This is a genomic window from Kocuria cellulosilytica (assembly GCF_040981245.1).
GTDB lineage: Bacteria > Actinomycetota > Actinomycetes > Actinomycetales > Micrococcaceae > Kocuria > Kocuria cellulosilytica.
Genome location: NZ_JAVFWZ010000012.1, coordinates 1 through 56,235, shown reverse-complemented (window position 1 = coordinate 56,235; position 56,235 = coordinate 1). Strand labels below are relative to the sequence as shown.

Below are 56,235 nucleotides of genomic sequence, written 5' to 3'. Positions count from 1 at the left end.
CCGTGACGCCCTTGTCCCCCGGGCGGATCCGGTCGGACTCCCGGTGGCTGAAGGCGTCGTAGAGGTGCAGCTTGCGGTAGGAGCCGAGGATCGCGCCCTGCGCGTCCACGGCCACGAGCGTGTTGTAGGGCCGCCCGTCGGCGGAGCCCTCGTAGCCGCCCGCGATCACCGCGACGCCGGTCTGCGCGGCCAGGAAGGACAGCTGCTGGACGAACCCGGACCAGCCCCGCAGCACCAGCTCCTCGAAGTCCTCCCCGAGGAGCCGCTCGGAGAACATGGCCTCCTCCGGGAACACCACCAGCTCCGCGCCGGCGGACGCGGCCTCACCGGCCATCCGGCGCATGGTCTGCAGGTTCTCGGCCGTCTCGGCGGTGGGCGCGAACTGTCCGACGGCGATCTTCACGGGTGTCCTCCTCGGCGGGTCGCTGCTGGGGCTCCCACTGTATCCGCGACCGGCCCGCGGCCGGTCCCGTGACAGGATGGGTGCCGACACGACCGCGCGAGCGAAGGGCAGGCGATGGGCGAGCAGTCCGAGTCCCCGGGGCGGCGCCGGCTGACCGAGCGCGTGCTCGGCGGCGGGGCGGACCCCGACCCCCGGTTCACCCTGGCCAACGAGCGCACGTTCCTCGCCTGGATCCGGACCGCGCTCGCGTTCCTGGCCGGCGGGATCGCCATCGAGGCGTTCACCGCGGACCTGTTCGAGGAGGGCATCCGCAAGTTCCTCGCGATCGTCCTGCTGGTGCTGAGCATGCTCGTCAGCGCGGGCGCCACGTTCCGCTGGATCGGGGTCGAGCGGAGCATGCGGCGCCAGGCCCCGCTGCCGCTGCCCCTGATCGCCCCGGTGCTCGCGGTGGGCGGGGCGATCGCGGCGGGAGTGCTCGTCGTCGTCGTCCTGCAGGGCTGAGATGCCGCGCCCGCAGCTGCGCCGGCCTCCGGGACCCCCCGAGCCCCCCGGGCCCCCGGAGCCGCCGCACCAGGATCCCGGGCTGCAGCCGGAGCGGACCAGCATGGCCTGGGGCCGGACCCTGATGTCCTTCGTGGTGGTCTCGGCGGTGTTCCTGCGCTGGCTGCCGCACCACGGGCCGTTCGTGCTGGTGCTGTTCGGGCTGGCCGTCCTCACGGCGTCGGCCATCTACCTCACGCAGCGTCCCCGCTACGCCCGCAGCGCCCGCGGCATCGTCGAGGAGCGCACCGAGCCGGAGGTCGGCGCCGTGCTGGCCACGTCGGTCGCGATGCTCGCGCTGGGCAGCCTCGGCGTCTGGGTGGTGCTGGTGCTCGTCTGAGCGCTCACCCCCTCCCGCGAGGTCGCACGTGTCGGCGACCGCAGCGCCGTCGGTCGCCGACACCGGCAACCTCGCGGGTGGGGGGAGGGGTGGTCAGTCGATGAGGTCGCGCACCACGATGGTGTCGTCGCGGTCCGGGCCCACGCCGATCGCGGACATCCGGGTCCCGCTCATCGACTCGAGCGCCTCGACGTAGGCCCGGGCGTTCGCCGGCAGGTCCGCCAGGGTGCGGCAGCCGGTGATGTTCTCCGTCCACCCGTCGAAGTGCTCGAAGACCGGCTCGGCGTGGTGGAACTCGGTCTGGGTCATGGGCATCTCGTCGTGCCGGACGCCGTCGACGTCGTAGGCCACGCAGACCGGGATCCGCTCGATGCCGGTGAGGACGTCGAGCTTGGTGAGGAAGTAGTCGGTGAAGCCGTTGATCCGGGAGGCGTGGCGGGCCATCACGGCGTCGTACCAGCCGGTGCGGCGGGGACGGCCGGTGTTCACCCCGAACTCGCCGCCGGTGGTGCGCAGCTGCTCGCCCATCTCGTCGAAGAGCTCGGTGGGGAACGGCCCGGCGCCCACCCGGGTGGTGTAGGCCTTGATGATGCCGATCGCCCGGGTGATGCGGGTCGGTCCGATGCCCGAGCCCACGGACGCGCCGCCCGCGGTGGGGTTGGAGGACGTCACGAACGGGTAGGTGCCGTGGTCGACGTCGAGGAACGTCGCCTGGCCGCCCTCCATGAGGACCACCTTGTCCTCGTCGAGCGCCTGGTTGAGCAGGTAGGTGGAGTCCACGATCATCGGGGCGAGCCGGTCCGCGTAGCCCAGGAAGTACTGCACGACCTCCTCGACGTCGATGTCCCGGCGGTTGTAGAGCTTCACGAGCAGCTCGTTCTTCTGCCGCAGCGCGCCCTCGATCTTCTGCCGGAGGATCGACTCGTCCAGCACGTCCTGCACGCGGATCCCGAGCCGGCCGACCTTGTCCATGTAGGCGGGGCCGATGCCGCGGCCCGTGGTGCCGATCGCCCGCTTGCCGAGGAAGCGCTCCGTGACCTGGTCCATCGTCTGGTGGTAGGGGGCCACGAGGTGGGCGTTCGCGGAGATCCGCAGCCGGGACGTGTCCGCCCCGCGGGCCTCGAGGCCGTCGATCTCCTCGAAGAGGGCCTGGGGATTGACGACGACGCCGTTGCCGATCACGGGGACGGCGTTGGGGCTCAGGATGCCCGCGGGCAGGAGCTTGAGCTCGAACTTGTCGCCGCCCACCACCACGGTGTGCCCGGCGTTGTTGCCGCCGTTGGGCTTGACCACGTAGTCCACGCGGCCTCCGAGCAGGTCGGTGGCCTTGCCCTTGCCCTCGTCGCCCCACTGGGCGCCGACGATCACGATTGCTGGCATTGAACGACTCTCCTGCCTGGATGGAACGGGACTTCTCCCGCGGGGCCCGGCGGAGGCGCGCGCCGGCCGGGCACGACAACGCCCCTGCGTCGGCCCGCTCCCGTCCGCACGCCCGAGGCGGCGCGGCGTCGGCAGGAGGAGGCCCAGGGGCTCGTACCGTGCAAGTCTAGCGGCCCGTGACCCCGGGCACGCATCCGGCGCGGCAGGATCAGGAGTCCTCGCCCGGGTCGCCCTCCGGGCGGCCCGCGGCGCCGGAGTCGGGCGCGGCACCGGGGCGGTCGGGGTGGACGACGGCCGGGTCGTCGCGCCGCTCGATCTTGCCGGGGCCCGGGCGGTAGAGGCCGAAGTGGTCGGGGTCCGCCAGCTCCCAGTCGTCGGCCCAGGTGCGCGGCGGCGCGGTGAGCAGCTCCCCCGGCTGCATCCAGTTGTAGATGTGCGCGTAGGAGCGCGTGGTCAGGTGGTCGACGCGCCGCCGGAGCATCTGCGGCGAGAGCTGGCGCATGTCGCTGCACCCCATGGAGGACATGATCTGCACGGCCTCGCGGACCGTGGCCCGGTGGTAGTTGTGCACCCGCTCCCCCTTGTCCGCGACGTTCAGGGCGCGCATGAGCCGCTCGTCCTGGGTGGCCACCCCCACGGGGCACGCGTTGGTGTGGCACTTCTGCGCCTGGATGCAGCCGGTGGCCATCATCATGGCCCGCGCGCTCATGGTGAAGTCCGCGCCCTGGATCAGCCGCTTCACGATGTCGGACCCGGAGGCGACCTTGCCCGCCGCGCCCAGCTTGATCGGGGGCCGCAGCCCGACGCCGACCAGGGCGTTGTTCATCAGCATCAGGCCCTCGGTCAGGGGCGTGCCCACGTGGTCCTGGTACTCCAGGGGCGCCGCGCCGGTCCCGCCCTCGTTGCCGTCCACGATGATGTAGTCGGGGGCGACGTCCTCCTCGAGCATGGCCTTGCACATGCCGAGCACGTCCACGCGGGAGCCCACGCACAGCTTGAAGCCGATCGGCTTGCCGCCGGAGAGCTCCCGCAGCCGGCGGATGAAGCGGATCAGCTCCCGCGGCGTGGTGAAGGCGGAGTGGCTCGCCGGGGAGATGCAGGTCACCCCCTCCGGGACCCCGCGGGCGCGGGCGATCTCGGCGGTCACCTTGGGCCCGGGCAGGACGCCGCCCAGCCCCGGCTTGGCGCCCTGGGAGAGCTTGATGGTGACGGCCTTGACCTCGGGCAGCCGGGACTTCTCCCGGAAGGCGGCCGGGTCGAAGTCGCCCTCGGCGTCCCGGGTGCCGAAGTAGCCCGACCCGATCTCCCAGATCAGGTCCGCACCGTACTCCCGGTGGAACTCCGTCAGGCCGCCCTCGCCGGTCTCCTGGGCGAACCCGCCCAGGGCCGCGCCCTTGTTCATGGCCAGGACCGCGTTCTTGGACAGCGAGCCGAAGCTCATGGACGAGATGTTCAGCAGGGAGACGTCGTAGGGCTGGGTGCACCCGGGCCCGCCGAGCCGGACCCGGGGCGCCTCCTCCGGGGGCGTCACCGGAGCGGTGGAGTGCAGCAGGTACTCGTAGCCCATCCGGTTCACCTCCCGCTCGGTGCCGAAGGCCTTGTCCCCCAGGGTGCCCTTCGCCCGGGCGTAGACCAGGGACCGCGTGTCGCGGTCGAAGGGCTTGCCGTCGAAGTTGCGCTCGATGAAGTACTGCTGGATCTCCGGGCGGATGGACTCCAGGAAGAAGCGCATGTGCCCCAGGATCGGGTAGTTGCGCAGGATCGAGTGCTTCGTCTGGACGACGTCCCACACCCCGATCCCCAGCAGCACGAGGACCGCCCCCGCCAGGAGCCACCAGCCGTTGGACCCGAGCGAGGCCGCCAGCACGGTGACGGCCCCCAGCACCAGGAGCAGCGCCAGCACCAGAAATCGCATCATGCGCCCGATCGTAACCGGCCTGCCTGTGGCGCGTATCACAGATCGCGGCCCCCGTCGCCTCGATGACGCGCCCGCGGGGCGGAGGAAACACCGTGACCTGCCCGCAGGTCACATGGCGTGACATCAGCAAATCCACCCTGTTGAATGACCGGACAGGCAGACCACATCTCGTCCGGGCCGTGGCCCGGGGACACCGAGCACCCGGTGTCCCCGGGCCGGGCGCCGGGCGCTGACCCGCTCGGAGGGCCGCAACGATGACACAGTCGACGACGACACGGTGGTACGGGACGACACGGTGGAGCGGGAGGCGGAGCGCGACGGCGGTGACGGCCGTGGCGGCGCTGGGGCTGCTCACGGCGTGCGGCGGCTCGGAGGAGGAAGCGGGCAGCACCCTGTCCCAGGCCCAGGAGTCGGGCAGCATCACGGTGGGGTTCGCCGGCGAGGCGCCGTACAGCTTCGAGGAGAACGGCGAGCTGACGGGCGCCACCGTCGCCCTGCACCGCGAGATCTTCGGCGCGCTGGGGATCGACGACCTCGAGGGGGTCAACACCGAGTTCGGCTCCCTCATCCCCGGGCTCACCGCGGACCGCTTCGACGCCGTCAGCGCGGGCATGTCGATCCTCCCCGAACGGTGCGAGCAGGCGGCCTTCAGCAGCCCCGAGTTCATGTACACCACCGCGCTCATGGTCGCGGAGGGCAACCCGTACGGTCTGCAGACCCTCGACGACGTGGCGGCGAACCCGGACGTGCAGCTGGTCACCATGACCGGCGCCATCGAGTCCTCCTACGCGGACTCCCTGGGCATCGACAACCGGGAGGTCGCCGGCCCGCAGGACGGCATGGACGCCGTGGTCAACGGCCGGGCCGACGTCTTCGCCCTGACCGGCATCTCGCTCAACTGGATGGCCGAGAACAGCCCCGAGGCCCCGGTGGAGGTCACGGAGTCCTACGTCCAGGAGATCGACGGCGTCCCGCAGGTGGGCGCCGGCGGCACGGTGTTCCGCACCGAGGACGAGGAGCTGCTCCAGGCCTACAACGAGGAGCTGCAGAAGATCGTCAGCGACGAGCAGCGCTACCTCGACATCGTGGGGCCCTACGGGTTCACCGCGGCGGAGCGCCCGGACGGCTCCGTGACCACCGAGCAGCTGTGCGAGGGCGACCTCACCGACGCCGGGACCCCGGAGCCCGTCCCCGCGGAGACCGGCACCGCCCAGCCCACGGCCGAGGACACCGCAGCCGGCGCGCCCGCCCCGGAGCAGACCGTGACCGCCGGCCCCACCGCTGACGGCACCGCAGCCCCCGAACCCACCGCAGAGGAGACCGCCACGGAGCCCGGCGCGTAGCCGTGGGCGAGCGGTTCGAGGCGCTGGCGGCGTTCCTGCCGCGGCTGCTCGACGGCGTGCTGGTCACCCTGCAGCTGACGCTGGGCGGGGCGATCGGCGCCTTCGTCCTGGCGGTGGGCCTGGGGCTGCTCTCCCGCTCCGGAACCGCCGCCCTGCGGGTGCTGGCGCGCGTCGTCGTGGAGTTCTTCCGGGGCACGTCCCTGCTCGTGCAGCTGTTCTGGCTCTTCTTCGTCCTGCCCCTCATGGGCGTGCGGCTGGACCCCATGACGGTCGGCGTCCTCGCGCTGTCGCTCAACTTCGGCGCGTACGGAGCGGAGGTGGTCCGGGGCTCCATCGCCTCGGTGGACCGGGGCCAGTGGGAGGCCGCGCACGCCCTCGGGATGTCCGGGGCACACCGGATGCGCCGCGTCGTCTTCCCGCAGGCGTGGGCGCTCATGATCCCCTCCCTGGCGAACCTGCTGATCCAGCTCCTGAAGGGCACGGCGGTGGTCTCGTTCATCACGCTCAGCGACCTCACGTTCCGGGTGGGCCAGCTGAGGCAGAGCACCGGTGACACCCTGTTCGCCTTCACCGTCGGACTGCTGATCTACTTCGTCCTCGCCTACGCCCTGAACCTGGGCATGAACGTCCTGGAGGTCCGGGCGAAGAACACGCTGGGCCGAGGGCCGTCCCTGCGCGAGATCTGGCTGCCGGTGCGCCCGAAGATCGCCGAGACCGGGGGCGGGACGCCGTGATCTGGAGCTGGGAACGCACTGTCGAGGCCATCCCCCTGCTGCTGGAGGGGTTCCGGATCACGCTCCTGGCCACCGTGATCGGCACGGTCATCGCCGCGCTGCTCGGGCTGGTCATCGCCGTGCTCAAGCGGGTGCTGCCCACTCCGCTGCGGCTGGCCGTCCACTGGACCACCGAGTTCATCCGGATGACGCCGCTCGTGGTCCAGCTGCTGTTCGTCTACTACCTGCTCACCGACGTGACCGCGCTGGTCATCGGCATCACGGTAATCGGGGTGCACTACTCCACCTACATGGCCGAGAGCTACCGGGCGGGGATCGACTCCGTGCCCAAGGGGCAGTGGGAGGCAGCGCAGGCGCTGTCCCTGCCGGCCTCGAGGACCTGGCAGGCCGTGGTGCTGCCGCAGGCTCTCCGCGCCACGATCCCCTCCCTGGGCAACTACGCCGTGGCCATGTTCAAGGACACCCCGTTCCTGTTCGCCATCTCCGTGGTGGAGCTCGTCACCTCCGCCCAGCAGTTCGGGGCCCGCAACTTCGCCTACACGGAGGCGTTCACGCTGGCCGGGCTGATCTTCCTCCTGGCCAGCTATCCGACCTCCATCCTGATCCGCCGATTGGAGAAGCGCCTTGCCCACTACTGAGCACGGGGACGAGATCCCAGGACAGCACTCTCCCCGGGACGCCGGGTCCGGGGCCGGCGACCCCGGCCGCGTGCCCGCGGTGGAGTTCCGCGACGTGGTCAAGCGCTTCGGCGACCACACCGTGCTCGACGGGCTCCGCTTCACCGTGGACCGCGGCGAGCGGGTCACCCTGATCGGCCCCAGCGGATCGGGCAAGACCACCATCCTGCGGCTGCTGATGACCCTGGAGGACCTGACGGAAGGGTTCATCCTCGTGGGCGGGGAGCCGCTGACCCACGAGCTGCGCAACGGGCGGCGGGTGGAGCTGCCCGCCAAGCGGAGGAAGCAGATCACCCGGCGGATCGGCATGGTCTTCCAGCAGTTCAACCTGTTCCCCAACATGAGCGTGCTGGACAACATCATCGAGGCCCCCGTGCACGTGCTGGGGCTGAAGAAGGGCGAGGCGCAGGAGCGGGCCATGGGCCTGCTGAAGCAGGTGGGGCTGGAGGAGAAGGCCTCCGAGCACCCCTCGCGGCTCTCCGGCGGCCAGCAGCAGCGCGTGGCCATCGCCCGGGCGCTCGCGATGGACCCGGAGATCCTGCTCCTGGACGAGGTGACGTCCGCGCTCGACCCCGAGCTCGTGGACGACGTGCTCAACGTCCTGCGCGAGGTCGCCGAGACCACGGACATCACCATGCTCATCGTCACCCACGAGATGCAGTTCGCCCGCGACGTGTCGCACCGGGTGATGATGTTCGACGGCGGGCGGATCGTGGAGGACGGCAGCCCCGAGGACATCTTCACCGCACCGAGGAACGAACGGACGAAGACCTTCCTGCGGGCGATCCTCTGAGCCGGGCCCCCGGCGACCGAGCACGGCCGGCCACTGGACCCTGCGGCCGGCCGGCCGGCCGTGCCTCATCCGTGCCGGTCCGCCGGCCGCTGCCGGGGGATCAGCGGCCGCTCGGCCCGGGCCCGCAGCTGCTGCACCACCCACGTGTTGCCGTCCGGGTCGGCGAACCCGAAGAGCGTGCCGCCGTCCCGCTCGTCCACCACGGTGAGCTCCCCCGCCGGCACGCCGCGGGCGAGCAGCTCCGCGCGGGCCGAGGCCGCGTCGGGGACCACGAGCTGCAGCCCGCGCACCGACCCGGGGGCCATCTCCCGGTGGGCGGGGAGGTTCCCGACCACGATCGAGCACCCCGATCCGGGCGGGGTGAGCTGGGCGAAGTCCGCCTGCTCCCCGGTCGTGCGGTGGTCGAGGTGGAAGCCGATCCCGTCCCAGTAGAACCCGATCGCGCGGTCGATGTCGGCGACCGGCAGCAGGACCACCTCGAGCGTCCAGTCCACGCTCAGGCCCCGCCCTGCTCGGCGCGCCCGCCGAGCAGCTCATCGAGCAGCTCGTCGAGCCGCTCGTAGCCCTCGGCCATGCCCTGCTCCATGCCCGAGGCGGCCATCCCGTCGCGGGCCTCCTGCGAGGCGTGGACGGCGCGTCCGCGCAGCCGGCACCGGCCGCCGCCCAGGTCCTCGAAGTGCAGGAACTCGAGGTCCACCGCGTCGGGCCAGCCCTCGTACTCGAAGGTCTGGACGACCAGCTCGTTCTCGCGCACCGTGTGGAAGACGCCGCGGAAGGCGTACTCCTCCGCGCTGTCCCGGCCGTGCTGGACGAAGCGGTAGGCGCCGCCGGGGCGGAAGTCGAAGTCGTCGATCCGGGTCTCCAGCCCCCGGGGCCCGATCCACTGCCGGAACAGCTCGGGGTCCGCGTGGGCGCGGAAGACCTCGGCCACGGGGTGGTCGAACTCGCGCTCGAAGTCGATGAAGGGCAGGCCGTCGGGGACGGTCAGGTGCAGTGGGTGTCCCATGGTTCAGTCCTGGGTGTGCTCGCCGCGGTCCGCGGCTCGGGTGTCGAGCACGGCGTCGAGGCGGCGGAACTGCTCCTCCCGGACCAGCCGGTACCGGTCGATCCACGCGGTGAGCGCCTCGAGCCGTGCGGGGTCCAGGTGGACGGGCCGGCGCTGGGCGTCACGGGTGCGCGTGACGAGCTGCGCCTGCTCGAGGACCTGGATGTGCTTCGAGACCGCCTGCTTGGAGATCGCGAAGGGTTCCGCCAGTTCGGTGACCGTGGCCGGTCCCCGGCTGAGCCGGGCGACGATGCGGCGGCGGACCGGGTCGGCGAGGGCCAGGAAGGCCTTGTCGAGGGAGTCGTCGTCGCCGGGGTCCACGGTGTTTGTCAACTGAGTCCTTGATCAACCTGTTGGTTGTTAAAGGCTACGCCCGCGGAGCGGGCGGGGCAAGGCCCGGGACCGGTTCGGAACGGCCGGGGGCCTCCCCGGGCTCGCCGGGGACCTGCGCCGTCCCGTCCGGCGAGCACTCGGACCGCGGCACCCCGGGCCCGGGACGCGGCCGCACGGCCGCGGCCAGGCACGCGGCCGTGACGACGGCCAGCGCGGCCGCGACCCCGCGGTTGACGAAGAACGCGTGGATCTGGGAGTGGTTGCTGAGCACCGTGTACCAGACGGGCACGGCCGCCGCCGGCAGGGCCAGCACCGCGGCGGCGCCCCAGCGGGCGAACCCGCCCCGGCGCAGCGCCAGGGCCAGGCCCACGCCCGCCGCGAGCAGGCAGCCGGTCAGCACGAGCCCCGAGGTGGGCACCATCTGCCACCAGTAGGAGACGTTGACGCGCGCCCCCGCGCCGAACGCCTCGGAGACCCGGGCGTGGTCACCCCCGGTCCGGTTGCCCACGTTGCGGCGGACCACCTCCAGGGTGGCCGGGAAGCCCAGGAACGCCCCCGCGAAGACCCACCGGGCGAGCCAGGTGACCGCGAAGGCCGCCGGCCAGACCGCCCCCGCGAGGAGCACCGCCACGAGGGTCGCGCCGAGCTCGCGGCGGTGGAACCACGTCACGGCCCCCACGGCGAAGGCGGACATCGCCCACGGCACGGCGGGGGTCGTGAGGAGGTCCACGAAGCAGAAGAGCGCGCCGCCCAGGGCGACCCCCGCGCAGGCCGCCCGGGGCGAGCGCGCCGCCCCGAGGGCGGAGAGGATCACGGACAGGAAGATGAAGGCGATGGAGATGGACTGGCTGAAGGACGTCGAGGGCGTGGACAGCAGGTTCGTGCCCACCACGTACGGCAGGACCAGGGCCAGCCCCACGGCGGTGGACGTCCCGGCGCGGACCGCGAGGAACGCACCGGCCACGGCCAGCAGCATGAGGGTGCCCGAGACGATCCGCAGGCCCTCGAGGCCCGTCAGGGCCAGCACGGGGCGCGTGATCACGGTGTAGCCGGCCCAGTACTTGAAGTAGTCGTTGTCGGTGAGCACGGCCCCCTCGGAGATCGCCCGCAGCTGCTCCGGGCCTCCCCCGCAGGTGGCCAGCCGGGGCATCCGGACCGCCCGGCTGAACGCGGACTCCTCCGGGGACGCCCCCAGGCCCGTGCCCGCCACGACGCACTCGGTGAAGGTGTCCGCGGGGGTGCCCATCCGGTCGATCGTGTCGATGGGCCCGTAGGTGCCGTCCTCGACCGCCGCGACGAGGTGCTCGACGACGGGCCGGTCCGGCACGGCCTGGCCCAGCGTCAGCAGCCCGAACAGGGCGAACTGCAGGACCAGGAGCATGCCCAGGCCCTGGGCCCAGGGCAGCAGGAGGAGCAGCCGCGACCGCACGGCCTCGCGCCCCGCGCTCACGGGACCTGCCGCCGGTCCTCCGTGCGGCCGCCCCCGGCGGTCCGGTCCGGCGCCTCCCCGCCGCTCCACGGAGGAGCCGGGTGGCGCAGGTAGAACAGCCGGGAGGTCTCCCGGCGGATCTTCGCCTGGCCGCTCAGGAGCACGCCCATGAGCAGGAACACCCCCGCCAGGACCACCAGGGAGGCGGCCAGGAACGCCGTCGGGAAGCGGGGGACGAGGCCGGTGCCCGCGAACTCCACCACCACGGGGAGGCCGAGGGCCAGGCCCAGCAGGAACAGGGCCAGGGAGACGGCGCCGGTGACGAGGAGGGGCCGCTCGTGGAAGAGCAGCTGCCCGAAGATCCCGAGGATGCGGAAGCCGTCGTGGTAGGTCCGCAGCTTGCTCTCGCTCCCGGCGGCCCGGTCCCGGAAGCCCACGGCGACCTCGGCCTGCGGCACCCGCGCGTTGACGGCGTGGACGGTCAGCTCCGTCTCGATCTCGAACTCGCGCGAGAGCGCGGGGAAGGACTTGACGAAGCGGCGCGAGAAGACCCGGTAGCCGCTGAGCATGTCGGAGACCTTCCGGCGGAAGGCGAAGCTCACGAGACCGTTGAAGAACCTGTTGCCGGACTCGTGCCCCGACCGGTACGCGGTGCTGGTGGTCTGCCGGCGCACGCCCAGCACGTGGTCGTAGGGCCCGGACAGCAGGGTGTCGATCATGGCGGGGGCGTCGGCGACGTCGTAGGTGTCGTCGCCGTCGACGAGCAGGTAGACGTCGGCGTCCAGGTCCGCGAAGGCCCGCCGGACCACGTTGCCCTTGCCCTTCTCCTCCTCGCGCCGGACCTGCGCCCCGGCCCGCCGGGCGGCCTCGGCGGTGCCGTCCGTCGAACAGTTGTCGTAGACGTGCACCTCGATGCCGGGCACGGCGGCGTGCAGGTCCCTGACGACCTTCGCGATCGCCGCTTCCTCGTTGTGGCACGGCACGACGGCCACGATGCGGGGGGTGGGAGGCATGGGCACTCGTTCCTGCGGTCCGGGCGGGGGCCCGTCCATTATGCCGAGGCCGGGCCCGGGCGCCGGACCGCCCTCCACAGCCCGTGCGTCGCCGTGCGTCCGTGTTGCGTCCCGTGACGTCCCGGTCGTCACAGTCCGCGCACCGGCGTCTTCTGGGCGCCCGCACTTGGCAGCACGGCGGGGCGGCCGCTGGAATGGGTCCTGCATCTATCCAGAGCGGCCGAGAGACCTGGCTCGTCGACGCCGCAGCAACCATCCGCGCCCCCGCCACGGGGTGCGCGGAACGGTGCTCCCGCCAGGACCGATGGAGCTGTCGCTTCCCTCCCGGGTCCGCCCCGGGACGGTTGCCGCCCTCCCTCGGGGTGACCCTTGGAGGAAGAACGTGACACCACGCCCGATCGCCCGGCCGGCGCCGCCGTCCCTGTCCTACGAGCTCTATCCGCCCCGCAGCGCGGCGAGCGCCGCGACGCTGCTGCGGACCATCGAGGAGCTCGAGCCCACCCGTCCCGACCACGTCTCGGTGACGTACAGCGGGGACGAGCAGCGCCGCGACAGCTCGCTCGCCCTGCTCGACCACCTCCTGGCGCGCACGAGCCTGCGGCCCCTGGCGCACCTGACGTGCGTCGGCAGCACCCGGGCCGAGCTGGAGCGGACCGTGGCCACCCTGGTCCGCCGCGGCGTGCGCGGCGTCCTGGCCCTGCGCGGGGACCGGGACCCGGAGGCGGCGCCGGGCGAGCTGCGGCACGCCGGCGAGCTCGTGGAGCTCGTGCGCGAGGTCGAGCAGCGCCACACGGCCTCCCTGGCGGCCGGCCGGCTCGCCGTGGGCGTGGCGGCCTATCCGACCCGGCACCCGGAGTCGCCCTCGTTCCGGCACGACGTGGAGGTGCTGCTGGCCAAGCAGCGTGCCGGGGCGGACTTCGCGATCACGCAGGTCTACTTCCGCCCGCAGCGCTACGAGCGCCTGGTCGCGGCGGCGACGGCGGCGGGGGTGACCATCCCGATCGTCCCCGGGATCATGCCGGTCACCGATCCGGGGCGGCTGCGGACCCTGTGCCGGCTGGCCGGCCTGGCGCCCCACCCCGGCCTGGCCGCCGCGCTGGAGGACGCCTCCGGCCCCGCGGAGCGGCACCGCGCCGGCGTGGCCTTCGCGGCCCGGCTGGCCCGCGCCGCCCTGGACGCCGGGGCCCCCGGCCTGCACCTCTACACCTTCAACGAGCACCGGGCCGCGCTGGACCTGCTGGAGCACGTGGACCTCCCCCGCGTCCCGCACGTGCCCGTCGCGCTCGACGACCTGCTGCTCCCCGCGTGAGCACGCACCGTCCCACCGTTCCGCACGAGACCTCTCGACCTCACGACACCCTTCAGGAGATTCCCATGAGCACCGTCCCGTTCCCCGCCGCCACCATCACCGGCTATCCCCGGATCGGCCGCCGCCGCGAGCTGAAGAAGGCCCTCGAGGCCTACTGGGCCGGGCGCTCGACCCGCGAGGAGCTCGAGTCGACGGCCGCCGAGCTGCAGCTGGCCACCCACCGCCGGCTCGTGGAGCTGGGCCTCGGCGGCCAGGACTCGTCCCTGCCCGCGGCGTTCCCCCTCTACGACCAGGTGCTGGACACCACCGTGGCCCTCGGGGCGGTCCCGTCCCGCTTCGCCGACCTCTCCGACGCCGAGGGCCGGCTCGACCTCGACGCGAGCTTCGTGCTCGCCCGGGGGGACGCCGGTCGCCCCCCGCTCGAGCTCACCAAGTGGTTCGACACCAACTACCACTACCTCGTGCCGGAGATCGGCCCGGACACCCCGTTCCGCGCCACCGCCGACCGGCTCGTGGCGGACGTCCGCCGCGCCGCGGCGCACGGCTTCACCGTCCGCCCGGTCCTCGTGGGCCCCGTGTCCTTCCTCCTCCTCGCCAAGGCCGACGACGACGCCCCCGCGGGCTTCGACCCGCTGCAGCGGCTCCCCGAGCTGCTGCCGGTGTACGCGGAGCTGCTGGGCGAGCTGGCCGCGGCCGGCGCGGACTGGGTGCAGCTGGAGGAGCCGGCGCTCGTGGCGGACCAGCACGTCCCGGCCGAGCAGCTCGCCGCGTCCGTGTGGGACGCCTACACGGCCCTGTCCGCCGTGCCCCGGCGCCCGCAGCTGTTCGTCACCACCTCCTACGGCTCGCCCGGGCCGCTGCTGCACCCCCTGGCCTGCTCCGGCGTCGAGGCCCTGCACCTCGACCTCGTCGAGGGCGCGGCGCCGACCCCCGAGGAGCTGGAGCTCTTCCAGGGGGAGGACTCCGCCGTGCTCGTGGCCGGGGCCGTCGACGGGCACAACGTGTGGCGGGCCGACCTGGCCGGCCGGCTCGACCAGCTCGGGGCGCTGGTCCGCGGCGGAGTCCAGGTGTCCGTGGCCTCCTCCACGAACCTGTTCCACGTCCCGCACGACGTGGCCGAAGAGACCGGACTGGATCCCCTGCTGCGCAGCTGGCTCGCCTTCGCCGACCAGAAGGTCGGCGAGGTCGTCACCCTGGCCCGCGGTCTCGCCGCCGGGGCGGAGGCGGTCGCGGAGCAGCTGGCCGAGGCGGCCGAGGCCCGGCGCAGCCGGGAGACGGCCGCGGGGGTCCGCGACACGGCCGTGCGGGAGCGCGCCGGGGCGCTGACCGCCGCCGACATCGGACGCGCGCCCGCGGAGGTCCGCCGGGCCGCGCAGGAGGGCCGGTCCTTCACGGCGTCCGGGCCCCTCCCCCCGCTGCCCACCACCACGATCGGCTCCTTCCCCCAGACGCCCGAGGTCCGCGCCGCCCGCGCCCGGCACCGGGCCGGGACCCTTCCGGACGCCGAGTACGACGCCTTCCTGCGCGAGGAGATCGAGCGGGTCGTGCGGCTGCAGGAGGAGCTGGGCCTGGACGTGCTGGTGCACGGCGAGGCCGAGCGCAACGACATGGTGCAGTACTTCGCGGAGCACCTCGACGGCTTCGCGACCACCGTGCACGGCTGGGTGCAGTCCTACGGCTCCCGCTGCACCCGCCCCTCGATCCTGTGGGGCGACGTCAGCCGGGAGGGCGAGGGCCTGCGCGGCGAGGCGTTCACGGTCCCGTGGATCGGCCACGCCCAGTCCCTCACCGACAAGCCGGTCAAGGGCATGCTGACGGGCCCGGTCACGATCCTCGCGTGGTCCTTCGTGCGCGACGACCAGCCGCTCGCAGAGACCGCGAACCAGGTGGCGCTCGCGCTGCGGGACGAGGTCGCGGACCTCGAGGCCGCCGGGATCGGGATCATCCAGGTGGACGAGCCGGCGCTGCGGGAGCTGCTGCCGCTGCGCCGCGCGGACCAGCCCGCCTACCTGGGCTGGTCGGTGGACGCCTTCCGCCTGGCCACCTCAGGGGTGCGGGACGGGACCCAGATCCACACCCACCTGTGCTACTCGGAGTTCGGCGAGGTGGTCGGGGCGATCGACGCCCTGGACGCCGACGTCACGAGCATCGAGGCGGCCCGGTCCCGGATGGAGGTGCTGACCGACCTCGAGGCCGCCGGCTTCTCCCGGGGCATCGGCCCGGGCGTGTGGGACATCCACTCCCCGCGCGTGCCCGCCCAGGAGGAGATCGAGCAGCTGCTCGAGCGGGCCCTCGAGCACGTCCCGGCGCGGACCCTGTGGGTCAACCCGGACTGCGGCCTGAAGACCCGCGGCTACGCGGAGACCAGGGCGTCGCTGGAGCACCTCGTGGCGGCGGCCCGGACCGCGCGCGAGCGCGTGGCGCAGCCCGCGGGCCTGCCGCTGCTCGTCCAGCACGGCGAGCGCGGCTGACCCCCGGCGCACCGGTCGGCCCGCAGGAGCCCGCACGACCACGACTCCTCGTGGTCGTGCGGGCCCCGCGGGTCAGCGGGTGGCGGGCCCGCCGGCCGGTGCGGCGGTGGCGCGGTCCGGGTCCGTCCGGGCGGCCAGCAGCGCGAACGGGCCGCCGGCCCCGCGCAGCTCCCGCGGGGCGCCCCGCTCGACGACGCGGCCTCCGGCGAGGACCACCACCTGGTCGGCGTTCTCGACCGTGGAGAGCCGGTGGGCGATGGTCAGGGTGGTGCGGTCCGCGGCGAGCCGGTCGAGGGCCTCCTGGACCTGCGCCTCGGTGGTGTTGTCCAGGGCGCTGGTGGCCTCGTCCAGGACCAGCACGGGCGGATTGCGCAGCACGGTCCGCGCGATGGCCAGGCGCTGCTGCTCCCCGCCGGAGAAGCGGTGCCCCCGGGCGCCGACCAGGGTGTCCAGCCCGTCCGGCAGCCCGGCGACGGTGTCGGCGATGCGCGCGGCGCCCAGGGCGCGCCACAGCTCCGCCTCGGAGGCGTCCGGGTCGGCGAGCAGCAGGTTCTCGCGCACCGTGGCGTGGACCAGGTAGGTCTCCTGGGAGACGACGCCCACGATCCGCGCGAGGTCCGCCGGACGGACGTCCCGCACGTCGACGCCGTCGATGGTCACCCGCCCCCTCGTGACGTCGTTGAGCCGCGGGAGCAGGGAGCCGAGGGTGCTCTTCCCCGAGCCGGTGGGCCCGACGACCGCCGTGGTGGTGCCCGCCGGCAGCACCAGGTCGACGTCGTGCAGGACCTCGGCGCCGTCCTCGTAGGCGTAGCGCACGCCCTCGAACCGGACCTCGCCGCGCACGCCGGCCGGGTCCAACCGCACGGGGGCGGCGGGCGGGACGATCTGCGGCTCGAGGTCGAGGTACTCGAAGATGCGGCTGAAGAAGGCCAGCGCGGTCACCCACTGCACGCCGATGTTCAGCAGGCCCATCACGGGCCGGAAGACGGCCCCCTGGAGCGCGGTGAACGCCACCACGGTGCCGATGGTCATCCCGCCGCCGGTGGCCGGGAACCCGGCGGCCAGGTAGATCACGGCGGGGATGGCGGCGAAGACGATCTGCATGGTTGCCATCCGCCAGCGCCCGGCCAGCTGGCTGCGCAGCTCCAGGCCCACGAGCCGGTCGGAGCGCTCGGTGAAGCGGTCCGCGTCCCGCCCGGTGGTGCCCAGGGTCTTGGCGAGCCGGACCCCCGAGACGGACAGGCCCTCCTCGACCTGGGTGTGCAGCGCGGCGAGCTCCCGCTGGCGCTCGTCGGTGACGTCCCGGCGGATCAGCGCCACGCGGCGGGACAGCCAGACGGCCGGCGGCAGCATCAGCAGGGAGATGAGGCTCATCGCCGGGGACAGCGCCACCATCGCCACGGCCGTCGCCACGACGGTCGTGAGGTTGGAGGCCACCCCCGTGGCGGAGCTGGTGACCACGGACTGCATCCCGGCGATGTCGTGCGTGAGCCGCGACTGCACCTCCCCGCCCCGGGTCCGGGTGAAGAACCCGAGGGACTGGGCCTGCAGGTGGGTGAAGAGCTGCACGCGCAGCGCGTGCATGACCCGCTGCCCCATCGCGGTGGCCAGCCAGGTCTGGACCACGCCGATCACGGAGGTCACCGCCGCGACCCCCACCATCGAGGCCGTCAGCGCCAGCAGCAGCCGGGTGTCGCCGTGCGGCAGGGCGTCGTCGATGACGCCCCGGACCAGGAACGGCTGGGCGAGGTTGACGACCGAGGACGCGGTGATGAGCACGACGACGAGCGCGATCGTCCTCCGGTGCGGGGCGAACAGGGCCGCGATCCTGCGTGGGCTGACGGGGTGTCGGGCGAGCTGCTCCCGGTCCGCGGGGTCCAGGCGAGCGGGGCGCCCGCCCCCGCCGCCGGTGCCCCCGGTGATGCCGCTGCCGGCACCCGGCGGACCGGCGAGTCCTGCGGCCGGGGCGTCCCCGCCGCCGTGCGCCGGGGCGCGCACCCGCCCGGTGCGGTGGGTCGTCGTCATGGGGACCTCCTCGGGGAACTATCAAGGAGGTTACCTCTCTATGAGGCAACCCGCAATGGCGCTAGGATGGCCCCATGCCGCACGACGATCCGGATCCGGCCCGCCTGGGCGACCTGCTGCACGCCGTCTTCCGCCGGCTGCGCCGCCGGTGGGCCGAGCAGCTGGCCCCCTTCGGGCTGACCCCGCACCAGTTCCGGGCGCTCGACGCCCTGGCCGGGCACGCCGGGGTGCACCGGCACGACCGGGCCGGGACCTGCCGGCACGACGACGGGTCCGGCACCCTGCGCGTGAAGGACCTCGCCGAGGCCCTGCGCATCGCCCCGCGGTCCGCCACCGAGGTGGTGGACCTGCTCGAGGGAAAGGGGCTCGTGGAGCGGGTCCCGGACCCCTCGGACCGGCGCGCCACGCTGGTGGCCCTCACCGCGCGCGGCGCCGAGCTGCGCGGGACGGTGCGGGAGGACCGGCGCCGGGAGTCCGAGGAGTACTTCGCCCGCCTGGACCCGGCGGACCGGATCGAGCTGGAACGGCTGCTCCGCCTGCTCGCCGCGGACTCCCCCGCCACGGACTGAGCCGCGGCCGGGCCGCGGCCGGGCCGGGCCGGCTCAGTCCAGCTGCGCCGGCAGGTCCGCGAAGGCCTCCGCCACCCCGGCGTGCCGGATGCTCCCGGCGGCCGTGTTGAGCCCGGCGGCGAACTCCGGGTCCTCGGCCAGGGCCTGCTCCGGGCCCCGGGCGAGGCGCCGGAGATAGGGTGTGGTGGCGTTGGCGAGGGCTCGGGTCGCGGTGCGCGGCACCGCGCCGGGCATGTTCGCCACGCAGTAGTGGGTGATGCCGTCCACCTCGAACGTCGGGTCGTCGTAGGTGGTCGGGTGGGAGGTCTCGAAGCACCCGCCCTGGTCGATGGCGACGTCCACGAGCAGCGCGTGGTCGTGCAGGACCCCGAGGTGCTCGCGGCGCACGAGCTTGGGCGCGGCCGCCCCCGGGACGAGGACGGCCCCGATCACGACGTCCGCGCCGGAGATCTCCTCCTCCAGCACGTGCTCGTCGCTCATGAGCACGCGGGCCCGGTGCCCGAGCAGGTCGGTGAGCTCGCGGATCCGCACGCCGTTGGCGTCCAGCACCGTGACGTCGGCCATCAGCCCGGAGGCCATGAGGGCGGCCTGGGTGCCCACGGCCCCGCCGCCGATCACCACGACCCTGGCCGCGGCGACGCCGGGGACCCCGCCCATCAGCAGACCGGGTCCGCCGGCGTTGGACTGCAGGTGGTGGGCGGCGGACTGCGCGGCGAGCCGGCCGGCGATCTCGGACATGGGCTGGAGCAGGGGCAGCGCGCGGCCGGAGCGCACGGTCTCGAAGGCCACGGCGGTGGTGCCGGCCTCGAGCAGCGCCTCGGTCAGCGGCCGGTCGGCGGCCAGGTGCAGGTAGGCGAAGAGCGTGAGGTCGGGGCGCAGGAAGCCGTACTCCTCGGCCACCGGCTCCTTCACCTTGACCAGCAGCTCCGCCCGCTCCCACACGGTGGACCGGTCGACCACCTCGGCCCCCGCGGCGGCGTAGGCGTCGTCGTCGAAACCCGAGCCCACCCCCGCGCCGGTCTCCACGAGGACCTCGTGGCCGTCCCGCACGAGCTGGGTCACCCCGGCGGGCACGAGGCCCACCCGCTGCTCGGCCGGCTTGATCTCTCTCGGCACTGCTACGCGCATGGTCTGCGCTCTCCTCTCGTCGTGGCGCTGCGCCCCCGGGGTCCGCGGCGCCGTCGCCGCGGGCCCCGCCCCGTCACGGGGAGCGGACGTAGCCGGCGTCCTTGTCGACCTGGTTGACCAGCGGCTCCCCGGCCGTCCAGCGCCGGAGGTTCTCCTCGAACTGGGCGGCGAGCTCGTCCCGCCACCCCTCCACGTCCCCGCACATGTGCGCGGACACGTGCACATTGTCCATGTCCCAGAAGGGGTGACCGGGCGGGAGGGGCTCCGTGTCGAAGACGTCCAGGGTCGCCGCGGCCGGACGTCCCGCCCGGAGGGCCTCCCGCAGGGCGTCCTCGTCCACCAGTGCGCCGCGGGCCACGTTCACGAGGTGCGCGTGCGGGGCCATCGCCGCGAGCACCCGGGGGCCCACGAGCCCGCGCGTCTGCTCGGTCAGGGGCGCGGCCAGCACCACGTGGTCGGCCCACCCCACGTGCTCGGCGAGCTCCGCGGCGGGGACCACGGTCCCGAGGTCGGGGTCTCCCGCCCGGGCCGTGCGCCCGGCGCCGCGGACGTCCATCCCCACGGCCCGCAGCAGGCGGGCGGTCTCGCGGCCGATCCCCCCGGTGCCCACCACGAGGGCCGTGGAGCCCCGGGTGCGCCGCAGCTCGCGGTGCACCCACCGGTGCTCGTGCTGCAGGGCCCGGCTGCGGTGCAGCTGCTTGTCCTGGGCGAGGACCGCGGCGAGGACGAACTCCGCGATGGGACGGTCGAAGACCCCGTGGGCGTTGGTCAGCAGGACCTCGGAGGTCCGCAGCCCCGGGAACAGCATGGCGTCCACGCCGGCCGCCGCGACGTGCACCCAGCGCAGTCCCGCCGCGGCGTCCCACGCCTCGGCGAGCGCGTCCGAGAAGAAGTCCCACAGGAGCAGCACCTCCGCCGGGCGCCGCCCGCCGCTCCCCGCGAGGGCCTCGGCGAGCCCCTCGCGCGTCACCACGGTGACGTCGGCGAGCTCCCGGAGGGCGGTCTCGTTGGCGGGCGGTGGTGTGCCGTCGGCGGTCAGCACGACGACACGGGGAGGCTCGCGCACGGTGCTCATGCGGCCACCCTACGGGCCGGTCCGATTGTTGACAATCTGCGCGGGCTGTTCCCATGATGAGCCATGACCTCACTGAGTCCGCTCCTGAAGCAGGCGACCCCGGTCGTCGTCGACTCCGCCCGGGGGTGCTGGATCCACGGCACCGACGGACGGGACTACCTGGACTTCACCACCGGGATCGGGGTGACCAGCACGGGCCACTGCCACCCCCGGGTGGTCGAGGCGGCCCGGGAGCAGGTCGGGCGGGTGATCCACGCCCAGTACACGACCGTGATGCACCCGCCGCTGCTCGAGCTCACCGACAAGCTCGGCGAGGTCCTGCCCCCGGGGCTGGACTCCGTGTTCTACGCCAACTCGGGCTCCGAGGCGGTCGAGGCCTCCGTGCGGCTGGCCCGGATGGCCACGGGCCGGCCCAACATCGTGGTCTTCCAGGGCGGCTTCCACGGCCGCACGGTGGCCGCGGCGACCCTCACCACCGCGGGCACGCGGTTCTCCGCTGGGTTCTCCCCGCTGATGGGCGGGGTGCACATGGCCCCGTTCCCCTACGCCCACCGCTACGGGTGGGACGAGCGCACGGCCGTGGACTTCGCCCTGCGCGAGCTGGACTACCTGCTGGTGACCCGGACGGCGCCCCAGGACACCGCGGCCTTCCTCATCGAGCCCGTGCTCGGCGACGGCGGCTACCTGCCCACCCCGCCGGCCTTCCTCGAGGGGCTGCGGGAGCGGGCGGACCGGCACGGGATCCTGCTGGTCCTGGACGAGGTGCAGGCGGGGGTGGGCCGGACCGGGCGCTTCTGGGGCCACCAGTTCGCGGACGTGGTCCCGGACGTGCTGATCACCGCGAAGGGCCTCGCCTCGGGCTTCCCGATCTCCGCGATCGCGGCGCCGACCGCGCTCATGGAGCGGGGCTGGCCCGGCTCGCAGGGCGGGACCTACGGGGGCAACGCCGTGGCCGCCGCGGCGGGCTGCGCCACCCTGGACGTGGTGCGGGACGAGGGCCTCGTGGAGAACGCGCGGCTGCGCGGGGACCAGCTGCAGGCCGGGCTGCTGCCCCTGCAGCAGCGGCACCCCGGGATCAGCGACGTCCGGGGCCGCGGGCTGATGCAGGGCATCGAGTTCGCGAAGGAGGACGGCTCCCCCGACGCCGCCGCTGCCCTGGCCGTGCAGCAGACCACCACCCGCCACGGGCTGCTCACCCTGACCTGCGGGCCGGCCGGCAACGTGGTCCGCCTGATCCCCGCCCTGGTGGTCTCCGAGGAGGAGATCCGCACGGGCCTCGAGCGCTTCGAGGCGGCCCTGGCCGAGGCCCTCGTCGGGTCGGCGGCGAGCGCATGAGCACCGCCGCCCTGCCCTTCCCGGTCCGCCGCGGCGGACCGGTGGGCGCGCCGCCCGCTCCGGGAGCCCCGGACGACGGCGAGCTGGGCCGGCGCCTGCGCGCGGCCGGCCTCGACGCCGACACCGGCTCCCGCCGGCTCGCGGAGTACGCCTACGACGCGTCCAACTACCGGGTGCGCCCCCGGGCGGTGGTCTTCCCCCGCTCCGCGGCGGACGTGGCCGCGGCGCTGTCCGTGTGCCGGGACCTGGACGTGCCGGTGACCAGCCGGGGCGGGGGCACCTCGATGGCCGGCAACGCCGTGGGCCCGGGGCTCGTCCTCGACCTGTCCCGGCACCTGCGCCGGATCGGCGCCGTGGACGAGGACGCCCTGACCGTGGACGTCGAGGCCGGCGCGGTGCTCTCCGTGCTCGCCCGCGAGGTGGAGCGGCGCACGGACGGGCGGCTCACCTTCGCCCCGGACCCGTCCTCCCGCACCCGCGCCACGGTGGGCGGGTCGGTCGGCAACGACGCCTGCGGCAACCACTCGGTGCGCTACGGGCGCACGAGCGACCACACCGTGGAGCTCGACCTCGTCACCGCCGACGGCGCCCTGCTCACCGCCGGGCCCGGCGGGCTGCGCGCCACCGATCCGGCGGACGAGCTCTCCGCCCGGCGGGCCGGAGAGCTCGCCGGGGCCCTGCAGGAGGTGGCCGCCGCCCACCTGGCCGAGCTGCGCGTGGAGCTGGGCCGGATCCCGCGGCAGGTCTCCGGCTACCACCTCCAGCACCTGCTGCCCGAGCGCGGCTTCGACGTCGCCCGCGCCCTCGTGGGCTCGGAGGGCACGCTCGCCGTGGTGGTGGGGGCCCGCATGCGCCTGGTGCCCCGCCCCCGCAGCGCGCTGCTGCTGTGCCTCGGCTACGAGGACGTGGTCGCGGCGGCCCGGGACGTGCCGATCCTGCTCGAGGAGCAGCCGGCCGCGGTCGAGGGGATCGACGACAAGATCGTCGCCACGATGCGGTGGCGCCGGGGCGCGGACGCGGTCGCGGCGATGCCCCGCGGCGGCGCCTGGCTCTACGTGGACCTCGACGGGGACGATCCCGCCGAGGTGGCCCAGCGCGCCGAGGCCCTGCTCGAGCGGCTGCTGCGCGAGGGCCACGCCCTCGACGGCCGGACCGTGCCGGACCCGGTCGAGCGGACCTCCCTGTGGCGCGTGCGCGAGGACGGGGCGGGGCTCTCCTCGCGCCTGGCCCCGGACGCCGCCCTGGAGCGCAGCGAGTCCTGGCCCGGCTGGGAGGACTCCGCCGTGGCCCCCGAGCGGCTCGCCGGCTACCTGGCCGAGCTCCGGGCCCTGCTCGGGGAGCACGGCCTCGACGGCGTGGTCTACGGCCACTTCGGCGCCGGGTGCCTGCACATCCGGATCACCTACGACCTGCGCTCCGAGGAGGGGCGGGCCGTGTTCCGCGCCTTCACGCAGGGCGCCGCGCGGCTCGTCGTCGCCCACGGCGGGTCCCTCTCCGGGGAGCACGGGGACGGCCGGGCCCGCTCGGAGCTGCTGGGCCTCATGTACTCCCCGCGCGTGCTGGGCGCCTTCGCCGCCGTGAAGCGGGCCTGGGACCCGCACGGGCTGCTCAACCCCGGCGTGCTCGTCGACCCGGCCGCGCTCACCGCGGACCTCGCCCTCGAGGGCGTGCCGCAGCGGCAGTGGCGGACCTCCTTCCCGCTCGGGGAGCTGCGCGCCGGGGAGGACCGCCAGGACCCCTTCGTGCACGCCGTGCAGGGGTGCATCGGGGTGGGCCGCTGCCGCGCGGACACGGGCGGGGTGATGTGCCCCAGCTACCGGGCCACCCTGGACGAGCGGGACTCCACGCGCGGGCGGGCCCGCGTGCTCCAGGAGATGGTCCGCTCGGCCCCCGACCAGGAGACGGGGTGGCGGTCCCGGGACGTGCGCGAGGTCCTCGACCTGTGCCTGTCCTGCAAGGCGTGCGCCACCGACTGCCCGGCCGGCGTGGACATGGCCACGTACAAGTCCGAGTTCTTCGACCACTTCTACCGGGGGCGGCTTCGGCCCTTCAGCCACTACAGCCTCGGCCGGCTGCCCCAGTGGCTCGGGCTCACCGGCCGGTTCGCCCGGCTGCTCAACGCGGCGCTGCGCGACCGCCCCGCCACTCGTCCCCTGCTGCGGGCGGGGATGCGGGCGGCAGGGCTGACCCCCGAGCGCCCGCTGCCGCGCTTCGCCGGGGCGGCCGACTGGATCCGCCAGGTCGCCGGCGCCGGGGTGGCCCGCCCGGGGGCGGGCACGGGCGAGACGGTCCTGTTCGTGGACAGCTTCACCCGCGGCTTCCGGCCGGAGGTGGCCGGTGCCGCGGCCCGCGTCCTCGCCGGGTCCGGGCGCCCCGTCGAGTGCGCCCCCGACGCCTGCTGCGCGCTGACGTGGATCTCGACCGGCCAGCTCGGCACGGCGCAGAAGGTCCTGCGCCGCACGGTCGCGGCGCTCGACGACGGCTCCGCGCGCCCCGTCGTCGTCGTCGAGCCCTCCTGCGCGGCCGCCCTGCGCCACGACCTGCCCGGGCTCGTGCCCACGGACGCGGCACGCCGGGTGGCGGCCCGGGTGCGCAGCTTCGCCGAGCACGTCGCCGAGCTCGCCCGGGACGGCGCGCTGCCCGTCCCCGGCACCCCGCTGCCCCCGTCCGTGGTGGTCCAGACCCACTGCCACGAGTACTCCGCCTTCGGCGCCGCGACCCAGCGCAGGGCGCTGGCCGCGGCCGGTGTCGGGGAGGTCCGGGAGGCCACCGGCTGCTGCGGAGTGGCCGGGAACTTCGGCTTCGAGGCCGCCCACTACGAGGTCAGCCTCGCCGTGGCCGAACAGGCCCTGGCCCCGGCCCTGCGGGAGACGGAGGACTCCGTGCCCGTGCTCACCGACGGGTTCTCGTGCCACGAGCAGGTCCGCCACCTGCGCCCCGACCGGCCCGGCCGGCACCTCGCCCAGCTCCTCGACCCGCGCCCCGCCGAGCCTGCGGGCCCGCGCACCGACCCCGACCGGAAGGACACCCCGTGACGACCTCCGCCGCCCCCACCACCGCCTCCGCCGACGTCCTGCGCCGGTCCCGGGACGCCGTCGCCGGGGTCAGCACCGGGGTCTTCATCGACGGCGCCTGGACCGAGGCCGCCTCCGGCCGCCGCTTCGACGTGGTGGACCCCGCCACCGAGGAGGTCGTCGCCACGGTCGCGGACGGCGGGCCCGAGGACGCCGCCCGGGCGATCGAGGCCGCCGGGCGAGCCCAGAAGGAGTGGGGGCGGACCGCGCCCCGCGAGCGCGGGGAGATCCTGCGCCGCTCCTACGACCTGATCATGGCCCGCCAGGACGAGCTCGCGCTGGTGATGTCCACGGAGATGGGCAAGCCCCTGGCCGAGGCCCGCGGGGAGGTGGCCTACGCCGCCGAGTTCTTCCGCTGGTTCTCCGAGGAGGCCGTGCGGATCGGCGGGGACATGACCGTCTCGGGCGACGGCAGGACCCGGATCCTGGTGTCCAAGGAGCCCGTGGGGCCCTGCGTGCTGGTCACCCCGTGGAACTTCCCGCTGGCCATGGGCACCCGCAAGATCGGCCCGGCCGTCGCGGCCGGCTGCACGATGGTCTTCAAGCCCGCCAACCTCACCCCGCTGTCCTCCCTCGCGCTCGTGGACGTCCTGGTGGAGGCCGGCCTCCCGGCGGGGGTGCTCAACGTCGTGTGCACCTCGAAGGCCTCCTCCGTGGTCGGGCCCTGGATGTCCTCGGGGATCGCCCGCAAGGTCTCCTTCACCGGCTCCACCGAGGTGGGGGTCCGCCTGCTCGAGCAGGCCGCCCAGCACGTCATGCGCTCGTCCATGGAGCTGGGCGGCAACGCCCCCTTCATCGTGTTCGAGGACGCCGACCTCGACGTGGCGGTCGAGGCCGCGATGACCGCCAAGATGCGCAACATGGGCGAGGCCTGCACCGCGGCCAACCGCCTGTTCGTGCACCGCTCCGTGGCGGAGGAGTTCTCCGCCCGCCTCGCCGAGCGCATGGGCTCCCTCACCGTGGGCCACGGCGTGGCCGAGGGCACCCAGGTGGGCCCCCTCGTCGAGGAGAAGGCCCTGGCCAAGGTGGAGGAGCTGGTCGACGACGCCCTGACCCGCGGCGCGAGCGTGCTGTGCGGGGGCCGCCGGCCCGGGGGCAGGGGCTGGTTCTACGCGCCCACCGTCCTGTCCGGGGTCAGCCCCGAGGCCGAGCTCATGTCCCAGGAGATCTTCGGGCCGGTGGCGCCCGTGGTGCCGTTCGACTCCGAGGAGCAGGTGCTCGGGTGGGCCAACGACACCCCGTGGGGGCTCGTGGGCTACCTCTTCACCCGCGACGTGGACCGCAGCTTCCGCGTGAGCGAGGCCCTCGAGGTCGGCATGGTGGGGGTCAACACGGGCCTGGTCTCCAACCCGGCGGCGCCCTTCGGCGGGGTCAAGGCCTCGGGCCTCGGGCGCGAGGGGGGCCGAGTGGGGATCGAGGAGTTCCTCGAGACGAAGTACACGGCGGTGCCCCGTGGCCGATGAGACCGTGACCGATGCCGCCGTGACCGGAGCCGCTGTAACCGATGCCCCCGTGGCCGGCGGGGCCCTGCCCGACGGGCGCGCGGCCGGCGGGGCCCGGCCGGATCCGGAGGTCCGTCCCGCGCTGTTCGCGGACGAGGAGTACGCCGCCCGGCTGCGCGCGGTGCGGGAGAAGATGACGGAGCAGGGCCTGAGCGGGCTCATCGTGACCGACCCCGGGAACATGTTCTACCTGACGGGCTACGACGCCTGGTCCTTCTACACCCCGCAGCTGCTGTTCGTGCCCGCGGAGGGCGAGCTGCTGCTGTTCCTGCGGGAGATGGACGCCAACGGCGCGTTCCGCACCGCCCGGCTGCACCCCGAGCAGATCGTCGGCTACCCCGAGCGCTACGTGCACCGGCCGCACCTGCACCCGTTCGACTGGGTGGCCTTCGCCCTGCGCCGCCGCGGCCAGGTCGCCCCGGCCGCCCGGGGCTGCGTGGGCCTGGAGATGGACTCCCACTTCTTCTCCCCCAAGGGCTACCGCTCGCTCGTCAACGCCCTCCCCGAGTGGACCCTCGTGGACGCCTTCGACATCGTGAACTGGGTGCGCGCCGTGAAGTCCCCGGCGGAGATCCAGTACCTGCGCACGGCGGCCCGTGTCACCACGGCGGCGATGCAGGCCGCGATCGACGCGATCGAGCCCGGGGTCCCGCAGTACCGCGTCGCGGCGCAGATCTCCCGGGCCCAGGTCGAGGGGGTCGGCGACGCGTGGGGCGACTTCCCGGCCATGGTCCCCATGCTGCCCACCGGGGCCTCCGCCGACACCCCGCACCTCACGTGGTCGGACCGGGTGCTGCAGGAGGGCGACGCCGTGGTGGTGGAGCTCGCCGGGGTGCACCGGCGCTACCACGTGCCGCTGGCCCGCACGGTCATGCTCGGCCCGCCCACGGCCGAGCTGGGCCTGCTGGAGGAGGCCGTCGCCTCCGGGCTGGAGGCCGTGCTCGACGTCACCGCCGCCGGCGTCCCGGTGCGCGAGCTCGCGAGCACCTGGAACTGGGCGCTCGCGGAGTTCGGGCTCGAGAAGCCCAGCCGGCTCGGCTACTCCGTGGGCATCGGCTATCCCCCCGACTGGGGCGAGCGCACCATCAGCATCCGCTCGGAGGACGAGAGCGTGCTCGCCGAGAACATGACGTTCCACCTCATCTGCGGCATGTGGATGACCGGGTACGGCTACGAGGTCTCCGAGACGATCCGCATCACCGCCACCGGGACGGAGGCCCTGACCTCCTTCCCCCGCGCCCTCATCAGGAAGTGATCCCATGACCACCACCGCCACGTCCCTCACCACCGTCGACAGCCTGCTCACCAAGCCCACCGCGGGCGTGGGCGGCGACCCCGACCGGGGCCTGCTGCCCCTGGCCCGCCGGGCCGACGGGCTCGTGGGCTCGGTCATCGACTCCTCGACGTCCCTGCTCGCCGCCCAGTCCCACGACATCGTCCGCTTCGCGATGGGCGCCCCGGCCGCCGAGGTGATCCCCACGGAGGAGTTCCGGCGGATCGCCGCCGAGGTCCTCGACGACAGCTCGTTCACCTACGGGGCCACGGAGGGCGAGCCCGGCCTGCTGGAGACCGTCGTGGCCCACCACTCCACGACCCCGGAGCCGACCCGGCCCGAGCGGCTCGTCATCACCTCCGGCGGCATGCAGGGCCTCGACCTCGCGTTCAAGCTCTTCGTGGACCCCGGGGACCTCGTGGTGGTCGAGTCCCCCACGTACACGAACGGCTCCGGGACCGCCCTGAGCTACGGCGCCGACGTCCTCGAGGTCCCCGTCGACCGGGACGGCATGGACGTGGACGCGCTCGAGACGCTGGTCGCCGAGACCGGGCGCACCCCGCGGGCCGTCTACACGATCCCGAACTTCCAGAACCCCTCCGGCACCACGCTCAGCGAGCCGCGCCGGCGGCGCCTGCTGGAGCTGGCCCACCGGTGGGGGTCCGTGATCATCGACGACGACCCGTACGGGGGCCTGCGCTTCGCCGGCGAGGACGTCCCCGGCTTCCGGGAGATCAGCCCGGACGACCCGCTCGTGTTCTCGGTGCGGACCTTCTCCAAGGTCCTCGCCCCCGGGCTGCGCGTGGGCTGGGTGGACGCGGACCCGCGGCTGCGCAGGCTGCTGATCGCGGGCAAGCAGGCCATGGACACGTGCACGAACGTGCCCGCCCAGCACATCGTGGAGCGGTTCGTGCGCCAGGGCGGCTACGACGACCACCTGACCGGACTGCGCACGGAGTACCGGCGGCGCAAGCAGGCCATGGACGCCTCGATCGCCCGCCACCTGGGCTCCCGGGTGGTCACGACCGACCCCGAGGGCGGGTTCTTCCTGTGGGTGACCCTGCAGGGCGAGGACGCGGCCGTGGCCACTCCCCGCCTGTTCGAGATCGCGCTCGCCGAGGGCGTCGCCTTCATCCCCGGCCCCGCGCTGTCCCCCTCGGGCCGGTTCCAGGACGCCTTCCGGCTGTGCTTCGCGTCCACGAGCCCCGAGCGCACGGAGGTGGGCGTGCAGCGCCTGGCCCGCGCCCTGGACCTCGCCCGGGCGGAGCTCGCGGGCTGAGCGGCGGGCCCCGCCACGGGCCGCGTCCCGGGCCGGTGCAGCTCAGTGGTCGAGGGTGCGGCGCGGAGTGGTGCCGTAGAGCTGCCGGTAGTCCCGGGCGAAGCGGCCCGGGTGACTGAAGCCCCAGCGGGCGGCGATCTCCTTCACGGTGTCCCCCGCCCCGGGGTCCCCGGCCGCCAGGTCGCGGTGGGCGGCGTCCAGCCGGATCCGCCGCAGGTACTGGGCGGGGGTCAGCCCCAGCGGGTGATTGGCCCGGAAGGCGCGCACGAGGGCCGCCGTGGTCGTCCCCGCCGCCCGGGCGGCGTCCTCGACGGTCACCGGGTCCGAGGCGCGGTCGTCGAGGAACTGCACCGCGAGGCGGTAGCGGCGCGTCTGGGCCTCCATGGACAGACAGCGCTCGTCGGGGTCCCCCGTCAGCGGGAAGCACTCGAGCAGCCCCACCACGAAATGTCGGGTGAGCTCGGCGCGGACCAGCGGCTCGGCGAAGGCCCCCGAGGCCAGGACACCGGCCCCGTAGCGGGCCAGGCCCGACCAGTACTGCCCCAGCCGGTCGCTCCCCGAGGTGGCGGCGGCGAAGGCGACCGGGGTCCTCGTCCCGTAGACGGTGTCCGCGGTCTCCTGCACCAGCTCCACCGGCAGGTGCACCAGGGTGACGTCCACGTCCTGGGCCACCACCAGCGACGGGTGCTCGGGGCGGAACAGCACCGAGGACCCGCCGGCGGCGGCCCCGGACTCGTCGCGGATCTGCCAGTCGTACCGGGCACCGCGCACGTGCGCGACCGTGAAGACCTCGGTGTCCCCCCAGAAGGACATCGCGCCGCCCACGTGCACCGTGGACACGGCGACGTGCTCGTCCCCGGCCCGGGACAGCGAGTACGAGAAGTGCGGGTCCTCGGTGCTGTACCCGAAGCGCATCCCGGTCCGCTCCCCCAGGGCCGCCAGGACCAGCGGGTCCGTGACCGTGAGCTCGTGCCGGAACACTCCGCTCATGAGCCGACACCACCTTCCGCAGGGGCCTCACCCGGCGTCGGCTCAGCTCTTGCCGCTCATTCTGGCGGATCACCGGGATGTCGCGCCATTGTGACCTGCCTCTCCCCGATCCGCGGCCCGCCGGAGCAGCGCCTCCGGGGACGCGGTCCCCGCCGGCAGGGGCGCGGGGGCCGGGTGCTACTCTCGGGCGTCGGTGGGCCGTGGAGGAGGTGGGCGTGGACGTGGTGGCGGTGCAGGACCTCGACCCGAGCATGGCCTTCGACGTCGTGGACCTGCTCGGTGTGCTGACCAACGGCATCCTGGGCGGTGCGGTGGCGCGCCAGCTGAAGATGGACCCCGTGGGCTTCCTGTTCCTGGCCGTCGTCTCGGCGCTCGGCGGGGGCCTGCTGCGCGACACCCTGCTGCAGGTCGGCTTCCCCGTGGCCCTGACGAACCCCGCGTACCTCATCACGGCGATCGCCGGGGCCGCGGTCGCCTTCTTCCTGCAGCTCCAGGGCAAGTGGACCAACCGCGTGCTGGTCGTGGCCGACGCCCTGGCCGTGGGCTGCTGGGCGGCCACGGGCACCGGGAAGGCCCTCGACGTGGGCCTGACCTGGCTGCCGGCCGTCATGATCGGCGTGATCACCGCGGTGGGCGGCGGGATGATCCGCGACATCGCGGTGGGGCGCGTGCCGATGATCTTCGGCGGCAACACCCTCTACGCCACGGGCGCGGTGATCGCCAGCGCCGAGATGGCCGTGCTGCACGGCCTGGGCTACCCCAACTGGGGCATGGCCGCGGCGATCCTCACGGCCGCCGCCGTCACCGTGGTGGCCCGGCGGCGGGGGTGGCGGCTGCCCGGGGCGGGCGAGTGGAACGTGCGCCTGCCCAAGCGGGACTGGCCCCGACCCACGTGGCGCCCGCGCGGGCCCGGCCGCCGCAGCGGCACGGGGACCCGCAGCGGCCGGCGAACCCGCAGCGGCCCGGGCACCCGCAGCGGCCCAGGGCCGCGCCACGGTGAGCAGCCCCGGAACGGTGAGCCGCCCCGCAACGGCGAGCAACGAAGAGCCGAGGACCGCGGTGACGGTCCCGGTGACGGTCCCGGCCGGGGCGAGGATCCCGGCGCGCCCTGACCGGGACGCTCCTGGGCCCGGGGCACGCCCCGGTGACCGCTCAGGCGCCCAGCACCCGCTCGAGGCCGTCCTGCATGTGCGCCCGCAGCAGCCCGTCCGCCCGGTCCGCGTCCCCCGCGTCCAGCGCCGCCACGATCTCGGCGTGCTCCCGGAGGCGGGCGTCGGCGGACTCGTAGGTCCCCTGCATGCCGGTCAGGGACATCCGGATCTGGGTGAGCAGCGTCCGGTGCATGCTGAGCAGCCGGGGGCTGCCCGCGAGCTCCACGAGCAGCTCGTGGAAGTGCAGGTCCGCCTCCGACATCTCGTGCCCGTTCGGCTCCGGGGCGGCCTCCCGCATCGCGGCCAGCGGCACGGCCAGGGCCTCGGCGGCCCGGGGCCCCGTGCCCGTGGCCACGATCCGGCGCACGGCCGCGCACTCCACGGCCTCCCGGGCGAGGTACATGTCCCGGACCGCGTCCTCGGTCAGCTCCATCACGAACAGGCCGCGGTTGCGGTGGCCCACGAGCAGGCCCTCCTGCGTGAGGCGCTGCATGGCCTCGCGCAGCGGCCCGCGGCTCACGTTGAGCTCCCGGGCCAGCTCCTGCTCCACGAGCTGGCTCCCGGGCGGGAAGCGCCCGTCCGCGATGGCCTCCCGCAGGATCCTGGCGATGAGCGCAGGGGTCGACTCCTGGACCACGGGAGGAAGGGTCGACCGGGCTGCCATGCTGCTCTCCATCTGTTGCACGGCCCGGGGCGGGCGCCCGGACCGAGGATCCATCCTAGTTCGCGCCACGGCGCCGGCTCAGGGCCCCTCCGCGCGGGCGAACCGCAGGGTCTCCCCGCGCGCCCCGCCCATCCACACGTCCTGGCACGCGGCGGCCAGGTCGTCGAGGCCGTCCTCGATCGTGGCGAAGACGTTGCCCGGCACCCAGCCCACGTCGCCGTTGAGCAGCAGGTTGTTGCGCCCGTAGAAGACCGCGAGGTCGATGAGCAGCCGGTGCTCCGAGGTCCCGGAGGAGGCGTCGTAGCCGTAGGCCGGGTTCTCGAGCACCCCGTCGAAGCTGAAGTAGCAGAGGTCCCCCGGGATCGGCGTCACCGTCTGGTTCTCGGGCCCCGGCTCCTCGGGGGCGAACCCCGGGACCAGCGCGTAGATCTCGTTGCGGGCGAACTTCCCGTGGAAGACCTGCCCGGCCAGCGGCAGCGCCTGCCACACGGCCTCGGCGGTCCGCGGGGCCTCGCGGTCGAGGAGGCGGGCACGGGCCGTGACGGCGCGCCGCTCCAGGGTGACGGTGAGGTAGCGGGTCACGGGGTGCTCCCTTCGGCGACGGCGGCGGAGGACCGGGCGGCGAGCGGCGGGCGCAGCGGATCCCGGCCGGCGGCGGCCTCGTAGGCGGCCGCGACGTCGAGCACCCGCTGGTCGCCGTGGCGCGGCCCCACGATCTGCAGGCCGACGGGCAGGCCCTCCCCCGTGAGCCCGCACGGGACGGTGATCGCGGGCTGCTGGGTGAGGTTGAAGGGGTAGGAGTAGGGCGTCCAGCTGGTCCAGTCCGGGCTCGGGGACCCGGCCGGGACGTCCGTGCCGGCCTCGAAGGCCGTCCGGGGCAGCGTGGGCGTGACGAGGACGTCGTAGCGCTCGTGCAGCAGCCCCATCCGGCGGCCCCAGGCCATGCGGCAGGCCGTGGCGTCGAGGTAGTCCTGGGCGCTGAAGCCCTGGTGCCGCTCGAGCGCGGCGCGCAGGGAGGGGTCGATCCGCTCGCGCGCGCCCGGGCCGTAGCCGGCCACCACGGACGCCGCGCCGCTGAACCAGAGCACGTGGTAGGCCCACGCCGGGTCCTCCTCGCCCAGCTCCACCTCCTCGACCGACGCGCCGAGGTCCGCCAGCACCCCGACGGCCGCCCGGACGGCGCGCTCGACCTCGGGGTCGTTGGTGCCGTAGCCCAGGTCCGGGCTGAAGGCCACGCACAGGCCGGCCGCCCGCTCCGGGCCGGCCAGCCGCCCGAGGAAGCTCCCGGTGGGGGTCGGCAGCGCCGACCAGTCGCGGGGGTCGTACCCGGACAGGACGTCGAGCATCGCGGCGGTGTCGGCCACGGTGCGGGTCATCGGCCCGGCGTGGGCCAGCGTGCCGAAGGGGCTCGCCGGGTACAGGGGCACCAGCCCGTAGGTGGGCTTGAGCCCGACGATCCCGCAGAAGGAGGCGGGGATGCGCACGGACCCTCCGCCGTCGGTGCCGACCGACAGGGCGCCGAGCCGGGCCGCCACCGCGGCGGCCGAGCCGCCCGAGGAGCCGCCCGCGGTCCGGGCGGTGTCCCAGGGGTTGACCGTGACACCGGTGCGGGGGCTGTCCGTGACGCCCTTCCAGCCGAACTCCGGGGTGGTGGTCCTGCCGACGAGCACCGCGCCGGCCTCCTGCAGACGTGCCACCGACGGCGCGTCCTCCTCCCACGGCCCCGTCTCCTCGATGAGCAGGGAGCCCCGCAGGGTGGGCCGGCCGCGGGCCAGGAGGAGGTCCTTGACGGTGGTGGGCACCCCGTCCAGCGGCCCGCGCCCCTCGCCGCGGGCCCAGCGCTCCCGCGACTGCCGGGCGGCCGCCAGCGCCGCGTCCCCCTCGACCAGGCAGAAGGCGTTGAGCACCGGGTCCACGGCCTCGATCGCGCGCAGCGTCGCCTCGACGACCTCGACGGGCGAGAGCTCACCGGCCGCGTAGGCCGACGTCAGCTGCACCGCGGACAGCTCCAGCACGTCCTGCACGGGACCTCCTCCGGACGCTACGATTGTCGACAATCAAACTGTAAGCTTTTCGTCGATCCGGTCAAGCCCGCCGGGAAGGAGGTGCCGGGACCGTGCACACCGTGGTCATGCTCTATCCGGGGCACAGCGCGGAGGACGACTACGAGGTGCTGGAGCACCTCGTGCCGGACGCCGCCTTCCCCGTGGTGCGCACCTGGGAGGGCGGCACGGCGCACGACGTCGCGGCGCTGCTGGACCTCGGCTCCCGCCGGCACCTGGAGCCCGCGGCCCGGCGGGCGCGCGCCCACGCCCCGGACGCCGTGCTGTGGGCCTGCACCTCGGGCAGCTTCGTGCACGGCCGGGAGGGCGCGCGCGCGCAGTCGGACTGGGTGGGCGAGGCGAGCGGGGTCCCCGCCTCCTCGACGTCCTGGGCCTTCGCCGCGGCGGTCCGGCACCTGGGGGCCCGCCGGGTCGCGGTGGCGGCGACCTATCCGGCGGACGTCGCGGCGCACTTCACGGCCTTCCTGGCCGGGGACGGCATCACGGTCACGGCGCTGTCCGCCCACGACGTCCCCAGCGGCGAGGACGCCGGGCGCCTCGACGCCGAGTGGCTGCTCGGGGCCGCACGCGCCGCCGACGTCCGGGGCGCCGAGTGCCTGCTCGTCCCGGACACGGCCCTGCACACGGTGACCGCCCTGCCGGGGCTCGAGCGGGCGCTCGGACTGCCCGTGCTGACCGCCAACCAGGTGACGGCGTGGCACGGGCTGCGGCTGGCCGGGCACCCCGCCCGCGCCGACCGGCTCGGCGCCCTGTTCCGGGCCTGACCCCGGCACCGAGCGGGCCGGCCGGGTCAGGACGGCTCGACCTCCCGGGCCGGCAGGGCGCACAGGCGCTGCCCCGGGCCCTCCGGGGCGAGGCCCATCCGGCGCAGGCCCGCCCACAGCGTCACCTGGTTGGCGCTCAGCACCGGCTTGCCCAGCTCCTCCTCGAGGGGCGCGATGAGGTCGTAGGTGGGCAGGTTGGTGCACGCCACGAACACGGCCTGGGCCCCCGGCCGGTCCGCCCGGCGGACGAGGTCCGCCGTCACGGCGTAGGGGACGTGCCAGATGAGCCGGTCCAGCCCCAGCCCGGCGCAGGCGACGACGTCCTTGCCGTCCTCCGCGAGGAAGTCCTCCAGCCGATGCGTGAGCCGCTCGACGTAGGGGGTGGCGATCGCGAGGGCCGTCACGCCCAGGACGTCCAGGGCCTCCAGCAGCGCCTCGGACGTGGTGACCGCCGGGACGCCGGCCTCCTCCGCGATCGTCCGGGAGATCCGCCGGGCCCCCTCCCCGCCGTGCACGAAGCTGCCGGAGGTGCAGGCGTAGACCACGGACTCCGGGGCCACGGCCGCCAGGGAGCGGGCCGCGGCCCGGATCTCGGCGTCGTCGCCGATCCGCGCGGCCATGAGCTCGTCGACCACCATGGGGTGGAACGGGGTGCGCGCCACCGCGAGGGACGTCGGCGCGGGCATCCACCGCCACATCTCCCGGTCGAGAGCCATGTCGTAGGGGTTCACGACACCGAGCACGCGGTGGACACCGGGGCCCTCCGGGATCGGCATCTGCAGGGCTGCCATGCCTCCATGCTGGCACCCCGCCGGCCGGGCGACAACGGTCGTGACCGCGCACGACGACGGCCCGGGGACGTCAGCCGTCCCCGGGCCCGTCCGGCCTGCCGGATCAGCGCTGCAGCTGCTCCGCGGCGGTGGGGTCCGAGTCGTTGAGGAACTTCTGGATGCGCTCGGCCTCGTCGAACTCGCCGATCGCCGCGGCCGCCCGGCCCAGGGCCGCGAGCGCCCGCAGGAAGCCGCGGTTGGGCTCGTGGGAGAACGGGACGGGCCCGTGGCCCTTCCAGCCGTGGCCGCGCAGGGCGTCGAGGCCGCGGTGGTAGCCCACGCGGGCGAAGGCGTAGCCCTCGAGGGTGCGGCCCTCGGCGAGGGCGTCCTCGGCGCACATGGCCCACGCGAGGGAGGCCTTCGGGAAGCGCGCGGCGAGGTCCTCCGCCTCGTCGCCCGCCTCGATGCGCTCGGTCAGACCCGGGTCCTCGGTGAGATAGGTGGGCTCGGGGCCGCCGAGCAGGTTCTTGCCGGTGAGGCTCATGGGGGACGGGATCCTTTCGGGACGCGGGAGTGCGGAACTGCGGGACTGCGGGGGCCGGGGACGGGCGCGACGAGGACGGCGGCGCCCCGCGCGGGCAGGGCGCCGCCGTCGCCCGCCGCGGCCGCGCAGGGCGGGCGCGGAGGGGTGGAGCCGCTACTTGACGGAGGTCCCGGCGGAGCCGAGGTTCTGGCAGGCCTCGACCACGCGGGCGGCCATGTGCTCCTCGGCCAGGGCGCCCCACACGCGCGGGTCGTACTTCTTCTTGTTGCCGACCTCGCCGTCGACCTTGAGCACACCGTCGTAGTTGGTGAACATGTGCCCGGCGACCGGGCGGGTGAAAGCGTACTGGGTGTCGGTGTCCACGTTCATCTTGACCACCCCGTACTCCACGGAGTTCGCGATCTCCTGCGCGGTGGAGCCGGAGCCGCCGTGGAAGACGAGGTCGAAGGGACGGTCCTTGCCGATCTTCTTCCCGACCTCCTCCTGGATCTGCTGCAGCAGCTCCGGGCGCAGCTTGACGCCGCCGGGCTTGTACACGCCGTGCACGTTGCCGAAGGTCAGGGCGGTGAGGTACCGGCCGTTCTCGCCGGCGCCGAGGGCCTCGACCGTGGCCAGGCCGTCCTCGACGGTGGAGTAGAGCTTCTCGTTGATCGCGTTCTCCACGCCGTCCTCCTCGCCGCCGACCGCGCCGATCTCGACCTCGAGGATGATCTTGGCCTTGTTGGTGCGGGCCAGCAGCTCCTGGGCGATCTTCAGGTTCTCGTCGAGCTCGATGGCGGAGCCGTCCCACATGTGGGACTGGAAGATGGGGTCCTCGCCGCGGGCCACGGCCTTCTCGGACTCCTCGAGCAGCGGCAGCACGAAGCCCTCGAGCTTGTCCTGCGGGCAGTGGTCGGTGTGCAGGGCGATGTTGACGTCGTAGTTCTTCGCGACCTCGCGGGCGAAGGCCGCCATCGCGAGCGAGCCGGTGACCATGTCCTTCACGGAGGCGCCGGACCAGTAGGCCGCCCCGCCGGTGGAGGCCTGGATGATGCCGTCCGAGCCGGCCTCGGCGAAGCCGCGGATGGCGGCGTTGAGGGTCTGGGAGGACGTGACGTTGATGGCCGGGTAGGCGAAACCCTTCTCCTTGGCCCGGTCGATCATCTCGGCGTAGACATCAGGGGTTGCGATGGGCATGCTGGCTCCTTCGGTTCGGGTGTGGCCTGGCTCCCACTCTAGCCAAACCGGCGCCGGGGGACGACGGGTGGACGCCGCGGGTCGCCCGTCACGCGACGGGCTGGCCGAAGACGTGCCGCCGGATCCAGGCGTGCATCGCCACCGCGGCCGCGGCCGAGGCGTTGATGGAGCGGGTCGAGCCGAACTGGGCGATGGACAGGGTGGTCCCGGCCGCCGCGTGCATCTCGGGGCTCAGCCCCGGTCCCTCCTGGCCGAGCACCAGCACGCAGCGCGCCGGCAGGTCGTAGGTCTCGAGCTGCTGCGAGTCGGGGAAGTTGTCGATCCCGATCACCGGCAGGCCCTCGGCGTGCGCCCAGTCCGTGAACTCCTCGACGCTCGCGTGGTGGCGCACGTGCTGATACCTGTCGGTGACCATCGCTCCGCGGCGGTTCCAGCGCCGCCGGCCCACGATGTGCACCTCCCGGGCGAGGAACGCGTTGGCGGTGCGCACCACCGAGCCGATGTTGAGGTCGTGCTGCCAGTTCTCCACGGCCACGTGGAAGCCGTGCCGGCGGGTGTCGAGGTCAGCCACGATGGCGTCCATCGTCCAGTACCGATAGGCGTCGACGACGTTGCGCCGGTCCCCGTGCTCGAGCAGCTCCGGGTCCCACTGCCCGCCCTCGGGCCAGGGGCCCTCCCAGGGGCCGACGCCGACCGCCGGGGCACCGGGCTCGTCGACGGGGTCAGTCAAGCCCGAACTCGTCCTTCGTGAAGGCGTAGAGGCACGGCACGCCCGCGGTCTCCTCGATGCGCTCCTTGGCGCCGGTCCGCCGGTCCACGATGATCGCCACGGCCACCACGTTGGCGCCGGCCCGCTGCAGGGCCTCCACCGCGGTGAGCGCGGACCCGCCCGTGGTGGAGGTGTCCTCCACCACGACGACGTCGCGGCCCCGCACCGGGGGGCCCTCGACCTGGCGGCCCATCCCGTAGCTCTTCTGGGCCTTGCGGACCACGAACGTGTCGATCGCCCGACCCTGGTCACCGGCCGTGCGCATGATCGCGTGGCCCACGGGGTCCGCGCCCATGGTCAGCCCGCCCACGGCGTCGCAGGAGATCCCGGCCTCGTCGAGCAGGGCCAGCATCACCTGGCCCACGTAGCGGGACGCCTCGTGGTGGAGGGTCACGCGGCGCAGGTCCACGTAGTAGTCGGCCTCGATGCCGCTGGCGAGCGTCACCTTGCCCCGCACCACGGCGAGGTCGGTGATCAGCTGGCGGAGGCGGTCGCGGGCCGTCGCGAGGTCGACGGGCGAGAAGTCGGTGGTCATGGGGCCCAGTCTATGGGGCGGGCCCTCAGCGGGGCGCCATGCGCAGCGCCCCGTCCATGCGGACCGTGGCGCCGTTGAGGTAGTCGTTGTCGAGGAACGTCGCCACGAGCTGCGCGAACTCCGAGGGCCGGCCCAGCCGGCGCGGGAACGGCACGCCCGCGGCGAGACCGGCCCGGAACTCGTCGCCCACCGCCGCGAGCATGGGCGTCTCCACCACCCCGGGGGCGATGGTGTTCACCCGGATCCCGGCGCTCGCGAGGTCCCGGGCCGCGGTGAGGCCCAGGCTGTGCACCCCGCCCTTCGACGCCGCGTAGGCGGCCTGCCCGACCTGCCCCTCGAACGCGGCGACGGAGGCGGTGTTGACGACCAGCCCGCGCTGCCCGTCGTCGTCGACCGGGTCGGTGGCCGCGATCCGCTCCGCGGCCAGCGCCAGGACGGTGAACGTGCCGAGGAGGTTGACGCGCAGCACGGTCTCGAACAGGTCGAGGTCGTGCACCCCCTGTCTGCTCAGCACCCGGGCGGAGGGGCCGATGCCGGCGCAGTTCACCACGGTGCGCAGGGGCCCGGCGGCGGCCGCGGCCGCCACGGCCTCGCGCACCTGCTCCCGGTCGGTGACGTCGGCGGGGACGTGGCGCACGCCCTCGACGTCGGGGGCCTTCTCGATCGCGGCCGGGAGGTCGACGGCGAAGACCCGCACGCCGCGCCCGGCCAGCATCGCGGCGGTGGCGGCGCCGAGCCCTGAGGCTGCGCCGGTGACGAGGGCGGAGGTGTCGGTGACGTCCATGCGGGCTCCTTCCGGGGAGCTGCTCGGGGGTGGGAGGTGGCCGGGCGGTGGTGCCGGCTCAGACGAACGCGGAGACGCCCGTGACGGCGCGGCCCACGATGAGGGCGTTGATCTCGTAGGTGCCCTCGTAGGTGTAGAGGATCTCGACGTCGTTGAAGAGCTTGGCCATCTCGTGCTCGGTCACCACGCCGTTGCCGCCGAGCAGGTTCCGGCCCAGGGCGGCCGACTCCCGGGCCAGGGAGGTGGTGGTGGCCTTGGCCAGGGCGGCGTGGGGCATGTCGAAGCCGCCGTCCTCCTGCAGCCGGGCGATCTGGGCCATGAGGCCCAGGGTGGCGGTGGCGTTGCCGAGGATCCGGGCGAGGGGCTCCTGGACCAGCTGGAACTTCGCGAGCGGGCGGCCGAACTGCGTCCGGGCCAGGGCGTAGTCCCGGGCGACGTCGAAGATCGCCAGCTGCACCCCGGCCGCCTGCCAGCCCACCCAGGCGCGGGAGTTGCGCAGCATCGCGTTGGCGGCGGCGAAGTCGCCCGCCCCGGGCAGGGCGCCGGCGGCGGGGATCCGGACCTCGTCCAGGACGATGTCGGCGTTCTGCATGATGCGCAGGCCGATCTTGTGCTCGATCTTCGTGGCGGACCAGCCCGGGCGGTCGGTCTCCACGAGGAAGCCCTTGACCTGGCCGTCGGCGGTGTCCCGGGCCCAGACGATCGCGACGTCGGCGATCGTGCCGGCCCCGATCCAGCGCTTGGTCCCGGTGAGCACCCACTCGTCGCCGTCGCGGGTCGCGCTGGTGGCCAGGCCGCCGGCGATGTCGGAGCCGTGCTCGGGCTCGGTGAGGGCGAACGCGCCGAGGGCCCGGAAGCGGCGCAGCTCCGGCAGCCACCGGGCCTTCTGCTCGGGCGAGCCCAGGGCGTCGATCAGGTCGACGACGAGCTCGTTGTGGATCCCCACGAGGGCGCTCAGGGAGACGTCGGCCCGGGCGACCTCGGCGTAGGCCAGGCCCCGGAACAGCCGGCTCGCCCCGGAGAGCTCGAGCTCGCCGAGCCCGTGGGCGGCCAGGTCGGGGAGCAGGTGGGACGGGAACTCCTCGCGGTTCCAGTACGGCGTGACCACGGGGCGGACCTGCTCCTGCAGGAAGGCGCGCAGCTCGGCCAGCCGCGCGCGCTCGGACGGCGGCAGCAGGGCGGCGAAGCAGAAGAGGTCGGCGTCGGGGAAGGGGATGCCGGGGTGCTGCTCCACGGACGGGGATTCCCCGCGCAGGACCGGGTTCATGGGATGTCCTTTCGTCGGTCCGGGCGGAGGGGTGGCCCGCCGGGACCGGGTCGAACCGTACGGTGGTGAGCACATCGTACTGTGATCCAGCTCACCGCCGGCGGAGGGTGGGTGCCTCACCGCGGACCGGCGACCCGGCCGTTCTCGAGCACCACGACGTGCTCGGCCAGCGCGGCGGCGTCCGCGGGGTCGTGGCTGACGACCAGGGCGGTCCGGCCCTCCAGCACCCGGACGAGCAGCTCGCGGACGACCGGCGTGGTGGCCGCGTCCAGGGCGGAGAACGGCTCGTCCAGCAGCAGCAGCCGCGGCTCGGCCGCCAGGGCCCGGGCGATCGCCACGCGCTGCGCCTGTCCGCCGGAGAGCTGGGCCGGGCGGCGGCCGGCGAACTGCTCGGCGCCCACCTCGGCGAGCCAGTGCCGGGCGGCGTCCCGGGACCGGGCGCGGCCGGCGCCGCGGCTGCGCGGGCCGAAGGCCACGTTCTCGAGCACGCTCAGGTGCGGGAACAGCAGGGGCTCCTGCGCCATGAGCGCGATGCCGCGCTCGTGCGGGGGCGCCCAGCTCCCGCGCCCGGAGCCGTCGAGGTCGAAGAGGACGGACCCGCCGAGGGTGCACCGGCCGGTGTCCGGCACGAGCAGCCCGGCGAGCACGGCGAACAGGGTGGACTTCCCGGCGCCGTTGTGGCCGGTCACCGCCACGGTGGCCCCCGGCGGGACGCTCAGCGAGAGGGCCCAGTCCCGCGCGGCCACCCGGGCGTCCACGGACAGTCCGTCCGTCATCGCCGCCCCGCCGTCCGGCGCCCGGGGGCCGTGAGCCCCACGACGAGCACCGCCACGACCACGAGCACGAGCGAGAGGGCGACGGCGGCGTCCGGGTCGGTCTCCCGCAGCAGGTAGATCTCCAGGGGCAGGGTCCGGGTGGTCCCCTCCAGGCTGCCCGCGAAGGTCAGGGTGGCCCCGAACTCGCCCAGGCAGCGCGCGAAGGAGAGCACGGCGCCGGAGGCCAGTCCCGGAAGCACCAGGGGCAGGGTGACGCGCCGCAGCACGGTGGTGGGCCGGGCGCCGAGGGTGGCCGCGACCTCCTCGTAGCCGGCCGCGGCGCTGCGCAGCGCGCCCTCGAGGCTGACCACGAGGAACGGCAGCGCCACGAACGTCTGGGCGAGCACCACGGCCACGGTGGTGAAGGCGATGCTGATCCCGGCCAGCTCGAGGTGGCGCCCGACGAGCCCGTGGCGCCCGAAGGTGTGGAGCAGGGCGATCCCGCCGACCACGGGCGGCAGCACCAGGGGCAGCAGCACCAGCGAGCGCAGCAGCCGGGCGCCGGGCGGCCGCGCGCGGGCCAGCACGAGGGCCAGCGGGGCGCCCAGCAGCACGCACAGCGCGGTGGAGGCGGCCGCGGTGCGCAGGCTCAGCCACAGGGCGGTGCGGGAGGACTCCGAGGTGACCAGGCCGAGGAAGCCGTCCCCGTCCACCCGGGCGAGCATCCCGAGGACCGGCAGGACCACCACGAGGGCGCCCAGGGCGGCCGGGATCCACACCCAGCCGGGGACGGTGCTGAAGCCGCGGGGACGACGCCGGATCACGGCGCCCCGAACCCCGCCCCGGCCAGGGCCTCGCGGCCGCGGTCGCCGGCGACGAGCTCGAGGAACTGCCGGGCCGGCGCGTCGGCGTCCGCGAGCGCGGCGACGGCCGGGCGGGTCACGGCCCGGGACGCCTGCGGGACCTCGACGACCTCGACCGCGTCCCCGGCCGAGCGCGCGTCCGTGGCGTAGACCAGGCCGGCGTCCGCCTGGCCCGAGACGACCTTGCCGAGCACGCCCGTCACGGCGCCCTCCTCGCTCACCGGGCTCAGCCGCACGCCCGCGGCCTCCTCGACGCGTTCCGCGGCGGCGCCGCACGGCACCTGCGGCGCGCACACCACGATCTGCACGCCCGGCTCGGCCAGGTCCCGGAAGGACCCGATGCCGGCCGGGTTGCCCGCGGGCACGACCACGGCCAGGACGTTGGTCGCGATGACCTCGGGCGCGCCGTCGACGAGGCCGGCGTCCACGGCCGCGGCCATGCTCCGCTCGTCGGCGGTCGCGAGGACGTCGGCGGGCGCGCCCGCCGCGATCTGCTGGACCAGGGCGGAGGAGCCGGCGAAGTTCAGCGACACCTCCACCTCCGGGTGCTGCGCCTCGAACTGCTCGGCGAGCTCGGTGAGGACGTCCGTGAGGGAGGCCGCGGCGTGGACGTCGAGGACGGTGGCGGGCTCGCCGCCGGCCGCGGGGGACGGGCCGGCCCCGCACCCGGCGGCGCCGAGCCCGAGGGCGGCGAGGAGGAGCGCGACGGCGGTGGCCCTGGTGTGCACCGCCGCCTCACGTCCCCGGGATCTCGACGACGACGTCGGTCGACTTGACGACGGCCGTGGCCACGCGGCCGGGCTCCAGGCCCAGGTCCCGGACGGCCTCGGTGCTCATGAGGGAGACCACCCGGTGCGGGCCGCACTGCAGCTCCACCTGGGACATCACGGCGTCCGAGACGACCTCGGTGACCAGCCCCACGAACCGGTTGCGCGCCGAGCTGGCGACCCGCGCGGGGTCCTCGGGCCGGACGGAGCGGTCCTTGAGCAGGCGGGCCAGCTCCAGTCCGTCCACCACGGTCTGGCCGGTCGCGCCGCGGGTGCTGCGCAGCGTGCCCTGGTCGATCCAGCGCCGGACGGTGTCGTCGCTGACGCCGAGGAAGCGGGCGGCGTCGGCGATCCTGATCTTGGTCATGGCATCACCCTATCCGCAGCTGCGGATGTTGGAGGAGACACGGGACGCAGATGCGGAGGATCAGCTGCCCGTGACGACCTCGCGGACGGCCTCGCCGTAGCGCTCGAGCTTGGCGTCGCCCACGCCGGAGATGCCGCGCAGCTCGTTCAGCGAGCTCGGCCGGGCCTGCGCGATCGCGGCGAGCGTCGCGTCGTTGAAGACGACGTAGGCCGGCACGCCCTGCTCCTTCGCCACGGCGGCGCGCCAGGCCCGCAGCTGCTGGAAGAGCTCCTGCTGGGGCTCGTCCAGGGCCGGCGGTGCGGCGCCGGCCCTGGGCCGGCGGACGGCCTTGGCCCGCTCGGGCTCGCGGCGCAGGCGCACCTCCTTCCGCCCGCGCAGCACCTCCCCCGCCGCCTCGGTGAGCGCCAGGACGCCGTACTCGCCCTGCACCCGGAGCAGGCCCTGGGCCAGCAGCTGGCGCACCACGCCGCGCCACTCCTGGTCGCTCAGCTCGGTGCCGATGCCGAACGTGGTCAGCTCGGTGTGGCGCATCCGCACCACCCGCTCGGTCTCCCGGCCGAGCAGGATGTCCACCAGGTGCCCGGCGCCGAACTGCTGGCCCCGCTCCCGCTGCAGCCGCACGATCGTGGACATGAGCTTCTGCGCCGGGACCGTGCCGTCGAAGGCCTCGGGCGGGTTCAGGCAGGTGTCGCAGTTGCCGCACGGCCCGCTCGCCTCGCCGAAGTAGCGCAGCAGCTGCTGGCGGCGGCACTGCACCGTCTCGCACAGCGCGAGCATCGCGTCCAGGTGGAGCGTCTGGGCGCGCTTGCGCTGCCGGTCCCCCTCGCCGCCCTCGATCATCCGCCGCTGCTGGACGACGTCCTGCAGCCCGTAGGCGAGCCACGCCGTCGACGGCAGCCCGTCGCGCCCGGCGCGACCGGTCTCCTGGTAGTAGCCCTCGATGCTCTTGGGCAGGTCGAGGTGGGCGACGAAGCGGACGTCGGGCTTGTCGATGCCCATGCCGAAGGCGATGGTCGCGACCATGACGACGCCGTCCTCGCGCAGGAACCGGGTCTGGTGCTGCAGGCGCAGCTCGGCCGGCAGGCCGGCGTGGTAGGGCAGGGCGGGAACGCCCTGGCCGGCCAGCCACTCGGCCGTGCGCTCCACCGAGGCGCGGCTGAGGCAGTAGACGATCCCGGCCTCGCCGTCGTGCTCGGTCCGGATGAGCTGCAGCAGCTGCCGGCGGGCCTCCTGCTTGGGCCCGACACGGTACTGGATGTTGGGCCGGTCGAAGCTGGAGACGAAGACGCGGGCGCCGCCCAGGCGGAGGTTGCGGACGATCTCCTCGCGCGTCTCCTCGGTCGCGGTGGCGGTCAGCGCGATGCGCGGGACCCCGGGCCAGCGTTCGTGCAGGATCGTGAGCCCGAGGTAGTCGGGGCGGAAGTCGTGGCCCCACTGGGCCACGCAGTGCGCCTCGTCGACGGCGAAGAGCGCGATGCGGGCGCGGTCGAGCAGCTCCGCCGCCACGGGCAGGCGCTCGGGGGCGAGGTAGAGCAGGTCGAGCTCGCCCGCCAGGAGCCGGCGCTCCACGGCGCGGCGCTCGTCGGCCGTCTGGGTGGAGTTGAGGTACGCGGCGCGCACCCCGAGCTGCTCGAGGGCGTCGACCTGGTCGTGCATGAGCGCGATGAGCGGGCTGATGACGACGCCGGTGCCCTCCCGGACGAGCGCGGGGATCTGGTAGCACAGGCTCTTGCCGCCGCCGGTGGGCATGAGCACGAGCGCGTCCTCACCCCTGCTGACGGCCTCGACGATCTCGGCCTGCTGCCCGCGGAAGGCGTCGTAGCCCCAGACGCGGGTGAGCACCTCGAGGGGCGTGGACGGCGTCGCGGGGGCCTCGCCCGGTGTCGTGGGCGGGGCGGTCCCGGTCGCGAAGGCGGCGGCCACCGCCGGGTCCTGCACGTCCCGCCCGTGCGGGGCGTGCGGCGGGGGCTGCGCCCCGCCGGGCCCCGGTCCGCTCCACGTCTCACCCACACGGCCAGGGTAGCCGGTGCGGGCGGGACGCCGTCACGAGCCGCGGGGAGCCCGGGGGGCGCGGCCGGGTGGCTGGCGCGGTGCGGGGGTGGGCGGGTGGGGGGTGCGCAGCGGGGCGTGCACGGGCCGGCCGGCCGTGAGGGTCATAGGCTCGTCGTCGATCCGCAGCGCGACCTCGCCGGGGTTCCCGTCCAGGAGCCGCACCGCCGTGCCCGAGCGCGTGATCTCCACGCCGAGCCGGCGGCCGCGCCAGTGGAGGCGGAAGGCGAGCCGGTGCAGCCGCTCCGGCAGCCGGGGGGCCAGGCGCAGCTCGCCCCCGCCCGTGTCCAGACCGCCGAACCCGCAGACCACGGCCAGCCACGACCCGGCGGCGGAGGCCAGGTGCAGCCCCTGTCCGGCGTCCTGCTGGATGTCCCGCAGGTCCACGAGGGCCGACTCGCGCAGGTACTCGAGGGCGAGGCCCAGGTGGCCCACGCGGGCGCAGACCACGGCCTGGACGCAGGCCGAGAGGGACGAGTCGCGCACGGTCCGCTGCTCGTAGTAGTCCAGGTCCCGGGCGGTCTGCTCGGGGGTGAACGCCTCGGCGCACCACCACAGGGCGAGGACCAGGTCCGCCTGCTTGACGACCTGGCGGCGGTAGATCTTCGCGTAGTGGAAGTGCTCCTCCACGGGGTAGCCGTCCTGCTTGGCCTCGAAGTCCCACTCGCGGTAGGTCGTGAACCCCGCGTTGGCGGGGTGCACGCCCCGCACGGCGTCGTAGGGCACGTGGATCGCGTCCGCCAGGGCCCGCCACCGCTGGAGCTCGTCCGCCGTCACGGACAGCCGCCCGATGTGCTCGCGGTGCTCCTCGCACGCGTCGGCGGCCGCCCGGAGATTGCGCCGGGCCATGAGGTTGGTGAACACGTTGTCGTCCACCACGCCGGTGTACTCGTCCGGTCCGGTCATCCCCAGCAGGTGGACGCGGCCCTCGTGGTCCTCGTGGTCCTCGTGCACCATGGCGGCCCACACGCGCGCCGTCTCCACGAGGACGTCGACCCCGCCGACCGTGGTGAGGTCCTCGCCGGTCACCTCGGCCCACCAGCTGAAGGCCCGGGCGATGTCGGCGTTGACGTGCATGGCCGCGGTGCTGGCCGGCCAGTACGCGGAGGTCTCGTGCCCGTCGATGGTGCGCCACGGGAAGGAGGCGCCGCCCAGGTCCAGGACCTGCGCCCGCTGCCGCGCCCGGTCCAGGGTGGAGGAGCGCCAGCGCAGGAGGCGTGCGGCGTCCCGGGGGCGCAGCAGCGCGAGGGCCGGCAGCACGAAGCCCTCGACGTCCCAGAAGGTGTGCCCGCTGTAGCCGCCGCCGGTCAGTCCCTTCGCCCCGACGGGTGCCCCGTCGACGCAGGCCGCCGCCTGCAGGAGCTGGAACAGGTCGAAGCGCACCGCCAGCTGCAGCTCGGGGTCGCTGTCGATCTCCACGTCCGCGCCCGCCCAGTACTCGTCCAGCTCCGCGCGCTGGTCGGCGAGCAGCCCCTCCCAGCCGCGCCGCCGCGCCCCGGCCATGGCCGCGAGCACCTGGCCGCGGAGGTCGTCGGCGGGGTCGTCCGCGGCCGAGGAGTGGCACAGGTACTTCACGAAGCGCACGCTCTGACCGGGGCGGAGGTCGGCGACGACGGTCGTCACGACCTGGTCCTCGTCGCACTGCGTGCTCACGGCGCCGCCGGCCGGCAGGTCGACGTCGTGCTCGACCGCGGCGCCCACCCCGATCCCGCTGCCGTGGGTGCGGTGGACCAGGGCGCCGCCCGTCTCGTGGCAGTGGTGGATCTCGGGGCGGAACGGCTTCTCCAGGACCTCGGCCACGCGCGGGTCGGAGTTCACCACCTTGGGCGGGGTGCCGTTGGCCACGAGGGCGGACCGGAGCACCACCTGGACGGAGCGGTCCACCGCCTCGACGGCGTAGTGGAGCGCGCTCACCGGGCGGTGGCCCAGCGAGACGAGCCGGGTGGAGCGCAGCCGCATCCGGGCGCCCCGGGGGGTGACCCACTCCGTGTCCCGGTGGAGCGTGCCGGCCCGCAGGTCGAGCACCCGCTCGTGCTGCTCCGGCGGGGAGTCCCGCACGTCCAGGGGGACGCCGTCCACCTGCAGGTGCACGGTGCTGCCGTCGGCCACGCCGACGATGGCCTGGCCGTGCTCGGGGTGACCGTAGCCGCCCTCGGGGTAGGACAGCGGGTGGTACTCGTAGACGCCCGAGAGGAAGGTGCCGCGGGAGTCGCTGGGCTGCGCCTCGTCCAGGGTGCCCCGGACCCCGACGTACCCGTTGGACAGGGCGAAGACGGACTCCAGGGCGCCGTGCGCGCCCGGGTCGAGCGCGGACTCGCGGATCTGCCAGGCGGAGGCTTCGTTCGACGGTGTCGGCATGGCACCACGTTAGCCCGCGCGGCCGGGACCGTCCGGGCGCGGCGGGAGCTCAGCGGTGCGTGAACCGCGGCTCGCGCTTCTCCGCGAACGCGGCCATGCCCTCCTTCTGGTCCTCGGTGGCGAACAGGGCGTGGAAGAGCCGGCGCTCGAGGTGCACGCCCTGCGCGAGGGTGGTCTCGAACGCCGCGTCCACGGCCTCCTTGGCCGCGAGGACCGAGGGCAGGGACTTCGCGGCGATGGTCCCGGCGACGTCCAGGGCCTCCTGCAGCAGGTCCGCGGCGGGCACCACGCGGGAGACGAGCCCCGCCCGCTCGGCCTCCGCGGCGTCGATCTGCCGGCCGGTGAGGACCATGTCCATGGCCTTGGCCTTGCCCACCGCACGGGCCAGGCGCTGGGAGCCGCCCATCCCGGGGATCACCCCGAGGTTGATCTCGGGCTGGCCGAAGCGGGCCGTGTCCGCGGCGATCAGGAGGTCGCACATCATCGCCAGCTCGCACCCCCCGCCGAGGGCGTAGCCCGAGACCGCGGCGACGACGGGGGTGCGCACGCGGGTGAAGGCGTCCCAGCCCGCGAACCAGTCGGCGAGGTACATCTCCGGGGCGCTGCGCCCGGCCATCTCCTTGATGTCGGCGCCCGCGGCGAAGGCCTTCTCCGACCCGGTCAGGACGATCGCCCCGATCCCGGGGTCCGCGTCCAGGGCGGTGGACGCGGCGACGACCTCCCGCAGGGTCGCGGCGTCGAGGGCGTTGAGCGCCTTCGGCCGGTGCAGGGTGATGATCCCGACCCTCCCGCGGGTCTCGACCAGGATGTTCTCGTAGCTGGTCCCGTGGCTGTTCCCGTGCTGCTCGCTCATGCTGTGCTCCTGGTTCGCTCGGTCGGTCGGATCTCGGTGCTCCCGGCGGCGGGGGCGGGACGGCGCAGGAGCATGGCCCGCATCCTACGCACCGCGCCCGTGGTTCCCGGCAGGTGCGCCCTTGCCCCGCCGGGAGCGCCCCGCACTAGCATGGGGCCCATGCGGACACTGCAGGCAGCAATCATCGAAGAGATGGGCGTGAAGCCCGAGATCGACCCCCAGCAGGAGATCGAGGCGCGCGTCGGCTTCCTCTGCGACTACCTCCGCGCCAGCGGCACGAACGGTTTCGTGCTCGGCATCAGCGGGGGCCTCGACTCCACGCTGGCCGGCCGGCTGGCCCAGATGGCGGTGGACCGGCTCGCGGAGGAGGGCGTGGAGGCGGACTTCGTGGCCGTCCGGCTGCCCTACAACGTCCAGCACGACGAGGACGACGCCCAGGCCGCCCTGGAGTTCATCCGGCCGTCCAGCACCGTGAGCTACAACGTGGCCCCCGCCGTGGACGGCTTCGAGGGCGAGTTCCGGGAGGCCACCGGCCGGGAGATCTCCGACTTCAACAAGGGGAACATCAAGGCCCGCGTCCGGATGACGGCCCAGTACGCGATCGCCGGGGAGCGGAACCTGCTCGTGATCGGCACGGACCACGGCGCCGAGTCCGTGACCGGGTTCTTCACCAAGTACGGCGACGGCGGCGCGGACGTGCTGCCGCTGTTCGGCCTCGACAAGCGGCAGAACCGGCTCCTGACGAAGACCCTGGGCGCGGAGGAGCGGCTGTGGGCGAAGGCCCCCACCGCGGACCTGCTCGACGACGCCCCCGGCCAGACCGACGAGGCGGAGCTGGGGCTGTCCTACGACGACATCGACGACTACCTGGAGGGCCGCGAGGTCGACGACGCCGTGGCGGAGAAGATCGAGCACCGCTGGCGCATCACCCGGCACAAGCGCACGACCCCCGCCACGCTCCTCGACGACTGGTGGCGGGCCTGACGCCGGGAGCACCCGCGGAGCGGCGGAGCCGCGCACCCCGGCCGGGGTGCGCGGCTCCGCCGTCGTCGGGCCCCCTCAGCGGGTGGCCCAGGTCCGGCCGGCCGCGTAGTGGACGGTGTAGCCCTTCGAGAAGCGCTGGCGCACCTCGGCGCCGTACCGGTACTCGTCGGTGACCGGGAAGCCGTAGCCGCGCTCCCGGCCGGCGGCCGTCCAGGCCCGGCCGATCGCCCCGTACAGCTTGATCGCGCGGGAACCCGTGCCGGGGCTCCACATCACCTGGGTGGAGCGCCCGTCGCGGCGGAAGACCTGGTAGGCGCCGCCGGCGGCGGGGCGCTCGTCCGTGGCGGGCAGCCCGAAGTTGTGCTCCCGGCCGGCCGCGATCCACCGGGCGCCGATGGAGCCGTAGTTCTTCACGGCCATCGCCCCGTAGCCGGGGGCCCAGTAGATGGTGGTGGTGCGGCTGCCCTTCCGGAACTGCTGGTAGACGCCGCCGTGCACCAGGCCGCCCCGCTCGTTCATGGTGGGCTCGCCGAGCACGGAGGCTCCGCCCAGGCGGTGGTACTTGGTGCCGATGGCGCCGCGGACGGTGAGGGCCGGGGCGGTCACCGGGGGCACGAACCCCTGGGCCGGGGTCGGATACGTCCCGGGCACGGACTGTCCGGCCGGATAGGCGTAGTAGTAGACGGTCAGGTAGGTCTCCCAGCCGGGCCCGTCGGAGCCCGACGTGGCGACGTGGCTGACGCCGATGCCGAGGTGGGTGAGGTCCCGGGCGAACTGGTCGGTCCCGTTGCGGGGGTAGAAGTCCAGCAGGTAGTGGGTGAGCGCCTCGACCGCGTCGACGCCCTGGAACGCGCCGGTGAAGACGCCCTTCCCGTAGTACTGGTCCATCCGGACGCCGCCGGCGGGGGCGCCGGCCCAGGGATCCGGGTTGCGCGACTCCATGCGGGCGCCGGCCATGGTCTCCGCCCACTGCTGGGCGTTGCGGGACAGGGCCGTGTTGTAGACCAGCGGGGCACGGTTGGCCTGGCGCCGGTGGTCGTTGACGATCTTGAAGGCCTCGGTGATCTGCTCGACCGTGGTCGGGTGGGCGCCGGCCGACGCGGCCAGTCCGCCGGCGGGCGGGGCCTCCGCGGCCCCCGGGGCGGGCGCCGGGGCGGGGTCGCCCGCCGACCCCCCGGACAGGACCGGGGCGTCTGCGGTGCTGGCGAGCTCGGCCGGCGCGGCCGGCGCGGCGAGCGCCGCCGGCAGGCCGCCGAGGAGGAGGGCGGAAACGGTGGACACGACGAGCGCGGTCCGTGCGAGGTTCATGGGGGGTCTCTCCCTGCTGGGGACGGCGCCGCCGGGGGCACGGGCCAGCAGGAAGTTAGCATATGCAACCGCCCGGGGGAAGGGGTCCCGCACAAAACCACCGGCGGGGCGGGCGGTCCGGCCCGTGGCCGGGGGCGTCCGGGCCAGCCGGTAACGTGGGGACCATGAGGATCGCCACCTGGAACGTGAACTCCGTCCGCGCCCGCGCCGACCGCGTGGAGGCGTGGCTGCAGCGCTCGGACGTGGACGTGCTGGCCATGCAGGAGACCAAGGCGAAGGACGAGAACTTCCCCTGGGAGCTCTTCGAGTTCATGGGCTACGACGTCGCCCACTTCGGCCTCAGCCAGTGGAACGGTGTGGCGATCGCCTCCCGGGTGGGCCTCGAGGACGTCGAGCGCACCTTCCCCGACCAGCCCGCCTTCGGCAAGCCCGGCGAGGAGCCCGTGCAGGAGGCCCGTGCGATCGGGGCCACGTGCGGCGGCGTGCGCGTCTGGTCCCTCTACGTCCCCAACGGCCGCGGCCTGGAGGACCCGCACATGCCCTACAAGCTGGAGTGGCTGCGGGTGCTGAAGGACCACGCCAAGCAGTGGGTCGAGGAGGACCCGCAGGCGCAGGTCGCCCTGGTCGGCGACTGGAACGTGGCCCCCCAGGACGAGGACGTGTGGGACCTGCAGTTCTTCCTCGACAACGGCCTGACCCACGTCAGCGCCCCCGAGCGCGCCGCCTTCCGCGCCTTCCTCGAGGAGGCCGGCTACCAGGACGTGGTCCGCCCCCGGCACCCCGGTCCGGGCGTCTACACCTACTGGGACTACAAGGGGCTGCGCTTCCCGAAGAAGGAGGGCATGCGCATCGACTTCCAGCTCTACTCCCCCGCCCTGGCCGGCCGCGTGACGGACGCGTCGATCGACCGCGAGGAGCGCAAGGGCAAGGGCGCCTCGGACCACGCCCCCGTGATCGTCGAGATCGCCTGAGCGGCCGTGGCCCAGTTGCTGCAGGTCGGCCGGACGTTCCGCTCGGCCACCGGGATCCCCCACCAGTTCGCGCTGCGGGTGTACGTGCCCGCCGAGGAGCTGGACGCCGTGTACGCCCCGCTGCTGCCGCGGGCGCTGCCCCCCGAGGAGGCCGGGGTCAACGAGCTGACCGAGCAGCTCGCCCGGCTGGCCGAGCCGGGTCAGGAGCCGCTGCCCCCGGCCGTGGAGCCGCTGTGGACCCTGCCGTTCTCCGCCGCGCCCCGGGGCCGGGACATGCTCGCGGCGGGGGTCGGCGACTTCCCCGTCTACCACCCCCCGCAGCGGCTGCGCCGCTCGCTGCGGCTCGTGGCGCTCGCCGAGGAGGAGGGCGGCCAGCCCCTGCCCAACCTGCTCATCCCCGAGGACGCGGTCCGGGCCGCGGGCGAGCTCGTGAGCCGGGAGCACTTCGTGCCCGTCCACGCCCGCCAGTCGGCGTTCACGGTGCCCATGGCGTGGTTCTCGCTGTTCACGGCCCAGGACCACACCGAGAGCTTCCACCACGGCAACCGCGTGCACCGGTGCGCGGTGCCGGTGGACCTCGCGACCCGGCGGGTGGTGCGCGCGGCGCAGGTCGTGGAGGACGCGGGCGGCGAGGACCTCGAGGACCTCGCCGAGGACCTCACGCACCTGGGCCGGTGGCTCGGGGCGTTCTCGGCCAATTCCCTCGTGGTCCTGCACTACGGCTCGCTCGCGGACCCCTTCCAGCCCGACGAGAGCCCGCAGGACTTCGCGGACGCCGTGGAGCTGCTGGCCGCGCAGGACGCCCACGGCGCTGCTGTGGCGTTCCGCCGGCTCATGCACCGCTGGCTGCCGCTGGCGCACCTCGAGAGCGCCAGCTGAGGCGGGAACGGCAGCGCCTGCGGGCCCCTCTCACCGACGTCGCAGCCGTGAGCGCCGGGACGGCCGGCGTCCGGCCCGGGCCCGTCGCCGCTGCTCGGACCGGACCCGGTGGAACCGCTCGAGCTGTTCCTGGATCTGCTGCCGGTCCGCCCCGTGGCGCCGGGCGTTCCGGCGGATCTCCCAGGGGTAGTAGTACGGTTCCCACCCGATGTCCGCGTCGGTCCGCCACGCCCCCGCCGCGAGGTAGCGCACCACCGTGTTCAGGACGGCGATGACCGGCACCGCGAAGAGGGCCCCCGCGATGCCGTAGAGGACCGCACCGGTCGCCACGGACAGGAACACGGCCAGCGGGTGCAGGGAGACGGCCTTGCCCATGATGAGCGGCTGCAGGACGTTGCCCTCGAGCTGCTGGACGAGCACCACCACGCCCAGCATCAGCAGCGCGTTCGTCGTCCCGTTGGCCACCAGCGCCACCAGGACCGCGACCGCCCCGGTGGCCACCGCTCCCACGACGGGGACGAACGAGCCCAGGAACACGAGGATGCCGATCGGCAGGGCCAGGGGCACGCCGAGGAGGGCCGCGCCCACCCCGATGCCCACGGCGTCGAGGGCCGCGACGAGCCCCTGGGCCCGGGCGTACTGGACCAGCGCCGTCCACCCGTGCCGGCCCGCCCCGTTGACCGCTCGGCGCGCCGGCGCCGGGAAGAGCCGGACCACGGACAACCAGATCCGCTCGCCCTCCATCAGCAGGAAGAGCAGCGTGAAGAGCAGGATCACGGCACCGGCCAGCACCTGGCCGGCCGTGGAGCCGAAGGACATGGCCCCGTCCAGGATCGCCCGGCTGTTGTCCTCGACCGTGGTCCCGACGTCCCCGATCCAGTCGTCGAAGGTGCCCACGTCCCACCCGAACGGGCTGCCCTCGAGACGTTCCAGCAGCTGCCTGCTGCCGGTCACCACGCTGCCGGAGAGCTGGGCGAAGCCCAGGACGATCTGCCGGCCGGCCAGCACCAGCAGCCCCGCGACGACCCCGACCAGGCCGAGGACGGTGACGCCGGAGGCCGCTCCCGCCGGCACCCGGTGACTGCGGGCCCACCGCACCAGTGGAAAGAGCAGACCCGCCAGCAGCCCCGCGAGGAGCACGGGAACGACGACCACCGTGATCGTCGAGAGCAGACGGCCGAACAGCCCCACGGCCGCGACCACGGCCAGCAGCCGCCAGGACCAGGCGGCCGCCACCCGCACCGGAACCGACACCGCTGCGGCGGCGTCACCGTCCGGCGGCGGCTGCCGGCGGTCCGTCTCCGGGCGGGCGGGCCGCTGCCCGCCGTGTGCTGTCATGGGCATGGTCGGATCCTGACACGATTGCCGGCGAGTGCCCGTTTCTGACGGAGGATGAACCCGGCGGCGACCCGGGCCGAGGAAGGGCCGGGGACGGGTTCCGAACCCCCAGCCCGTCGGACTACCGTCGAACCGATGAGGGATGACCGGTTCGGGCCCGGGAGCCGTGCCGGCGACCGCGGTGGCCCTGGCCACGGCCGCCGGCGCGACTGCCGGTTGCGGGACGAGCGGCTCCCCGGAGTCCGACCCCGGGACGGCGTCCGGGACCGGAGCGGAGTCCAGCCCGACCCAGCCGGAGCGGACCGGTGGCGCGGCGACCAGCAGCGCCTACAGCGGGCCCTGCGACGAGAAGTTCCGTGCGGACGTGTCCTCCTACGCCGGGCAGCGGGTGAGCCTCACCGGCAAGGTGGCCGACCTGGTCCCCTCCCGCTCCGCCCTGGTCCTCACCGACCCCGAGAACCCCGAGCTGGACCCGCTGCTGGTCAGCGCCCGGTACGCCTTCCCCGACGTGGAGCAGGGCGACGTCGTCGAGGTCACCGGCACCGTGCAGGCGAACTTCCAGGCCCGGGTCGACCAGGACGACGTGGACAACGACGCCGGCTTCTACGACCGCCACATCGGCCAGCCCTACCTGGACCAGGCCGGCCTCGGCACCGAGTAGTCCGGTACGGGCGGCGACCGGGCCGGATCAGGCCCGGTGCAGCTCGATGCTCAGCAGCTGGGGCGGGGCGTTGATCCGCACCGGCAGCAGACTGAAGCCGATCCCGCAGGTCACGAACATCTCGTTGCCCTCGGCCCCGTAGCCGGCCGGGGCGAAGCCGTCGGCCACGAGCTCCTCCTCCTCGGTGAGCCCCAGGTAGGACCACCGGGACAGCAGGGGCAGGGCAATCTGCCCGCAGTGGGTGTGCCCGGCCACCGCCAGCGGGGCGGCACCGGCGGGCAGCTCCGGGAACGTGGTCGGGTTGTGCATCATCACCAGCCGGGGCGCCGCCTCCGGTACGTCGTCGAGGGCCCGTGCGGGCTCGGCCTCCCCGACCGCAGCCGGCCCCACCCCGACCAGGAACAGTCCCGGTCCGGGGCCGCCGCCGGGGGCGGGCACGACGGTGGCCTCGTCGGCCAGGACCTCGATCCCGCGCTCCTCGAAGGCGGTGGTGAGCTCCTCGACGGCTCCGACGGCGTAGTCGTGGTTGCCCATCACCGCGTACACCGGGATCTCGGCTCCGGTCAGCGGCTCGAGCAGGCGGGTCACGTCGCTGACCCGTTCCTGGATGCCGGTCTCGCTCCGGTAGAGGAAATCCCCGGGCAGCAGCACCGCCGCCGGATCGGCGGCCACGGCCTGCTCCACCACGCGCTCGATCATCCCGGTGTTGTCCCACCACATCCCCACCTGCAGATCGGAGAGCACCAGCACCTGCGCCCCCTCCCAGTCCGGGCCCAGTCCGGGGATGCGGGCCTGGATGCGTTCCTCGTCCAGGATCAGCCGCGGCTCGACCGCCACTCCGTAGCCGGTCACGAGCAGGCCCAGGGCGACCACGGCCGCGACCAGGCCGGTGAGCACGGCACGGGCACGACCGCCCCGTCGTCCCCGTCCTCCGTTGCGGGGCCCGTCGTCCCGGGCAGCTGAGTGGCTCATCGCAGTCCTCTCCTGTGCGCCGACCCGGCGCAGGGCGTCCTCTGCGCTCGGGGGACGACGCTCTCACGTCCGGCCCGTCCACGTGCTCCGCCCCGCGCCGTGCCACCGGGGCCGCCGCCGAGCGGGCACCGCCCCGGCCGGGCGGCGTCGGCCGGGTCAGCGGATCGCCCGTGCACCGCCGGTGCACGGGCGATCCGGGGTGGTGCTGCCGGGCGGCCGTCACTCCGCGGGCAGCTCCCGGACCTCGTCCGCGATCACGGCCAGGTCCAGCTCGCGCTCGACCAGGTAGTCCATCTCGTCGTTGTCGAAGTCCCAGTCCCACTCGGACTCGATGTCGGTCTGCACGATCTGGCGGACGGTGCCGGTGACCTGGACCATGTCCCCGTCCTGGATGTCCTGGGCGGCCGCGTCCACCCCCACCACCGGGGTGTCGTCCTCGCCGACGGTGAACAGGTTCGGGCCCACGACTTCGGTGACCTCGTTCTGCATCGTGACCGTCTCGTTGAGGATCGCCGCCGTCGCCGAGGCGTCCCCCTCCTCGGCCTCTTGCACCGGGGTCTCCTCGGCACAGCCGACCATCAGGGCCGAGGCGAAGGCGGCCGCGGCCGGCAGAGCAAACATCCTCTTCTTCGAGCTGGTCGACAT

53 protein-coding genes and 1 riboswitch (1 of these 54 only partly in view) are annotated in these 56,235 nt (G+C 74.4%); of the genes, 20 read left to right on the top strand and 33 right to left on the bottom strand.

Annotated features, from left to right (window positions below):
* Positions 1–403 carry the beginning of a carbon-nitrogen hydrolase family protein gene (locus RCG67_RS15445; RefSeq protein ID WP_368827537.1) on the bottom strand. It extends 404 nt beyond the left edge of the window, so 403 of the gene's 807 nt are visible here — the first part of the coding sequence; the start codon lies at positions 401–403; its stop codon lies beyond the left edge, outside the window.
* Between the two features lie 114 nt (positions 404–517).
* On the opposite strand from RCG67_RS15445, the gene RCG67_RS15440 reads away from it, so the two are divergent.
* Complete coding sequence (locus RCG67_RS15440; RefSeq protein WP_058875450.1) at positions 518–904, top strand: YidH family protein; 387 nt, start codon at positions 518–520, stop codon at positions 902–904.
* A 1-nt stretch (position 905) separates the two neighbouring features.
* On the top strand, positions 906–1,283 hold the full coding sequence (locus RCG67_RS15435) for a DUF202 domain-containing protein (RefSeq protein WP_368827535.1): 378 nt from the start codon (positions 906–908) through the stop codon (positions 1,281–1,283).
* A gap of 93 nt (positions 1,284–1,376) precedes the next feature.
* Here the strand turns inward: RCG67_RS15435 and RCG67_RS15430 are convergent, their stop codons facing one another.
* Complete coding sequence (locus RCG67_RS15430; RefSeq protein ID WP_368827534.1) at positions 1,377–2,663, bottom strand: adenylosuccinate synthase; 1,287 nt, start codon at positions 2,661–2,663, stop codon at positions 1,377–1,379.
* A 208-nt stretch (positions 2,664–2,871) separates the two neighbouring features.
* Positions 2,872–4,581, bottom strand: coding sequence for an FMN-binding glutamate synthase family protein (locus RCG67_RS15425; protein WP_368827533.1), 1,710 nt, complete (start codon positions 4,579–4,581; stop codon positions 2,872–2,874).
* A 323-nt stretch (positions 4,582–4,904) separates the two neighbouring features.
* Here RCG67_RS15425 and ehuB point away from each other — a divergent pair, with 323 nt between their 5' ends.
* The 4 genes from ehuB to ehuA are packed head-to-tail and all read left to right on the top strand — an operon-like array spanning position 4,905 to position 8,128.
* On the top strand, positions 4,905–5,924 hold the full coding sequence (gene ehuB, locus RCG67_RS15420; protein ID WP_368827531.1) for an ectoine/hydroxyectoine ABC transporter substrate-binding protein EhuB: 1,020 nt from the start codon (positions 4,905–4,907) through the stop codon (positions 5,922–5,924).
* A gap of 2 nt (positions 5,925–5,926) precedes the next feature.
* Positions 5,927–6,658, top strand: coding sequence for an ectoine/hydroxyectoine ABC transporter permease subunit EhuC (gene ehuC / locus RCG67_RS15415; protein WP_058875453.1), 732 nt, complete (start codon positions 5,927–5,929; stop codon positions 6,656–6,658).
* Entirely contained in the window at positions 6,655–7,296 is a 642-nt protein-coding gene (gene ehuD, locus RCG67_RS15410) for an ectoine/hydroxyectoine ABC transporter permease subunit EhuD (RefSeq protein WP_058875454.1), read from the top strand. Before ehuC ends, ehuD begins: the two co-directional genes overlap by 4 nt.
* Positions 7,283–8,128: an ectoine/hydroxyectoine ABC transporter ATP-binding protein EhuA gene (gene ehuA / locus RCG67_RS15405; protein ID WP_438612682.1), complete on the top strand. Its 846-nt coding sequence runs from the start codon at positions 7,283–7,285 to the stop codon at positions 8,126–8,128. The genes ehuD and ehuA overlap by 14 nt, the downstream gene beginning before the upstream one ends.
* Positions 8,129–8,193: 65 nt before the next feature.
* On the opposite strand, the gene RCG67_RS15400 is transcribed toward ehuA, so the two are convergent.
* Genes RCG67_RS15400 through RCG67_RS15380 form a run of 5 tightly spaced genes read right to left on the bottom strand, consistent with a single transcriptional unit; the run spans position 8,194 to position 11,948 of the window.
* Positions 8,194–8,622 (bottom strand): VOC family protein, encoded by a 429-nt coding sequence (locus RCG67_RS15400; RefSeq protein WP_368827528.1) that lies wholly within the window; start codon positions 8,620–8,622, stop codon positions 8,194–8,196.
* A 2-nt stretch (positions 8,623–8,624) separates the two neighbouring features.
* Positions 8,625–9,134 (bottom strand): SRPBCC domain-containing protein, encoded by a 510-nt coding sequence (locus tag RCG67_RS15395; RefSeq protein WP_368827527.1) that lies wholly within the window; start codon positions 9,132–9,134, stop codon positions 8,625–8,627.
* 3 nt (positions 9,135–9,137) lie between these two features.
* Positions 9,138–9,494, bottom strand: coding sequence for an ArsR/SmtB family transcription factor (locus tag RCG67_RS15390; RefSeq protein WP_368827579.1), 357 nt, complete (start codon positions 9,492–9,494; stop codon positions 9,138–9,140).
* A 46-nt stretch (positions 9,495–9,540) separates the two neighbouring features.
* Entirely contained in the window at positions 9,541–10,956 is a 1,416-nt protein-coding gene (locus RCG67_RS15385) for a hypothetical protein (protein WP_368827524.1), read from the bottom strand.
* Positions 10,953–11,948 (bottom strand): glycosyltransferase, encoded by a 996-nt coding sequence (locus RCG67_RS15380; RefSeq protein WP_368827523.1) that lies wholly within the window; start codon positions 11,946–11,948, stop codon positions 10,953–10,955. The genes RCG67_RS15385 and RCG67_RS15380 overlap by 4 nt, the downstream gene beginning before the upstream one ends.
* A gap of 204 nt (positions 11,949–12,152) precedes the next feature.
* Positions 12,153–12,259: riboswitch (SAM riboswitch) on the top strand.
* Between the two features lie 71 nt (positions 12,260–12,330).
* On the opposite strand from RCG67_RS15380, the gene RCG67_RS15375 reads away from it, so the two are divergent.
* Both RCG67_RS15375 and metE read left to right on the top strand, forming a co-directional pair.
* On the top strand, positions 12,331–13,257 hold the full coding sequence (locus tag RCG67_RS15375) for a methylenetetrahydrofolate reductase (protein WP_368827521.1): 927 nt from the start codon (positions 12,331–12,333) through the stop codon (positions 13,255–13,257).
* Between the two features lie 65 nt (positions 13,258–13,322).
* Complete coding sequence (metE, locus tag RCG67_RS15370; RefSeq protein WP_368827519.1) at positions 13,323–15,728, top strand: 5-methyltetrahydropteroyltriglutamate--homocysteine S-methyltransferase; 2,406 nt, start codon at positions 13,323–13,325, stop codon at positions 15,726–15,728.
* 72 nt (positions 15,729–15,800) lie between these two features.
* Here the strand turns inward: metE and RCG67_RS15365 are convergent, their stop codons facing one another.
* Complete coding sequence (locus RCG67_RS15365; RefSeq protein WP_368827518.1) at positions 15,801–17,753, bottom strand: ABC transporter ATP-binding protein; 1,953 nt, start codon at positions 17,751–17,753, stop codon at positions 15,801–15,803.
* 74 nt (positions 17,754–17,827) lie between these two features.
* Between RCG67_RS15365 and RCG67_RS15360 the strand changes: the two genes are divergently transcribed.
* Positions 17,828–18,322 carry a MarR family winged helix-turn-helix transcriptional regulator gene (locus RCG67_RS15360; protein ID WP_368827516.1) on the top strand — a complete coding sequence of 165 codons (495 nt, stop codon included), beginning with the start codon at positions 17,828–17,830 and terminating at the stop codon, positions 18,320–18,322.
* A gap of 33 nt (positions 18,323–18,355) precedes the next feature.
* On the opposite strand, the gene ald is transcribed toward RCG67_RS15360, so the two are convergent.
* Together ald and RCG67_RS15350 are read right to left on the bottom strand one after the other, a co-directional pair.
* Positions 18,356–19,450, bottom strand: coding sequence for an alanine dehydrogenase (gene ald, locus RCG67_RS15355; RefSeq protein WP_368827514.1), 1,095 nt, complete (start codon positions 19,448–19,450; stop codon positions 18,356–18,358).
* Between the two features lie 73 nt (positions 19,451–19,523).
* Positions 19,524–20,525 (bottom strand): D-2-hydroxyacid dehydrogenase, encoded by a 1,002-nt coding sequence (locus RCG67_RS15350; protein ID WP_368827512.1) that lies wholly within the window; start codon positions 20,523–20,525, stop codon positions 19,524–19,526.
* A gap of 63 nt (positions 20,526–20,588) precedes the next feature.
* Between RCG67_RS15350 and RCG67_RS15345 the strand changes: the two genes are divergently transcribed.
* The 5 genes from RCG67_RS15345 to RCG67_RS15325 all read left to right on the top strand — a co-directional run bounded on the left by RCG67_RS15345 (position 20,589) and on the right by RCG67_RS15325 (position 28,988).
* Positions 20,589–21,860, top strand: coding sequence for an aspartate aminotransferase family protein (locus RCG67_RS15345; RefSeq protein ID WP_368827511.1), 1,272 nt, complete (start codon positions 20,589–20,591; stop codon positions 21,858–21,860).
* Complete coding sequence (locus tag RCG67_RS15340; protein ID WP_368827510.1) at positions 21,857–24,895, top strand: FAD-binding and (Fe-S)-binding domain-containing protein; 3,039 nt, start codon at positions 21,857–21,859, stop codon at positions 24,893–24,895. The genes RCG67_RS15345 and RCG67_RS15340 overlap by 4 nt, the downstream gene beginning before the upstream one ends.
* Positions 24,892–26,397 (top strand): NAD-dependent succinate-semialdehyde dehydrogenase, encoded by a 1,506-nt coding sequence (locus RCG67_RS15335; RefSeq protein ID WP_368827509.1) that lies wholly within the window; start codon positions 24,892–24,894, stop codon positions 26,395–26,397. The genes RCG67_RS15340 and RCG67_RS15335 overlap by 4 nt, the downstream gene beginning before the upstream one ends.
* Before the next feature lie 64 nt (positions 26,398–26,461).
* On the top strand, positions 26,462–27,691 hold the full coding sequence (locus RCG67_RS15330; RefSeq protein WP_368827578.1) for a M24 family metallopeptidase: 1,230 nt from the start codon (positions 26,462–26,464) through the stop codon (positions 27,689–27,691).
* Positions 27,692–27,695: 4 nt separating this feature from the next.
* Positions 27,696–28,988: an aminotransferase-like domain-containing protein gene (locus RCG67_RS15325; protein WP_368827508.1), complete on the top strand. Its 1,293-nt coding sequence runs from the start codon at positions 27,696–27,698 to the stop codon at positions 28,986–28,988.
* A 42-nt stretch (positions 28,989–29,030) separates the two neighbouring features.
* Here RCG67_RS15325 and RCG67_RS15320 read toward each other — a convergent pair whose 3' ends face one another.
* Positions 29,031–29,978: a helix-turn-helix transcriptional regulator gene (locus RCG67_RS15320; RefSeq protein ID WP_368827506.1), complete on the bottom strand. Its 948-nt coding sequence runs from the start codon at positions 29,976–29,978 to the stop codon at positions 29,031–29,033.
* A gap of 215 nt (positions 29,979–30,193) precedes the next feature.
* Here RCG67_RS15320 and RCG67_RS15315 point away from each other — a divergent pair, with 215 nt between their 5' ends.
* The gene (locus RCG67_RS15315) at positions 30,194–31,090 is read left to right on the top strand and encodes a trimeric intracellular cation channel family protein (RefSeq protein ID WP_368827504.1); all 897 of its coding nucleotides are present in this window, start codon (positions 30,194–30,196) and stop codon (positions 31,088–31,090) included.
* A 40-nt stretch (positions 31,091–31,130) separates the two neighbouring features.
* On the opposite strand, the gene RCG67_RS15310 is transcribed toward RCG67_RS15315, so the two are convergent.
* The 3 genes from RCG67_RS15310 to RCG67_RS15300 form a co-directional block, all read right to left on the bottom strand.
* Positions 31,131–31,793 carry a GntR family transcriptional regulator gene (locus RCG67_RS15310; RefSeq protein ID WP_368827502.1) on the bottom strand — a complete coding sequence of 221 codons (663 nt, stop codon included), beginning with the start codon at positions 31,791–31,793 and terminating at the stop codon, positions 31,131–31,133.
* Between the two features lie 78 nt (positions 31,794–31,871).
* On the bottom strand, positions 31,872–32,375 hold the full coding sequence (locus RCG67_RS15305; protein ID WP_368827500.1) for a DUF3830 family protein: 504 nt from the start codon (positions 32,373–32,375) through the stop codon (positions 31,872–31,874).
* Positions 32,372–33,817, bottom strand: a complete 1,446-nt coding sequence (locus tag RCG67_RS15300; protein ID WP_368827499.1) for an amidase — start codon at positions 33,815–33,817, stop codon at positions 32,372–32,374. Before RCG67_RS15300 ends, RCG67_RS15305 begins: the two co-directional genes overlap by 4 nt.
* Positions 33,818–33,909: 92 nt before the next feature.
* Here RCG67_RS15300 and RCG67_RS15295 point away from each other — a divergent pair, with 92 nt between their 5' ends.
* Positions 33,910–34,620: a maleate cis-trans isomerase family protein gene (locus RCG67_RS15295; RefSeq protein WP_368827497.1), complete on the top strand. Its 711-nt coding sequence runs from the start codon at positions 33,910–33,912 to the stop codon at positions 34,618–34,620.
* A 26-nt stretch (positions 34,621–34,646) separates the two neighbouring features.
* On the opposite strand, the gene RCG67_RS15290 is transcribed toward RCG67_RS15295, so the two are convergent.
* The 14 genes from RCG67_RS15290 to RCG67_RS15225 all read right to left on the bottom strand — a co-directional run bounded on the left by RCG67_RS15290 (position 34,647) and on the right by RCG67_RS15225 (position 48,477).
* On the bottom strand, positions 34,647–35,411 hold the full coding sequence (locus tag RCG67_RS15290) for a maleate cis-trans isomerase family protein (protein WP_368827496.1): 765 nt from the start codon (positions 35,409–35,411) through the stop codon (positions 34,647–34,649).
* Between the two features lie 103 nt (positions 35,412–35,514).
* On the bottom strand, positions 35,515–35,934 hold the full coding sequence (locus RCG67_RS15285) for a DUF3151 domain-containing protein (protein ID WP_368797973.1): 420 nt from the start codon (positions 35,932–35,934) through the stop codon (positions 35,515–35,517).
* A 153-nt stretch (positions 35,935–36,087) separates the two neighbouring features.
* Positions 36,088–37,110 carry a class II fructose-bisphosphate aldolase gene (fbaA, locus tag RCG67_RS15280; RefSeq protein ID WP_058875479.1) on the bottom strand — a complete coding sequence of 341 codons (1,023 nt, stop codon included), beginning with the start codon at positions 37,108–37,110 and terminating at the stop codon, positions 36,088–36,090.
* Between the two features lie 88 nt (positions 37,111–37,198).
* Complete coding sequence (locus RCG67_RS15275; RefSeq protein ID WP_368827494.1) at positions 37,199–37,840, bottom strand: TrmH family RNA methyltransferase; 642 nt, start codon at positions 37,838–37,840, stop codon at positions 37,199–37,201.
* A complete protein-coding gene (gene pyrE / locus RCG67_RS15270) occupies positions 37,833–38,414 on the bottom strand; it encodes an orotate phosphoribosyltransferase (RefSeq protein WP_368827492.1) in 582 nt (193 codons plus the stop codon). The genes RCG67_RS15275 and pyrE overlap by 8 nt, the downstream gene beginning before the upstream one ends.
* A 25-nt stretch (positions 38,415–38,439) precedes the next feature.
* A complete protein-coding gene (locus tag RCG67_RS15265; RefSeq protein ID WP_368827491.1) occupies positions 38,440–39,198 on the bottom strand; it encodes an SDR family NAD(P)-dependent oxidoreductase in 759 nt (252 codons plus the stop codon).
* Between the two features lie 58 nt (positions 39,199–39,256).
* On the bottom strand, positions 39,257–40,465 hold the full coding sequence (locus RCG67_RS15260) for an acyl-CoA dehydrogenase family protein (protein ID WP_368827489.1): 1,209 nt from the start codon (positions 40,463–40,465) through the stop codon (positions 39,257–39,259).
* A 116-nt stretch (positions 40,466–40,581) separates the two neighbouring features.
* On the bottom strand, positions 40,582–41,241 hold the full coding sequence (locus RCG67_RS15255) for a sulfate/molybdate ABC transporter ATP-binding protein (RefSeq protein WP_368827487.1): 660 nt from the start codon (positions 41,239–41,241) through the stop codon (positions 40,582–40,584).
* Positions 41,238–42,044 carry an ABC transporter permease gene (locus RCG67_RS15250; protein ID WP_368827486.1) on the bottom strand — a complete coding sequence of 269 codons (807 nt, stop codon included), beginning with the start codon at positions 42,042–42,044 and terminating at the stop codon, positions 41,238–41,240. Before RCG67_RS15250 ends, RCG67_RS15255 begins: the two co-directional genes overlap by 4 nt.
* Positions 42,041–42,811, bottom strand: a complete 771-nt coding sequence (gene modA, locus RCG67_RS15245) for a molybdate ABC transporter substrate-binding protein (protein ID WP_368827485.1) — start codon at positions 42,809–42,811, stop codon at positions 42,041–42,043. Before modA ends, RCG67_RS15250 begins: the two co-directional genes overlap by 4 nt.
* Before the next feature lie 7 nt (positions 42,812–42,818).
* Positions 42,819–43,217: a TOBE domain-containing protein gene (locus RCG67_RS15240; RefSeq protein WP_368827484.1), complete on the bottom strand. Its 399-nt coding sequence runs from the start codon at positions 43,215–43,217 to the stop codon at positions 42,819–42,821.
* Between the two features lie 60 nt (positions 43,218–43,277).
* On the bottom strand, positions 43,278–45,140 hold the full coding sequence (recQ, locus tag RCG67_RS15235) for a DNA helicase RecQ (protein WP_438612683.1): 1,863 nt from the start codon (positions 45,138–45,140) through the stop codon (positions 43,278–43,280).
* Between the two features lie 120 nt (positions 45,141–45,260).
* Positions 45,261–47,624 (bottom strand): glycoside hydrolase family 65 protein, encoded by a 2,364-nt coding sequence (locus RCG67_RS15230; protein ID WP_368827483.1) that lies wholly within the window; start codon positions 47,622–47,624, stop codon positions 45,261–45,263.
* Between the two features lie 49 nt (positions 47,625–47,673).
* The gene (locus RCG67_RS15225; protein ID WP_368827482.1) at positions 47,674–48,477 is read right to left on the bottom strand and encodes an enoyl-CoA hydratase; all 804 of its coding nucleotides are present in this window, start codon (positions 48,475–48,477) and stop codon (positions 47,674–47,676) included.
* A 159-nt stretch (positions 48,478–48,636) separates the two neighbouring features.
* Between RCG67_RS15225 and nadE the strand changes: the two genes are divergently transcribed.
* The gene (nadE, locus tag RCG67_RS15220; RefSeq protein WP_368827480.1) at positions 48,637–49,461 is read left to right on the top strand and encodes an NAD(+) synthase; all 825 of its coding nucleotides are present in this window, start codon (positions 48,637–48,639) and stop codon (positions 49,459–49,461) included.
* Between the two features lie 75 nt (positions 49,462–49,536).
* On the opposite strand, the gene RCG67_RS15215 is transcribed toward nadE, so the two are convergent.
* A complete protein-coding gene (locus RCG67_RS15215) occupies positions 49,537–50,769 on the bottom strand; it encodes a CAP domain-containing protein (RefSeq protein ID WP_368827478.1) in 1,233 nt (410 codons plus the stop codon).
* A 164-nt stretch (positions 50,770–50,933) separates the two neighbouring features.
* Between RCG67_RS15215 and RCG67_RS15210 the strand changes: the two genes are divergently transcribed.
* Both RCG67_RS15210 and RCG67_RS15205 read left to right on the top strand, forming a co-directional pair.
* Positions 50,934–51,740: an exodeoxyribonuclease III gene (locus RCG67_RS15210; protein WP_058875492.1), complete on the top strand. Its 807-nt coding sequence runs from the start codon at positions 50,934–50,936 to the stop codon at positions 51,738–51,740.
* 6 nt (positions 51,741–51,746) lie between these two features.
* A complete protein-coding gene (locus tag RCG67_RS15205) occupies positions 51,747–52,619 on the top strand; it encodes a DUF8083 family protein (protein ID WP_368827477.1) in 873 nt (290 codons plus the stop codon).
* Positions 52,620–52,649: 30 nt separating this feature from the next.
* On the opposite strand, the gene RCG67_RS15200 is transcribed toward RCG67_RS15205, so the two are convergent.
* Positions 52,650–53,963 carry an AI-2E family transporter gene (locus RCG67_RS15200; protein ID WP_368827475.1) on the bottom strand — a complete coding sequence of 438 codons (1,314 nt, stop codon included), beginning with the start codon at positions 53,961–53,963 and terminating at the stop codon, positions 52,650–52,652.
* A 136-nt stretch (positions 53,964–54,099) separates the two neighbouring features.
* Here RCG67_RS15200 and RCG67_RS15195 point away from each other — a divergent pair, with 136 nt between their 5' ends.
* Entirely contained in the window at positions 54,100–54,618 is a 519-nt protein-coding gene (locus RCG67_RS15195; RefSeq protein WP_368827473.1) for a single stranded DNA-binding domain-containing protein, read from the top strand.
* A gap of 27 nt (positions 54,619–54,645) precedes the next feature.
* Here RCG67_RS15195 and RCG67_RS15190 read toward each other — a convergent pair whose 3' ends face one another.
* Positions 54,646–55,590 (bottom strand): metallophosphoesterase, encoded by a 945-nt coding sequence (locus RCG67_RS15190; RefSeq protein WP_368827472.1) that lies wholly within the window; start codon positions 55,588–55,590, stop codon positions 54,646–54,648.
* Between the two features lie 219 nt (positions 55,591–55,809).
* Positions 55,810–56,235, bottom strand: a 426-nt coding sequence (locus tag RCG67_RS15185; RefSeq protein ID WP_368827471.1) for a hypothetical protein, incomplete at its 5' end; no start/stop codon positions are given.

Bases quoted from the DNA above. Each gene is read 5' to 3' on its own strand.
- RCG67_RS15440 (WP_058875450.1), top strand. From the start codon at position 518: ATGGGCGAGCAGTCCGAGTCCCCGGGGCGGCGCCGGCTGACCGAGCGC.
- RCG67_RS15435 (WP_368827535.1), top strand. From the start codon at position 906: ATGCCGCGCCCGCAGCTGCGCCGGCCTCCGGGACCCCCCGAGCCCCCC.
- RCG67_RS15430 (WP_368827534.1), bottom strand. From the start codon at position 2,663: ATGCCAGCAATCGTGATCGTCGGCGCCCAGTGGGGCGACGAGGGCAAG.
- RCG67_RS15425 (WP_368827533.1), bottom strand. From the start codon at position 4,581: ATGATGCGATTTCTGGTGCTGGCGCTGCTCCTGGTGCTGGGGGCCGTC.
- RCG67_RS15395 (WP_368827527.1), bottom strand. From the start codon at position 9,134: ATGGGACACCCACTGCACCTGACCGTCCCCGACGGCCTGCCCTTCATC.
- RCG67_RS15380 (WP_368827523.1), bottom strand. From the start codon at position 11,948: ATGCCTCCCACCCCCCGCATCGTGGCCGTCGTGCCGTGCCACAACGAG.
- metE (WP_368827519.1), top strand. From the start codon at position 13,323: ATGAGCACCGTCCCGTTCCCCGCCGCCACCATCACCGGCTATCCCCGG.
- RCG67_RS15365 (WP_368827518.1), bottom strand. From the start codon at position 17,753: ATGACGACGACCCACCGCACCGGGCGGGTGCGCGCCCCGGCGCACGGC.
- RCG67_RS15360 (WP_368827516.1), top strand. From the start codon at position 17,828: ATGCCGCACGACGATCCGGATCCGGCCCGCCTGGGCGACCTGCTGCAC.
- ald (WP_368827514.1), bottom strand. From the start codon at position 19,450: ATGCGCGTAGCAGTGCCGAGAGAGATCAAGCCGGCCGAGCAGCGGGTG.
- RCG67_RS15350 (WP_368827512.1), bottom strand. From the start codon at position 20,525: ATGAGCACCGTGCGCGAGCCTCCCCGTGTCGTCGTGCTGACCGCCGAC.
- RCG67_RS15345 (WP_368827511.1), top strand. From the start codon at position 20,589: ATGACCTCACTGAGTCCGCTCCTGAAGCAGGCGACCCCGGTCGTCGTC.
- RCG67_RS15340 (WP_368827510.1), top strand. From the start codon at position 21,857: ATGAGCACCGCCGCCCTGCCCTTCCCGGTCCGCCGCGGCGGACCGGTG.
- RCG67_RS15325 (WP_368827508.1), top strand. From the start codon at position 27,696: ATGACCACCACCGCCACGTCCCTCACCACCGTCGACAGCCTGCTCACC.
- RCG67_RS15320 (WP_368827506.1), bottom strand. From the start codon at position 29,978: ATGAGCGGAGTGTTCCGGCACGAGCTCACGGTCACGGACCCGCTGGTC.
- RCG67_RS15310 (WP_368827502.1), bottom strand. From the start codon at position 31,793: ATGGCAGCCCGGTCGACCCTTCCTCCCGTGGTCCAGGAGTCGACCCCT.
- RCG67_RS15290 (WP_368827496.1), bottom strand. From the start codon at position 35,411: ATGGCAGCCCTGCAGATGCCGATCCCGGAGGGCCCCGGTGTCCACCGC.
- RCG67_RS15285 (WP_368797973.1), bottom strand. From the start codon at position 35,934: ATGAGCCTCACCGGCAAGAACCTGCTCGGCGGCCCCGAGCCCACCTAT.
- fbaA (WP_058875479.1), bottom strand. From the start codon at position 37,110: ATGCCCATCGCAACCCCTGATGTCTACGCCGAGATGATCGACCGGGCC.
- pyrE (WP_368827492.1), bottom strand. From the start codon at position 38,414: ATGACCACCGACTTCTCGCCCGTCGACCTCGCGACGGCCCGCGACCGC.
- RCG67_RS15265 (WP_368827491.1), bottom strand. From the start codon at position 39,198: ATGGACGTCACCGACACCTCCGCCCTCGTCACCGGCGCAGCCTCAGGG.
- RCG67_RS15260 (WP_368827489.1), bottom strand. From the start codon at position 40,465: ATGAACCCGGTCCTGCGCGGGGAATCCCCGTCCGTGGAGCAGCACCCC.
- RCG67_RS15255 (WP_368827487.1), bottom strand. From the start codon at position 41,241: ATGACGGACGGACTGTCCGTGGACGCCCGGGTGGCCGCGCGGGACTGG.
- RCG67_RS15240 (WP_368827484.1), bottom strand. From the start codon at position 43,217: ATGACCAAGATCAGGATCGCCGACGCCGCCCGCTTCCTCGGCGTCAGC.
- RCG67_RS15230 (WP_368827483.1), bottom strand. From the start codon at position 47,624: ATGCCGACACCGTCGAACGAAGCCTCCGCCTGGCAGATCCGCGAGTCC.
- RCG67_RS15225 (WP_368827482.1), bottom strand. From the start codon at position 48,477: ATGAGCGAGCAGCACGGGAACAGCCACGGGACCAGCTACGAGAACATC.
- nadE (WP_368827480.1), top strand. From the start codon at position 48,637: ATGCGGACACTGCAGGCAGCAATCATCGAAGAGATGGGCGTGAAGCCC.
- RCG67_RS15215 (WP_368827478.1), bottom strand. From the start codon at position 50,769: ATGAACCTCGCACGGACCGCGCTCGTCGTGTCCACCGTTTCCGCCCTC.
- RCG67_RS15210 (WP_058875492.1), top strand. From the start codon at position 50,934: ATGAGGATCGCCACCTGGAACGTGAACTCCGTCCGCGCCCGCGCCGAC.
- RCG67_RS15200 (WP_368827475.1), bottom strand. From the start codon at position 53,963: ATGCCCATGACAGCACACGGCGGGCAGCGGCCCGCCCGCCCGGAGACG.
- RCG67_RS15195 (WP_368827473.1), top strand. From the start codon at position 54,100: ATGACCGGTTCGGGCCCGGGAGCCGTGCCGGCGACCGCGGTGGCCCTG.
- RCG67_RS15190 (WP_368827472.1), bottom strand. From the start codon at position 55,590: ATGAGCCACTCAGCTGCCCGGGACGACGGGCCCCGCAACGGAGGACGG.